Source organism: Pantoea sp. RIT413 (assembly GCF_003057675.2).
Classification (GTDB): Bacteria; Pseudomonadota; Gammaproteobacteria; order Enterobacterales; family Enterobacteriaceae; genus Pantoea; species Pantoea eucrina.
Map to the genome: position 1 here is coordinate 230,687 of NZ_QBJB02000004.1, position 55,849 is coordinate 286,535.

Sequence of the window (55,849 nt, forward strand, 5' to 3'; positions counted from 1 at the left end):
CGCCTTTCTTGCCGCAGGCGCGCACTGCCGTGCGATGCCACTGGATGAGCACGGTGCGGTCCCGCTCTCCGGTCGCGCCCGGCTGGTTTACCTGACGCCCGGGCATCACTATCCAACCGGTATAGCGATGAGTCTGGCACGGCGGCTGCAGTGGCTGGCGTGGGCGCAGCAGCATAACAGCTGGCTGATTGAAGATGATTACGACAGCGAATTTCATTACGGTGATCGGCCTGCTCCGGCGCTGCAGGGCATGACGCGCGACAGCAGGGTTATCTCACTGGGGACCTTTTCCAAAACCCTGTTTCCCTCCCTGCGCCTGGCGTGGATGGTGGTACCGCCGCAGCTGACTGAGCCGCTGGGCCGGGCGCGCAGCGTGCTGGATGGGCATAGCGCGCTGCTGCCGCAGGCTATCACCGCTGAATTTCTGCAGCAGGGCCATTTTGCCAGCCATCTGCGGCTGATGCGGCAGCTCTATCACTACCGGCGCAACCGGCTTCTGGAAGAGATTCATAGCCGTATGCAGCCGTGGCTGCGCCCGCTTCCGGCAAACGGTGGTCTGCAACTGGCCGTCTCGCTGCTGCAGGGCAATGAGGCAGCGCTGACACAGCGGGCAGCGGCAGCGGGTCTGCTGCTGCCGCCTCTCTCACCGCTCTGCCATACAGCTGCACCGCAGCCCGGCTGGCTGCTCGGCTTTGCAGCGCTGACGCCGGCTGAGATCGCCGGCGCCTGCGATAAGCTGGTTATGCTGCTGGCGCGCGAAGCACGCAGCACCAGGTGATAACGGAACCGGCCACGGCACAGAGCGCGCCCGCCAGATAGACGGCGCCATAGCCAGACGCCGTCGCCAGCAGTCCGGTTAGCGGGCCGCTGATCCCATAGGCGATATCCTGAAAGGCAGAGAAAGCGCCCAGGGCAGTACCGCGTATCTGCGGCGCGACGCGACGCACCACTTCAACCCCCAGCGCCGGAAAGATCAGCGAGCAGCCACAGCCGGTGAGGGCCGCCCCCGCCAGCGCCAGCCAGCCTGAGGTGGCAACGGCAAGCAGCAGCAGACCCAGCGCTTCCACCAGCAGTGACACCAGCGCGACCCGGCTCCCGCCATAGCGATCCGGCAGATGACCAAAGAGGATCCGCACCCCGGTAAAAGCGCAGCCAAAGGCGGTGAGCGCAAAGCCGGCGTGTCCCCACGCCTGAGCAGCAAAATAGAGCGAGGTAAAGGTGCCGATTACGGCGAAACCGGCGCCCTGCAGCGCCAGCACCAGCCCCGGTGAAAAAATGGCGCTGATAACGCTCCACAGCGACGGCCGCGTACCGCCGGCAACCGGCACCGCACGGATCCAGCCGTTAACCAGCAGAGCCAGCAGCGGCAGCAGCAGCGCCGCACCGCTGATAGCCAGCAGCCCGCCATGCTGATACATCAGCACTCCCAGCGGAGCGCCTGCCGCCAGCGCGCCATAAATCGCCATTCCGTTCCAGGACATGACCAGACCAGAGCGCCTGGCCCCCGCCAGCCCCAGCCCCCAGGTCAGGTTACCGGTCAGCAGCAGGCTTTCCCCTGCGCCCAGCAGCAGACGCGCCACTATCAGCAGCATAAAGCGCACGCCGGGTGCGACCGGCAGCAACACGGCAGCGGCATAGGCAGCCCCTGTCAGCGCAATCGTCAGCATACCGTAGCGGGTGGTAGCGCGTGCTCCCTGCTGATCCGCACGCCGGCCGGCAAAACCGCGCGTCAGCAGGGTGGCAATAAACTGACTGCCGGTTGCAATGCCCACCATCAGGTTACTCATGCCCAGTTCCTGATGCACATACAGCGGGATCACCGGCAGTGCCAGTCCGGCGGTCAGATAGCTGAGAAACACGGCAAACGAGGTACAGGCGAGCGGCAATACGGACGCGTTAGCGTGAGCGGTCATGTTTGCGCACTCCTTGTCAGCGACGATAGCGCAGGGAAATTACGGGAAGGTAAAACAGGAGTGTATGCAGGTCAAAGCGGGGTTGTCAAAACGGCTCAGGCTGAGCAGAGAAAGCCAGGCTGCCATCGCGGCAGCCTGTGATATCCCGTCAGGGGGCGACGGGACGCGGGCAGATTCAGCCCTGATATTTACGCATGGTCAGCGTGGCGTTGGTGCCGCCAAAGCCGAAGCTGTTGGACATGACCGTGGTCAGCTCTTTTTCCGTTGGCTGCGTCACGATGTTCATCCCTGCTGCGGCCTCGTCCAGATCGTCGATGTTGATGCTCGGCGCGATAAAGCTGTGCTCCAGCATCAGCAGGGTGTAGATCGCTTCCTGCACGCCCGCTGCACCCAGGGAGTGACCGGTCATGGCTTTGGTCGCTGAAATGTACGGGGTGTTGTCACCAAACACTTCACGGATTGCGCCCAGCTCTTTCACATCGCCAACCGGCGTGGAGGTGCCATGCGTGTTCAGATAGTCGATCGGTGCATCGAGGCCCTGCATCGCCATCTTCATGCAGCGCACCGCGCCTTCACCTGACGGTGCAACCATGTCAGCGCCATCAGACGTTGCGCCATAGCCAACAATCTCAGCATAGATATGCGCACCACGTGCCAGCGCATGCTCCAGCTCTTCAACCACAACCATGCCACCGCCGCCGGCGATAACAAAACCGTCACGGTTAGCATCATAGGTGCGCGAGGCTTTCTCAGGCGCATCGTTATATTTGGTCGAAAGTGCGCCCATCGCGTCAAACTCGCAGGACATTTCCCAGGTCAGCTCTTCACCGCCACCGGCAAAGACCACATCCTGTTTGCCCAGCTGAATCTGCTCAACGGCGTTGCCGATGCAGTGTGCTGAGGTGGCACAGGCGGAGCTGATGGAGTAGTTCACGCCATGAATTTTAAACGGGGTCGCGAGGCAGGCAGATACACCTGAGGCCATGGCTTTGGTCACTACATAAGGACCCACGCCTTTCAGGCCGCGCGGACCGCGCATAGCGTCAGCACCGAACACCTGATAGCGCGGTGAACCACCGCCGGAACCGGCGATCAGACCCACGCGCGGATTGTTCTGATACTGCTCGTCAGTCAGGCCTGAATCTTTGACCGCTTCCGCCATAGAAAGATAGGCGTAAACAGAGGCATCACTCATGAAACGCACGATTTTGCGATCGATGAGCCCGTTGGTATCCAGTTTGACGTTGCCCCACACGTGGCTGCGCATACCGGCTTCTTTCATCTCTTCAGAGAAAGTGATACCGGAACGGCCTTCACGCAGAGAAGCCAGCACTTCCTGCTGGTTATTACCAATGCTGGAAACGATACCCAGGCCAGTAATCACTGCACGTTTCATTCAATAGTCCTCATTCCACATCTTTTTGGATTGACGTGCACTCTAGCGTACAGTTGTACGCCGAACAAGTCCGATCAGCCATTTCCTTTTGTAAATTTGCGTCATGTGACGCCACTCGCTAAAATCGCGCCACTGCCTGAAAAATGAGCCTTTCCCGTGAAATTATCCCCGGTTGAACACGCGCAATTAACCTGGAACGATCAGGGTACACCTGTTTCCCGAGCGTTCGATGATGTCTACTTCTCTAACGATAATGGACTGGAAGAGACCCGCTATGTGTTTCTCGGTGGTAATCAGCTGCCGCAGCGTTTCAGCACGCATACGCGCGATCTGTTTATTGTGGCGGAGAGCGGCTTTGGCACCGGTCTGAACTTTCTCACATTATGGCAGGCGTTCGATCAGTTTCGCGCGCAGCAGCCTGCTGCGACGCTGCAGCGGCTGCACTTTATCAGCTGTGAAAAGTATCCGCTAACGCAGGCCGATCTCGCTGCCGCGCAGGCGCGCTGGCCGGAGCTGGCGCCGTGGGCAACGCAGCTGCAGCAGCAGTGGCCATCGGCGCTGCCCGGCTGTCAGCGGCTGCTGTTTGACGGTGGACGGGTTACGCTTGATCTCTGGTTTGGCGACATTAATACGCTGATATCAGAGTTTGATGAGAGCCTGCAGGGTCAGGTTGACGCCTGGTTCCTGGACGGCTTTGCGCCGTCTAAAAATCCGGATATGTGGACCCCGGCGCTGTTCAGCGCTCTGGCACGGCTGGCACGTGCCGGAGGAACGCTGGCGACCTTTACCGCTGCGGGTTTTGTCAGGCGTGGCCTGCAGGAAGCGGGATTTACCATCAGTAAACGTAAAGGCTTTGCGCATAAGCGCGAAATGCTGACCGGCACGCTGGCGCATGCGGTGCCGCTGCCAGCCGTGCAGCCGTGGTATGCGCGGCCTGCAGCAGCGGGCCAGGATGTCGCCATCATTGGCGGCGGCGTCGCCAGTGCGCTGCTGGCGCTGGCATTACTGCGCCGCGGCTGGCGCGTGACGCTCTACTGCGCCGATGAGGCCCCGGCACTGGGTGCATCCGGCAACCGTCAGGCAGCGCTCTACCCCTTACTGAACCAGCACGATCCCGCGCTGGCGCAGTTTTTCCCCGCCGCTTTCAGCTTCGCGCGTCGTCTTTACGATAGCCTGCCGGAGCGTGCTGAACAGAGCTGGTGCGGAGTGCTGCAGCTGGCGTGGGATGAAAAAAGCGCCGATAAGATTGCGCAGATGCTGGCCCTGGCGCTGCCGGCGGAGATCGCTTACGGCGTCTCACCGGCCGAGGCGGAGCAGCTGGCGGGCGTTGCGCTGGGTATGGGCGGCATCTGCTATCCGCGTGGCGGATGGATCTCCCCTTCCCAGCTTACCAGCAACCTGCTGGATCAGGCGCAGACGCAGGGTCTGCACCAGCACTGGCTGCACCGGGTTACGCAGCTGACGCCGCATGAAAACGGCTGGACGCTGCACTTTTCCGACCGGGCTGATGTGCAGCATCAGAATGTCGTACTGGCCAACGGGCATGCGCTGCGGACGCTGGAACAGAGCCAGGATCTGCCGGTCTACCCGGTCGCAGGCCAGGTAAGCCATGCGCCCTCATCAGCCGCGCTGGCAAACCTGCAGAGCGTGCTCTGTTACGATGGCTATCTGACACCCGTCAGCCCGACGTTTGGCACCCACTGCATCGGCGCCAGCTATCATCGCGGTGACACCGCGACCGCTTTTCGTGCCGATGATCAGCAGAGCAACCGTCAGCGTCTGATGGCGTGCCTGCCGCAGGCCGCCTGGCCGCAGCAGGTTGATCTCAGTGATAACGAGGCGCGGACTGGCGTGCGCTGCGCCACGCGCGATCATCTGCCCATGAGCGGCGGCCTGCCAGACTACGCTGCCACGCTGGCGCAGTATGCTGACCTGCCGGGACAGCGCGCCCGCGGGGAGAAGATTGCTGAAGCCCCGCACTATCACGGGCTGTTCGTGCTGGGGGCGCTGGGATCGCGCGGGCTCTGCAGCGCGCCGCTGGCAGCTGAAGTGCTGGCGGCACAAATGAGCGGTGAGCCGCAGCCGCTCGATGCCGCAACGCTGGCGGCGCTGAATCCGAACCGCTACTGGGTACGTAAATTGCTGAAGGGAAAAAAGGCGGGGCGCTGAGAGCCGGGGCGAAAAGTCGCCCCGCGCATCAGGCGGTCTGACGTGCCTGACTAAACAGGTTATCCCACATGCCGACCACCAGCGCCTGATCGCGTGGCGAGAGTTCACCGGCGGCGATAGCATTCTGCAGGCTCCGGGAGACGACAATCTGCAGCGCTTCCGGCGTGTGTTCGCCGCTCTGCTCAATTTCCGCAACCGCCAGCGTCAGATGGCCGCGCAGATAACCGCTGGCAAACAGCTCATCATCACTGGCGTGATCGACCATATCGTCAATCAGCGCCAGAATGCGGGACTCAAATTCTACGATCATCTCTCATTCCTTTCATTTTAAGCAGGCGAATTAAAGCGTTTCCGGCCACGGAAACTGCGCTGCAGTGAGCGCTGGCGTACCATAATAGCGGTTCAGCGCCGCAATAAACTGTGCCGGGCGAGCCGGGATCCCCTGCTCCAGATAGTGCATCACCTGGGCATGGACCCGGCGCTGAAACGCAATGCGATCGGGTTCACAATCGCCTTCGAGATTGTCACAGCTGACATTAAAGGGGAAGTCCGCCGCAACGCAGAATAGCCACTCCAGCGCCTGCGGTTTTACTTCAACCGCTTCAAACTGGCTCTGCGTCTGCGCATCACGCCCGTCGGGGCAGTACCAGTAGCCAAAATCAACCTGCTGCCGACGCGCGTCGCCCGCAATACACCAGTGCGAAATTTCATGCAGCGCGCTGGCGTAAAATCCATGGGCAAAAACTACGCGGTGCCAGGGTGATTCCGCATCTGCCGGAAGATAAATCGGTTCATCATCGCCTTTAATTAGACGTGTCTTAAAAGTCTCAGCAAAGCAGCCGTCGAAGATGTCGATCAGCTGCTGATAGTGGTGTTCTGTCGGCATAGTCATCTGTCAGTTAATCATCTGGCGCCATTGTCGCACCGGCGGCACGATTTGACGAGTCGGTTTATCCTGCGGCAAACCAGGCCAGTAGCTCAGCCCCGTGGCTGTCCCACAGCAGTTTGGCGCTCATGACCGCAGAAACGGTCACAACCATCGGGCGGATCAGCCGCTGGCCACGGCTCAGCACCAGCCGCGCACCCAGCCGCGCCCCGATAAATGCGCCGAGCAGCATCACTACGCCGGTTCCCCACACCAGTTTGCCGCCAAACATAAAGAACAGCAGGCTGGCGAAGTTGGAGGTGAAATTCAGCACCTTGGCATGCGCCGTCGCTTTGGCGAGATTGAAACCGCAAAGCGTGACAAAGGCGAGCGCATAGAAGGAGCCGGCTCCCGGACCGAAGAATCCATCATAGAAGCCCACACAGCCGCCGCCCACCAGCGCAAACGCCACGCCCTGCAGACGATGCTCGCGATCCACCTCTCCCAGACGCGGCATCAGCAGAAACCAGAGTCCGATGGCGATAAGCAGCAGCGGCAGGATCTGACGCAGAATATCCGCCTGAATATGCTGGATCAGCAGCGTGCCGCCGACCGCGCCGAGAAACGTCATCGCGATGTTCAGCCGCTGGTCACGCAGGTTTACGGCGCCACGGCGGACAAAATAGAGGCTGGCGGAGAAAGAGCCGCCAACCGACTGCAGCTTGTTGGTCGCCAGCGCCTGTGCCGGTGACAGCCCGGCCGCCAGCAGCGAAGGAACGGTCAGCAGTCCACCGCCGCCGGCAATGGAGTCGATAAAAGCGGCCAGTATGGCAACAAAAAACAGTACGCCAAGGATAAGCGGGCTGACGATAAAAAGGTCCATTTCACTTCTCGCAGCAGGTAGCAGACAAGCCCGGCGCGGGGCAATAGCCGTTGCGCGCCGGGAGAGGTACTCAGAGCCGGTGGTTATCCAGCAGCGCCTGGCAGGATGGCGGCAGCGGCGGCGGGGCTTTTTTTACCGGTGGCGTGCTGCCGGGCTTTTTCGGCAGGAACCAGCTCTCAAGCTCTGCACCGCAGCCGTCGCCCGGCGGCGGTGGCGCCTGATCTTCACACTCCAGGCTGCCGGCCGGACAGCGCAGGCGCACATGCATATGCGCCCGATGCGCAAACCACGGGCGAACTTTATGCAGCCACTCGCGATCGCTGCCGGCATCGGCGCAAAGCTGTTTTTTGATCGCCGGATTCACAAAAATTCGCGTGACGTCGCTGTCTTTCGCGGCCAGCTTGATCAGGCTATCAATCTGCGGCTGCCAGTGACGGGCGATCACCTGTTTATCATCCGGCGCCACCAGATCCAGCGGCTGCGGCTTCAGCAACTGCTGTGCGCTCCAGCGGGTTTTTGGCAGCTGCAGCCAGATATCCACATCCAGTCCGGTCTGATGACTGGCGTGGCCGCTGCTGAAACGTCCACCCGCCGCCATTCCCATATCGCCAATCAGCACCTGCCCCAGATGAAGCTGACGGGTGCGGGTGCTGAGGCGCTCAATAAAGGCGATCAGATCGGGATGACCATAGTAGCGGCGCTGATCCTGACGCATGACCTGATAGTCCGGTGCGTCCAGCGGCAGCGCCTGCGCGCCGACGATACAGCCATTGGCAAAGCCGCCAATCGACTGCGGCGCACCAGAGACAGGGTGCTGGATCTGCTGCCACGGCGTGGCGGCAACGGCGGCCGCGCTACCCAGCAGCGCGGCGAAAGTGAGCAGAGCGCGGCGCATCATAAGGCTCACCAGCGCGGTACGCTGCTGTTAACGTCAGCGTTTTGCCCGCGCTGGCGTAACAGGTGATCCATCAGCACAATCGCCATCATCGCTTCGGCAATGGGCACGGCGCGAATGCCGACGCAGGGATCGTGACGCCCTTTGGTGATCATCTCCACCTCCTCCCCCGTGCGGGTAATAGTGTTACCCGGTACGGTAATGCTGGAGGTCGGTTTCATCGCCAGGTTGGCGCTGATGGTCTGCCCGCTGCTGATGCCGCCGAGGATGCCGCCGGCGTGATTGCTCTGAAAGCCGCTGGCGCGGATTTCGTCGCGATGCTCGCTGCCGCGCTGGTTAACGACGGCAAAGCCATCGCCAATCTCTACGCCTTTAACGGCGTTGATGCTCATCAGCGCATGCGCCAGATCGGCATCGAGGCGATCGAACACCGGCTCACCGAGGCCCGGTGGCACGTTTTCCGCCATCACGGTCACTTTCGCGCCGATAGAGTCGCCCTCTTTCTTCAGGGCGCGCATCAGCGTATCCAGCGCCTCCAGCTTGCTGGCGTCCGGACAGAAAAACGGATTCTCTTCAACGATGCTCCAGTCTTTCAGCTCACAGGCGACGTCGCCAATCTGCGCCAGATAGCCACGCACCACGATACCGTGCTGCTGCTGCAGATATTTTTTGGCGATGGCACCGGCGGCCACGCGCATAGCGGTTTCGCGTGCTGAGGAGCGTCCGCCTCCGCGATAGTCGCGCAGACCATACTTCTGCTCATAGGTGTAATCCGCGTGGCCGGGCCGGAACAGATCTTTAATCGCGCCGTAATCCTGCGAACGCTGATCGGTGTTCTCGATTAACAGGCCGATAGAGGTGCCGGTAGTGACCCCTTCAAACACACCAGACAAAATTTTCACCTGATCCGGCTCGCGACGCTGGGTGGTATAGCGCGAGGTGCCGGGACGGCGGCGATCGAGATCGTGCTGGATATCGGTTTCAGTCAGCGGAATACCGGGTGGCACGCCGTCAACGATGCAGCCCAGCGCAAGACCGTGCGACTCGCCAAACGTAGTAACGCGAAAAAGTTGTCCAATGCTGTTTCCGGCCATGATGGCTCCTTGTTGCCATAGTGCGGGCGCTCAGGCGCGCCGCAAATTAATCTTTAAAAAAGGAGAAATGGTGCTGCGCCGCCACGATCTGATCGCGCGTCAGCATAAAGACGCCGTCGCCGCCGTTATCAAACTCCAGCCAGGTGAAAGGCACGTCAGGATATTGCTCAATCATATGCACCATGCTGTTGCCGACTTCGCAAATCAGCACGCCCTGCTCGCTGAGATAGTCAGGCGCACAGGCGAGAATGCGGCGTACCAGCTTCAGGCCATCGCTGCCAGCCGCCAGGCCAAGTTCCGGTTCATGATGATATTCGCCAGGCAGATCGCCCATATCTTCCGCATCCACGTACGGCGGGTTGGTGACGATCAGGTCATATTTTACCGGTGGCAGGTTGCGGAACAGATCGGCGCGAATCGGCGTGACGTGATGCAGCAGGCCATGCTCTTCAATGTTTTGTTCCGCCACCGCCAGCGCGTCGTGGGAGATATCGACCGCATCCACTTCCGCTTCAGGAAAGGCATAGGCGCAGGCGATAGCGATGCAGCCGCTGCCGGTACACATATCCAGAATATGCTGTGGCTGGCCGGGGATCAGACCCGCAAAGCGGTTTTCAATCAGCTCGCCAATGGGTGAGCGCGGAACCAGCACCCGTTCGTCCACGTAGAACTCATGTCCGCAGAACCAGGCTTTGTTGGTCAGGTAAGCGACCGGAATACGTTCATTCACGCGGCGGATCACCCGCTCAACGATACGGTGCCGTTCACTGGCGGTCAGGCGCGCATTGCGCATATCTTCAGGAATATCGAGCGGCAGCCACAGAGTGGGCAGAACCAGCTGGACCGCTTCGTCCCAGGGATTATCCGTGCCGTGACCGTACCAGATGCCAGCCGCTGAAAAACGGCTGACGGCCCAGCGCAACATATCCTGAATAGTGTGCAGTTCGTTTACTGCCTCATCGACGAAAATCTTGTCCACGTAGCCCTCCGCAGGCCATAAAATCAATCGGCCGATAGTTTGCCATGAAGCGGGCCAGAATTCAGCGCAGCGAGGCGAAAAAGCTGACATTTGTCAGCGCTTAGCGGTAAGGTAACAGCCCGGTAAACTGCAACGTTGAAAGAATTTTCCCGCCATGAGTAAAAAGACGCCGCTGAACGACGACGATCAGGCGCTGTTTCGTCAGTTAATGATCGGGACGCGTAAGCTGAAACAGGACACTATCGTACATAAACCTGCGGTTAAAACCCGGGAAGTCCCGCTGAAACGTCTGCTTTCCGAACAGGCTGACAACAGCCACTATTTTTCCGATGAGTTTCAGCCGCTGCTCTCCAGCGACGGGCCGGTGCGCTATGTCCGTGCTGACGTCAGCCACTATGAACTGAAGAAGCTGCGTCGCGGTGACTACACGCCGGAAATTTTTCTCGACCTGCACGGGCTGACGCAGATGCAGGCGAAGCAGGAGCTGGGCGCGCTCATCGCCGCCTGCCGCCGCGAACATATTTTTTGCGCCAGCGTCATGACCGGCCACGGAAAACATATTCTTAAACAGCAGACGCCGCTATGGCTGGCGCAGCACCCGCATGTGATGGCGTTTCACCAGGCACCTAAAATGTTCGGCGGCGACGCCGCACTGCTGGTGCTGATTGAGGTAGAAGAGTGGCAACCGCCCGAACTGCCTTAGCAGATGAGGTGGCAGGTGGCAGCAAGGCGGCAAGCAAATGAATCCCCGGGAGCTTACATCAGTAAGTGACCGGGGTGAAGGCGCGCAGCCAGTGCAGCTGCAGCCTGTACGCGCGTATTCCCCGAAATAATTCAGGTTGCAGCAAGGCGGCAAGCAAATGAATCCCCGGGAGCTTACATCAGTAAGTGACCGGGGTGAAGGCGCGCAGCCAACGCAGCTGCAGCCTGAATTATGAAGGGGAATCAGATAGCTTTAGCAAGCCTGGCCGGACTCACCTGCCACAAAAGCTTACCTTCGCACTCGTCGGCATTAAAATCGATACAGGCGATAGCCGACGTGGCGAACATGGGCGGCGCTTCCTGCGGGCACAGCTCAGAAACCAGGTATCCTACCAGCGGCAGATGCGAAATCACCAGCACGGCTTTCACGCCCTGCACCGCCAGCGCCTGCAAATGCAATGCGACCTGTCCCGGATCGCCGCCCGGCGTCAGTTCAGAAAGAACGTCCTGGTTTTGCGGCAAATCCAGTGCCTCGCGCACGGTGGCGAGCGTCTGCCCGGCGCGCAGATAGGGGCTGACCAGCACCCTTCCGATATCCGGCGTCTGGCTGTTGAGCCAGCTCGCCATCTGACGTGATTCGTTACAGCCGCACAGCGTAAGGGGGCGAGCAGAATCGCTCGCGGCTTCCAGAGCTGCATCGCCATGACGCATGATAAAAACTTGCATAAAGCACCGCTGTTGTTGGTCGATATCGTCCGGTACCACGGCACCAGACGCTTCATTCTGCGAATGAAGGCTGTGTTTTACCCCAATGGCTTCAGTATAGTCAACCGGTTGCTTATTAAATAAGCGCCCGCTAAATCGGTACCGGCTGACCTGTACTGCATCTTCTCTGCTAAGCGGCTGAATATGCACCGCTCTTGCTGAATGTGATTAAATGTAAAAATGCGCGCCGCTTTCTGCCCGCTTTAGCAGCGCCTCGCACGGGGCAAAGCGATCGCCATGCTGCTGGGCGAGGGCCGTAAGTCTCTCCACAAGCGCAGCGCTGCCGTATCGATCCATATAACGGAACGGTCCGCCAAGAAAAGGTGGAAAGCCGATGCCGAATACCGCAGCAACGTCGCCATCGCGTGCCGAACGGATCACCGACTCATCCAGACAGCGCGCGGCCTCATTTAACAGCATCAGCATGCAGCGTTCAGCAATCTGCTGCTCACTCTGACGCGCCTCAGGTTTCAGAGCGAGCAGCGTATAGAGGCTGCGATCCGCTTTATGCGCGCCGGGCCAGCGTCTCTTCTCATAGTGATAAAACCCTTTCCGGTTTTTTCGTCCTTTGCGATCGTCAGCGAGAATAGCATCAACCGCGGCCTGCGGTGCGGCAAAGCGCGCGCCATAAGCCTGCTCAAGCAGCGGGCTGATTTTACTGCCAGTGTCGATACCGACTTCATCAAGCAGCTGCAACGGCCCTACCGGAAAACCCGCTTTTACCAGAGCCTGGTCAATATGTTCGACCGGTTCCCCCTCCAGCAGACAGCGCAGCGCTTCGTTGATATAGGGGGCGAGGATACGGTTAACGTAGAAGCCAGGGCGATCCGCTACCACTACTGCAGTTTTACCCTGCTTTTGCGCCAGCCGCAGCGTGGTAGCCAGCGTTTCCGCTGACGTTGCCGCATGCGGGATCACCTCCACCAGCGGCATTTTATCTACCGGACTGAAGTAGTGCAGCCCGATGATATTTTGCGGCCGCTGCGCCTGCGCGGCGATAGCGCTGATAGCGAGCGAGGATGTATTCGAGGCGAAAATGGTGTCGGGCTGACAGTGCTGCTCCATTTCCGCCACCATCTGCTGCTTCAGTGCCAGATCTTCAAATACCGCTTCAATGACCACATCGCGCCGGCTGAAGCCCTGATAGTCGGTACCGCCGCTGATGCGCGCCATCTGCTGCTGACGCTCTGCGGGTTTCAGCTGACGCCGCCTGACTTTTTTTGTCAGCAGATCCCAGCTGTAGCGCAGCGCGTGATTGATTCCGCTGAGCTGGATATCTTTGATACGCACCGGCAGTTCCGCTTTCAGCGCCGTCACGCTGGCAATCCCTCCGCCCATCAGCCCACCACCCAGTACGCCCACCTGCTGCAGCGTGCGCACTTCGCCCTCTGCGGCGGCGGCTTTTTTCAGCGCGGTGGACGCGAAAAACAGGCTGCGCAGCGCTGCCGATTCCGGCGTGAGCGCCAGCTCGCCAAACGCCTGCGCTTCAGCCTCATGTCCCGCCTGGCTACCCTGCTCCAGCCCGATGCGCACCACCTGCAGAATGCGCCCGGTCGCCGGATAGTTACCCTGAGTTTTTTTATCCGTCTGACGCTTTGCCAGCGCAAACAGCAACGGGCGCCCCGCAAAGCTCTGCATCAGGCGCGCCCGCTGTGGCAACGTCCGCGCCGCGCCCTTTCCTTTATGAACGCGCGCCACCGACGTTGCCAGTAAAATGGCCGGCGGCACCGCATCATCGACCAGGCCCAGCTTAAGCGCCTGCCGGGCGCGCAGGGCTTTACCGCTGAGTATCAGCGACAGCGCCTGCTCTGCGCCAATCAATTGCGGCAACCGCTGTGTGCCGCCGGAACCAGGCAGCAGGCCCAGCTGAACTTCAGGCAGACCAAGCCGGGTCTTCTCATCCAGCGAACAGATGCGGGCGTCGCACGCCAGCGCCAGCTCCAGACCGCCCCCCAGACAGGCGCCGTGTATCGCCGCCACAACCGGAAACGGCAGCGCTGCAATCTCCGCCATCACCTCCTGCCCCTGCTTCGCCAGCGCCTGCGCTTCAGCTGATGAGTGGCAGCGGTCGATCATGCTGATATCAGCACCCGCAATAAAATTGTCCGTTTTGCCGGAAATCAGTACCAGACCCGCCAGCTGCGGATGCTGACGGGCTGCGGCGATCACCGCGCGGATCTGCGCGGCAAACTCAGCGCGCAGCGTATTCATTTTTTCACCCGGCACATCAATGGTGATCACACCAACATGATCCGGGCGCAGGGTTAACTCAAACGCGGTATGCTGCATTATTCAGCCTCCAGAACCATTGCAGTGCCCAAACCGCCCGCCGCGCAGGCGGTTACCAGTCCCAGTCCGCCACCGCGCCGCCGCAGTTCATGCAGCGTCTGGGCGATCATGCGGGCACCGGTGGCGGCAAACGGATGCCCGTAGGCGATGGAGCCGCCCAGCACATTAAAGCGGTCATCATCAACCTCGCCCAGCGCCTGCGGCCGGTTGAGCACCTCACGCGCAAAGCGCGCATCGCTGAACAGCTTCAGGTTGGCTAACGTCTGGGCGGCAAAGGCTTCATGCATGTCAATCAGCGTTAAATCACCCAGCGTGACGCCAGCGCGATCCAGCGCCAGCGGCGAGGCGTAAGCCGGGCCCAGCAGCATGTCGGTCTGCACATCGATGGCGGTAAACGCGTAGCTGCGCAGGTAGCCCAGCGGCGCTATTCCCAGTTCGCGGGCGCGCCCTTCACGCATCAGGATGAGGGCTGCCGCGCCGTCCGTCAGCGGCGTACTGTTTGCTGCGGTTACCGAGCCGTGACGCCGGTCAAACGCAGGCCGCAGTCGGGCATAATCGGCCGCGCTGGCGTTAAAGCGGATGGTGTTGTCCTGCTCAACCGGCGCTTTCCACGGCGGCACAAAGGCGGGCATGACCTCCTGCTGCAGTACGCCGCTCTGCCAGGCCTGTGCGGCACGCTGATGTGAGCGCAGGGCAAGCGCATCCTGCTGCTCACGCGTAATACCCCAGGTTTTAGCCATCTGCTCAGCCGTATCTCCCATGCGCAGTCCGGTTGAATACTCCGCCACGGCAGGCGGCACCGGCAGCAGATCGCGCGGGCGCAGACGCCGCAGGAGCTGCAGCTTTTTGCCCACTGTCCGCGCACGGTTAAGATCGACCAGCGCACGCGCCAGCGTTTTGCTGACACCAATCGGTAACACGGAGGAGGAGTCTGCGCCGCCGGCAATTCCGGCATCGATGGTGCCCGCCATCAGGCTCTCCGCTACGTTAGCGACGGCCTGAAAGCTGGTTGCACAGGCGCGACTGACGCTGTAGGCGTCCGTGTGCACGCTCAGCCCGCTGCTCAGCACAATTTCGCGCGCAATATTTGGCGCTTCCGGCATCTGTATCACCTGACCAAACACCAGCTGATCGATTACCTCAACCGGCAGTTCGCTGCGCACCAGCAGTTCGCTGACCACCATACGCCCCAGCTCCAGCGCCGGAATGCCGTGGAAATCGCTCGCCTGCCGGACAAAAGGCGTACGCAGCCCGTGAGTAATAGCGATACGTTCGCCCTGACGCGTCAGCAACGGCTGCGCTCTGCTCATGCTTTTCCCCCTGTAACCGACGATCTGACACCATTGCCAGAGAGGTCTGACCTGATCGTCAGTGTTAACCATCCGGCGACGGCTCGCCAATAGCAAAGAGAAAAAAGTGCGAGGAAAAACACGAAAATAGCGATTCGCCGTCGCGGATTGACGGCGATGCAGAATTAACGCAGGGCGAGCTGAAAAATCAGCGCTTCAGCCTGACAGGCAAAGGTAAATTCAGCGTTCAGGCGTATACCTTCCGGCTCTGAGGTAAATTGCGACGTAATCTCACAGGGTTCAGAGGCAGTTTGCTGCGCTTTCTCCGTCAGTGTTAACAGCATCGCTTCGGCAGCTGCGCGATCGGGAAACAGCGCTGACCAGCGGGCACTGCAGTCGCTGTTATCAATCACAATGCCCGTATCCACACAGCAGCAGGCAGCGGTCTCGCGGGCACTGCATTTATTAATGGTCTGACTCATGAGGTTTCTCCGGCTGAAAAAGCGGGCGATCTAAGGGGATGTTCTGTCATAAAGTGTACGCCTGCGGGCCATTTTCCTCTATCATTGCGCCGCTAAGTGACGAATATCACAATAAAATTTGATCCAAAACAAACCTGAGCCGGTATGCTGACGGCGCAGTATAAAGAAATTGTTAAGCAGATCTGATTTTATCGATCAAGTCTGTAATATTTGAAAAACATTATTGCAACTTACACACAGGTCAGACCTATACTCGTCGCACTGGTCTGATATGTCTGTTTAGTCTCAGTCCCTACAATCCGCCGTCCTTTGTTACGCGACGTGACAACGTTTAATAATAATTTTGATGAGGTTGTGGTCATGAACCATAAGAACCTGTTTGCAAAGTCAGCTGTGGCAGCTGCAGTGGCGCTCGTCTCCTCCCAGGTTTACGCCGCAGGCTTTCAACTTAACGAATTCTCAGCAATTGGATTAGGTCGCGCTTATTCAGGCGAAGGCGCGATGGGTGACACAGCAGCATCGGCCAGTCGTAACCCCGCCACCATGGCACTGATGGATAGCCCGATGTTCTCGATCGGCGCAGTCTATATCGATCCTGAAGTGGATATCAGCGGACGCAGTCCGCTCACCGGCAATAGCCTGAACGCGAATAACATTGCGCCTAATCAGTGGGTACCAAATATTCACTATGTTCAGCCGCTTACCGATCGGTGGTGGGTGGGCGCATCCGCAACCTCAAACTATGGCCTGGCCACTGAATTCAATAATGGTTATGCCGCAGGGGGCTATGGCGGTAAAACCGATCTGATGACCGCTAACCTTAATCTCAGCACCGCCTATCGTCTGAACGAGCACCTGAGCGTTGGCGTTGGCTTTGATGCGGTTTATGCCCGCGCCAAAATTGAGCGTTATGCCGGTGAAGCTGGCCCGGCAGTGGGCTTCCCGTCCGATCTGCAGGTCGCACACCTTAAAGGCAATGAGTGGGGCTATGGCTGGAACGCCGGCGTGCTGTATGAAGTGGATAAAAATAACCGTTTCGGCTTTACCTACCGCTCTGAAGTAAAAGTCGACTTTGACGGCAATTATAAAAACGATATCCCGGCGGCGTTTGGCGGTACCGGCGGCTCAACGGTGCCCGGCTACCTGACCCTGAACCTGCCGGAAATGTGGGAAGTGTCCGGCTGGCATAAAGTTGCGCCGCAGTGGGCAGTGCACTACAGCCTTGCCTATACCAGCTGGAGCCAGTTCCAGGAGCTGAAAGCGACCGGCAGCCGCGGCCAGACGCTGTTCCAGAAAGATGAGAGCTTTAAAGATGCCTATCGCATTGCGCTGGGTACCACCTACTTCTATGACGATCGCTGGACCTTCCGTACCGGTATCGCCTTCGATGACAGCCCGGTTCCGGCCGATAAACGCTCTATCTCTATTCCGGATCAGGATCGTCTGTGGCTGAGCGCCGGTGCGTCTTACGCCTTTACGCCTGAAGCGTCAGTGGATGTCGGCGTATCTTATATGCATGGTCAGCACGTTACCGTTAATGAAGCCCCTTATACCTTCAACTCAGAAGGCAAAGCCTGGCTTTACGGCGCAAGCTTTAACTATAAGTTCTGATCGCGCCTGCCGCACAAGTAATAAGGGCAACCCGGTGGGTTGCCCTTTTTTTACGGCGCGTCGATATCCTGCAAATCGTTTTGTATCGCGCTGGCGTTTGGATTCTCTTCCGGCTTCAGCTTGCCGCCGTTAGCCAGAAAATCGTTACGCTGGAAATAGGCATTGCGGATAAAAGAGTAAGGATCCTGCTGCTGTTTCAGCAGCCCGTCAGAGTCCAGCAGCTGAGCACGCGTCTCTACTCCCTCCAGCGCCCACTTACCGATCGACATCGGCCAGGTCAGCCAGCTGAGTACCGGATAGAGCGTATCCACATAGTCACCGCCATCCTGCCGCACGGTGAAACTGCCGTAGCCGGGCAGCACCACATACGGACCGTAGCCGACACCATAACGCCCCAGCGTACTGCCAAAGCGATGCGGCACCTCGCGCGCCAGCGCCGGGTTCGCTTTGCCTGCGACGTCGATAAAGCCGCCCAGACCCAGTACGGTATTCAGGAAGAAACGCGTGAAGTGGATCCCGGCCTGACGCGGCTCGCCTACCAGAATGGAGTTAACCATGCTGGCGGGTTCATTCAGGTTGCCGAGAAAATTACTCATGCCGGTACGCGCCGGTACCGGCACATAGTCGCGCCAGGCTACCGCCACCGGGCGCACCACATAAGGATCAAGTACGTTGTAATTAAAATTGAACATCGTACGGTTAAAACCTTCCAGCGGATCGCTGCGCTGCGCCGGGGCGGCGTCATCCGCCGGTTTTGAGCTGGCGCATCCCACCAGAAGTAAACTGGCCAGTGCCAGACTGGTCAGGCGGTTATTCATGTTCTTCTCCCTGTGCGGATGATAAATGTAGCGCTTCAGGGCTGCTGCTGATTGATCTCAACAGTCAGCGGCTGGTGACCCTCCCACGAGGTAATAGCACTGAGCCCGAACCAGTCCCCGGCCTGAGGATTTGCGCTGCCGTCGCGGGCAATACGCACTCTGACCTGAACCTGATGCTGCGCCGAAAGCAGGCGATCGGGCATCATAGCGTTGCTGTCATCCAGCGTAAGCGATAGCGGAAAGTGGCTAAGCGGCAGGCGCTTAACGGCCACGGGCACCGGTGAAACACCGTCAGATACAGAAATATACAACACTCCGTCCGGCGGCAACATTTTTTCTGCCGGCGGCGACAGCTTGACCGTCAGGCTCAGCGCAACCGCCTGCTGCCCGGCAGCGGTTTTCGCCTGCTCAATGCTGCGCTGAATCAGCGTTATGCGCGGATCGCCGGCAGGCAGCAACGCCAGCATGGCGCGCCACGCGTCGAGCGCTTCAGTATAGTTCTGCTGTCCGGATGCGTTGAACGCCAGCAGGCTAAGCGTACGCAGATTCGCGCTGTCGCGCTTGAGCAGCGCATGCAGCAGCACGCTCGCCTGCCGGTTATCCTGCGGATCGCCGGAACGCGTCAGGACTTCGGCGTAATCCTGCTGCAGCTCCAGGCTGTCAGGCGCACGCTGCAGCGCGCGCTCAAACGCCTGTCCGGCAGCGGTAGCATTGTTCAGCACCATACCAAGCCGCCCCAGCATCGCCCACTCATCGGCGCTGCCGGGTGTCTGCTGCAGCGCCGTGCGCAGTCCCAGCTGCAGGCGCGCCAGCTCCTCCATCGTCAGCGGCTGCGCATCCGGATCCATTACGCGGGCGCGCAGCGCCGGATAGTCACGCTGAACGGCGAGCCAGCCCGCGAGCTGTGCGTAGCCGCCGGTTTGCAGATAGACCCCGGTTGTCACCAGCAGCAGCAGGATCACGCCCGGCAGCAGGATCCAGCGGCTGCTCTGCCGCGCCGGAAGAGTCTGCCCGTCGGGTACGTCCGTCAGCAGCATCTGCTGCAGATCGCGCTCCATCTCCGCCCGGTTGGCTACCACGCCTTCCGTTTCATCACGCTGCAGCTCGCGCAGGCGCTGCTGGTAAAAGGCGGTGTTAAGCCGGTCGCGTTCGCCAGCATGGTGTTCACGCTGACGCCATCCCGCAGCCAGAAACAGCGCTACCGCAGCCGCCAGTAAGACGATCAGAGTCATGCAAAATACAATCATTACGGCTTCCCGTTACGTTCCAGAATCGCCGCCAGGCGCTGTTGTTCATCGTCATTCAGTTCAGTCGTTTCACGCGCGCGGCGGTTACGCAGCAGGATCACCCCGCCGCCCAGCAGCACAAACAGCGCCGGACCGGCCCATAAAATCAGCGTCGCGGGCGTCAGCGGCGGATCGTAAGTGACAAAGTGACCGTAGCGCGCCACCATGTAATCCACTATCTGCTGCCGGCTCTTGCCCTGCTGCATCAGCTCATAGACTTTCAGGCGCATGTCAGCGGCAATCATGGCGTTTGAATCTGCAATGCTGTTGTTCTGGCATTTCGGGCAGCGCAGTGAGGCGGTGATCGCCCGGTACTGATCCTCCTGCTGCAGCGAGGTAAACTGCAGGCTATCTGTGGTGGTGGCCCGGACGCTGAGCGTAAGCAGCAGCGCCGTCAGCGCAATAAGCAGCCTGCTCATGCCCCCGCCTCCCGGCTATATTTTTCCCACAGCGGTTTAACTTCTTCATTCCAGACGCGCTCGTTCATATCACCGGCGTGGCGATAACGAATGATGCCGTGGCCATCAATGAGAAAGGTTTCCGGCGCACCGTAGACACCGAGGTCAAGCCCCAGCATGCCGCTGCCGTCGTAGAGGCTCAGCGCGTAAGGGTTGCCCAGCGTATTAAGCCAGTTTATCGCTTTCGTACGGTCATCTTTATAGTTGAGGCCAACCACGCGCACGCCCTGCTCCGCCAGCCGGTTCAGATAGTGATGCTCAGCGCGGCAGGTCGGACACCAGGTTGCCCAGACGTTGAGCAGCAGCGGCTGACCATCGGTAAGGATCTGCTGGCTGTAGATTTTGCCTGGCTGATCCAGCGCTTCCAGTCTGAACTGTGGCACCGGTTTGCCCGTCAGGGCTGACTCAAGCCGGGAGGGATCGTCACCCTGTGCATTACGCGACAGCTGCCACAGCAGCGCTGCCGCCAGCAGCAGAAACAGCGCCAGGGGAATAAAGAGAATTTTTTTGCTCATGCCCGCTCCTCACGCGCAACTTTTTTCCGCGCGCGATAACGCGGATCCAGCAGGCAGAGCAGGCCGCCTGCCGCCATAAACAGGCCGCCAAACCAGATCCAGCGGACAAAGGGTTTGTAGTAGAGGCGTACGGCCCAGGCGCCGTTATCCAGCTCCTCGCCGAGTGCGGCATAGAGATCGCGGGTAAATCCGCCGCTGATCGCCGCTTCGGTCATCATGGTGCGGGCAGCGGTATAAAAGCGTTTTTCCGCCCGCAGTACCGCTTCCGGTTTGCCATCGCGGGTGACATCGATGATCGCCACGCCGCCGCTGTAGTTAGGCCCCTGCAGGTTATGCACGTCGCGGAACACAAAGTGATAGCGATGAATATCGATGCTGTCGCCCGCCTTCATGCGCACATCGCGCTCAACGCTGTACTGGGTGCTGAACGCGATGCCTACTACCGTTACCGCTACGCCCAGATGCCCCAGCACCATGCCCCAGTGGCTGCGCGACAGATGCCACAGCCCTTTCAGCAGGCTATGCCGGTGAGTCGCGCGCTCATGCAGCTCCATCAGCGTCAGCAGCGTGACCCAGATCGCCATCAGCAGCCCGGTTACCGTCATCGCTTCAATGCGATCTTCCAGCAGCCACGGCAGCAGAACAGAGAGCAGCAGGGTAACCACCAGCCCGGCACTCAGCCGCTTCCACAGCTTTTGCGGCTCATCACGCCGCCAGCGCACCAGCGGACCAATACCGAGCAGCAGCGCAAACGGCGCCATCAGCCAGCTGAACAGCGTATTAAAGAAAGGTTCTCCCACTGAGATACTGCCCAGCCCCAGCTGCTTGTGCACCAGCGGCAGCAGCGTACCGAGCAGGACCACCAGCATTGCCGCAATCAGCAGCACGTTATTGCTCAGCAGAAACGATTCCCGCGACCAGATTTCACTCTGCACGCGGCTGCGTACCTGACCGCCGCGCAGCGCATAGAGCAGCAGCGAGCTGCCAATCACGATGATCAGAAAAGCGAGAATAAACATCCCGCGCGCCGGATCGGAGGCAAAGGCATGCACCGAGACCAGCACGCCGGAGCGCACCAGAAAGGTGCCGAGCAGGCTGAGCGAAAACGTCGCGATCGCCAGCAGCACGGTCCAGGCTTTGAAGCTGCCGCGCTTTTCCGTTACCGCCAGCGAGTGCATCAGCGCGGTTCCGGCCAGCCACGGCATAAACGAGGCGTTTTCCACCGGGTCCCAGAACCACCAGCCGCCCCAGCCCAGCTCATAATAGGCCCACGCCGATCCCAGCACGATACCGATGGTCAGAAACACCCATGCGGCGGTGGTCCAGGGGCGCGACCAGCGCGCCCAGGCGGTATCCAGCCGTCCGGTCATCAGCGAGGCGATGGCAAAGGCAAAGGCGACCGAAAAACCGACATAGCCCATATAGAGCAGCGGCGGATGGAAGATCAGGCCGATATCCTGCAGCATCGGGTTAAGATCGCCGCCGTCGATGGGGAAATCAGGCAGCGTGCGGGCAAACGGGTTGGAGGTCAGCAGGATAAACAGCAGAAAGCCGGCGTTGATCATCCCCATTACCGCCAGCACGCGCGCCAGCGCATCGCGCGGCATCTCGCGGCTGAAAATTGCCACCGCCAGCGACCAGCTGCTGAGCAGCAGTACCCACAGCAGCAGCGATCCTTCATGCGCACCCCAGGTCGCGGCGACGCGGTAATAGACCGGCAGCAGCGTATTTGAATTTGTCGCGACGTATGCAACGGTGAAATCGTTCACCACAAATGCGTGCACCAGCACCATAAAGGCGGCGGCAATGGCTAAAAACATGCCCCAGGTCAGCGGTCGCGCGAGCGTCATCAGCCGCGCATCCTGACGCGCGGCGCCCCACAGCGGGTAAATACTCAGCAGCAGCGCCAGGCCCAGCGCCAGACAGAGCAGAAAAGTTCCGATTTCCGGCATCATGGCTGATTACCCGCCGGCTGATAGCGCACTGCGGCGCGGGTATGATTGGTATTCATTGCGTCCTGAATTTCCGGCGGCGTATATTTTTCGTCGTGCTTGGCCAGCACTTCCCGGGCGCTGATAACATTACCCGCCTGCAGTACGCCCTGCGCCACTACCCCCTGCCCTTCGCGGAAGAGATCGGGCAGGATGCCGTTATAGCTGACGCTGACCACGCCTCTGGCGTCATACAGGCTGAAGGTTACCGCCAGCGACTGCGGATCGCGCCTCACGCTGCCTGGCATCACCATGCCGCCCACGCGCAGACGCTGCCCCGCTTCCGGCTTCAGCTGCGCGTCGCCTTTGCCGTTGATAATCTCGCCCGGCGTATAGAACAGATCGATGTTTGAGCGCAGGGCATACATCACCAGCGCGGTCGCGAGGCCAAGGCCGGTAAGAATAGCCAGCACCACCAAAAGGCGGTTGCGACGACGGAGATTCATCCTGCCTCCCCGGCAGCGCGCGCGCGCTGTTTAGTCTGTGCCGCACGCACACGCTGCTCCCGCGCCTGACGCTGACGGATCTCCGCCAGCAGACGCCGCCGCTGCAGTAGCGTATGCAGCACCAGGCCCAGTAGCGGGATCAGGGTGCAGGCAACCGACAGCCAGACAAAAAAGGCGTAGCCGCCCATAGCAAAGAATTCACTCCATGAGGTGAAGGCCGGACTCATGCTTTTGCTCCCTGCTGTGCCAGCGCGATAGCCCACGGACGATGCCGTTCGGTCAGTAAAATCAGGTTACGCAGCCGCATCAGCGTCAGCGTGATAAACAGCAGCAGATAGCCGAGAATCGACCAGCGCAGCGGCGTGCGCATAGAGGGATCGATTGCCTGCTGCAGCAGACCGGATGAGCCCTGATGCAGCGTGTTCCACCACTGCACAGAAAAATGAATAATCGGCAGGTTCACCACGCCGACGAGGATCAGGATACCGGCGGCGCGGCCCGCCGTGCGGCGATCGTCAAAGGCGAGCCAGAGCGCCATCGCGCCCATATAAAGGAACAGCAGCACCAGCTCTGAGGTGAGGCGCGCATCCCAGATCCACCAGGTTCCCCACATCGGTTTGCCCCATGCGGAGCCGGTAATCAGCGCAATAAAGGTAAAGGCGGCTCCCACCGGCGCCATCGCGGCGGCGGCCAGGTCAGCCATTTTCAGCTGCCACACCAGACCGGTAAAGGCGGCAATCGCCATGGCGGCGTAGATCCCCATTGACCACATGGCAGCGGGCACGTGCAGGTACATAATCCGGAAGCTATTGCCCTGCTGGTAATCAGCCGGGGCGAAGCCAAATCCCCATCCCCAGCCAAGCAGCAGCGCGCCGGCTGCGGCAATCGCCATGCCGGGAATAAGTCGCCCGCATAGCTGGTAAAGGCGTTCCGGCCTTGCCCACTGATGTATCCATTTCCACATTTGCATTGCTCACACTAATAATAAAGAGGGAACGGCTTCTCTGAGGAAGCGCGCTACTGCAGGCTGATCCGCAGCGCCGCAGCGGTGGCAAACGGCGACAGCGTCGCACTTACCGCCAGCATCGCGCCCAGAACCGCCAGATAGCCGCCAACTGGCAGCCCCTGCCCGGCGGCGTCGATAGCCGCACTGGCAAAAATCAGAACCGGAATGGTCAGCGGCAGCACCAGCAGGCTGAGCAGCACGCCGCCACGCCGCAATCCCGTTGTCAGGCCGGTGCCGATAGCACCAAGAAAGCTCAGCGTCGGCGTACCCAGCGTCAGCGTCAGCGCCAGCGCGCGCCAGCCTGCCATATCCAGCGACAGCAGCAGCGCCGCCAGCGGTGACAGCAGGATCAGCGGCAGGCCGGTGACCAGCCAGTGAGCGATCACTTTACCCAGCACCGTGACCGGCAGCGGTGCCGGCAACAGCAGCAGCTGCTCCAGCGATCCATCAAGGAAATCGTCGCGGAACAGGCGCTCCAGCGCCAGCAGCGAAGCCAGCAGAGCGGCGACCCAGACCACGCCGGGCGCAATGCGCGCCAGCTGCTGCGGCTCCGGACCGATGCCGAGCGGAAACAGCGTAATGACGATGAGAAAGAACCACAGCGGGTTGATCACTTCAGCCCCGCTGCGAAACGCAATTTTCAGTTCACGCCGGAGAATACGCAGCAGCATTATTGCCACTCCCCGCTCAGGCGTATTTTACGTAGCGCGGCGGCGGGCAGCTCCTGATGCGTGGTGAGGATCACCGCCCCGCCCTGGCTGGCGTGCTGGTTAAAACGCGCCATGAGTGCTTCGACACCGGCTTTATCGATGGCGGTCAGCGGTTCATCCAGGATCCACAGTCGGGCTGAGCTGAGCCAGAGGCGCGCCAGCGCGACGCGCCGCTGCTGACCCGCAGAGAGCTGCGCCACCGGCACCTCTTCATAGCCGGTCAGGCTGACCTGCTCCAGCGCCGCATACAGCGCCGTCTGGCTGCTGTCGCCGTGCCAGAAACGCAGATTTTCCAGCGGAGAGAGTACCGCTTTTACGCCAGGCTGATGGCCAAGATAGAGCAGGTTTTGTTGCCATATTTCACGCTGGCGCTGCAGCGTTTCGCCCTGCCAGCGCACTTCGCCCTCTTCTGCCCGGCTAAGCCCGGCCAGCAGACGCAGCAGTGAGGTTTTACCGGCGCCGTTCGGCCCTTCTATCTGCACGAGGTCACCCGGCCGGACATGGAAGCTCAGCCCATGGAACAGCATTCGCTCATCGCGAACGCATGAGAGATTAATGACTTCGAACATAGAGGGGCGCATCACCGCAAAAAATGAGGCGGCGATAATACCACACTGTTGCAGTGCGCCGAAGAGTGTGACCGTGCTCTCATTTCGCTGCGCACCGCTGTTTCACGCCTTCAGATCCGAAAACTGTATAAAAAAGCCGCGCGGTTAAAATTTTGTTACGCTTAAAGAAATTCTTCGTAACATTTCAGGCTTGCTAAAACCGTCTACGCTTATTACGCATTGGCACTATCACCAGGAGCAAACATGAAGCCATCGCCATCAAATGCTGAACACGACAATGACGTAGACAGCGAAGAAAAAGAGCAAGGCACTGAGATTGAAGTTGATGAAGAGGCCCTGCCCTCGCGGGCAGCGGCGATTCATGAAGAGATACGGCAGGACGGGGAGAAAGAGCTAGAGCGTGACGGCATGGCGCTGCTGTGGTCAGCCATCGCCGCAGGCCTCTCAATGGGCGCTTCGCTGATGGCGAAAGGGATTTTTCAGGTTCACCTTGAAGGGGTCCCCGGCGCCTTTCTGCTGGAGAACCTCGGCTACACCTTTGGCTTTGTGATTGTGATCCTCGCGCGGCAGCAGCTGTTTACCGAGAATACCGTGACGGCGGTCCTGCCGGTCATGCATAAGCCCACCGGCAGCAATTTTATGCTGCTGCTGCGCCTGTGGGGGCTGGTGCTGCTGGGCAATCTGATTGGTACCGGGCTGGCGGCGCTGGCCTTTAACTACATGCCCATTTTTGATGAGGCAACGCGCCAGGCGTTTACGGCCATCAGTGAAAAGGTGATGGAAAATTCGCCGGGCGAGATGTTCGCTAATGCCGTGATCTCCGGCTGGATCATCGCCACTATGGTCTGGATGATCCCGCATGCGGAGAATGCCAAACTGCTGATCATCATTATGATGACGTGGCTGGTGGCGCTGGGCGATCTGGCGCATATCGTGGTCGGCTCGGTCGAAGTACTCTATCTGGTCTTTGCGGGGACAGTCCCGTGGCAGGAGTTTTTCTGGCCGTTTGCGCTGCCCACGCTGCTCGGTAACATCACCGGCGGCACGCTGATTTTTGCCCTGATCAGCCATGCGCAGATCCGCAACGACATGAGCGAAGAGGCCAAAGCGAAGGCGCGGGCGGATCAAAAACGCCGCGAGAAAGCAGAAGCGAAGAACGCTGCCGGAGAGCAGACGGAGTAACCGCTCTTCCGGGCGCGGCGCTGCTGACAGAATGAGCAATCACGCCGCGCCCGGTTAACATCCGGGAGACATACGGGTATACTGCGTTTCCGGATGTCTCCTTAGTTAAATGGATATAACGAGCCCCTCCTAAGGGCTAGTTGCAGGTTCGATTCCTGCAGGGGACGCCACAGACATCTCTCCCTCATCCTGCAGATCCATACCGGCAAATTTCGACAGCTGCTGACTGATGCTATTTTCTTTGTAGCAGGTGACCAGTAACGCCTGGGTTGCGCGCGTAAACGCCACATACAGCGCCGGGATAGCTTCAGACTCATCTTCAGCCCCTTTATGAACAAATGATGCATTGATCACGGCAACGTAAGGGAATTCAAGCCCTTTGCTGCTCTGAAAGGTCAGCAGATGAACCACATCCTCCCGATGCGAATAGCGTTTTTTATCTTCCGTGGTGAAGCTGACGGCGGCGGGGATCGCATGCTGCTGCAGCAGGTCGATGAGTTTGTCTGCTGAAAAATGCGTAGGACAAAGCACCGCCATATCGCCCCAGCGGCCTGCCGCCGCATACTTCTCTCGCAGCCACGCCACAACGCGACGCGCTTCATCTGTTGCAGACTGACACTGTTCGATATCGGGAATGTCGCTGTTCTCTTCGCCGCAGGCTTCCGGCAGCACCAGCGGAAGCTCCTGATTATGGTGCCGGTCAAAGTAGTCGCGTGAAAAAGCGTAGGCAAAATTGAGAATGCGCCGCGGATTGCGATAATTCACCCGAAGAATAGAGGTGCGCCCCTGAGCCTGAATACCCACGCTCGCCAGCGAAAAGTTCAGTGCTTTCTCGCGCCGGTACAGAGACTGGGCGTCGTCGTACATCAGCAGCAGCGAGCGGCGGGTGTTATCAAACAGCCGGGCTATCAGTGAAAGCCAGCGCCGGTCGAAGTCATGTCCTTCATCCACCAGCACCGCATCATACCCCGCATCCCCGACAGTGCCGCTATCAACCGCATTTTCCAGCGCCGCAAAGCAGTTATCATAATAGCGCCCTTCCCCGCTCATCTTCAGCTTAAAGGTCCGGGCTGCCGTCGCGCACCAGTCATGAAAATGATAGACGTGTACTTTATGCGATAGTCCTCTGGCCGCGATGCATTCACGGATATAGTTAGCCAGAATGATATTAAAACAGAGCACCAGCACAGGGCGTGTGGTGGTCTCGGAAAGGTATAAACAGCGGTAGAGTAAAATCAGCGTTTTACCGGAACCGGCTACGCCATGAATAACACGATGCCCTTCGCCGAGATTGCGTGCCAGCACCTCCTGCTGCAGATCCATTACCCGGTAAATATTACTGCGCTTATTTTTTACCGTAATGGCGATCTCCGGAAAAAGATGCCGGCGCAGAATATCCCGCACAGCCGGCGTTATTGCAGGCCTGAAACGGGTGGTAAAGAGTCCGGAAACTTTAGCGCGAAACGCAGAAACAGAGACAGACTCGGCCATTTCATCCTGACAAATCGTCAGCGCCTGTGGAAATATAGATTCAACCACGCCATCGGCTGAGAGTGATGTCAGCTGCTGACGGGTAATATTAGTAAACACCACACCATAAGCCCAGGCGATATTCAGCTTTCCTTTATACAGGCCTGTTTTTTGCTGCAGTTTCGGATCCTGAGATAACAGGTCAACGGTCGCACAGGCATACTCCCTGACCTGCAGCAGCGGATTTTGCGCCTGCGTTTCGCCCTGAGCATGTCTCAGCGTTACCGTCTGCGGGTCCGCATGCTGAAATGTACTTAGCTTCCAGTCTTTGACCTCAAGGAAAATAAGCCCGTTGGCAGGATCGATAATAACAAAATCGGGATGCCTGTACTGGCGCCCGACCGGAATGTCATACCAGATAAGACAATCATCGCCGAGATGCGATTCAAGCCGCTGGGCGACGCGTCGTTCCCCGTGCGTCATTCGCCCTGAACAGAGCGTCAGGGAGGTCATTAATTTCGCCATAAAACAGTATCCACGTATATAAAGTACATCAGCGCAACACCACGATAACATCGCTATTAAAACTTTAGAATACGATGTTATGCCACTTAGCCCTGTGTCTGTTTATTATGTTGCCGGCATGCTGATAATACCGGCCCGGTACCAGGTTTATGATGACAATAATAGCGCGATGTCTCTGCCTTTTCCGGCAGGCGGGAAAAAGCTGGCAGGAGTGGTATGATTTACGTTAAATGATGCCGCTGGCATCTGACCCCTTCCCGTTTCCGGAGCGCACTATGAAACATGAGATTGATCTGAAGTATTACGATATCGCTGACGCCTACGCTGAAGAGTGTGAAAAACCGGTGAGCGAAGCCGAGCGCGACCCGCTGGCGCACTACTTCCAGCTGCTGATCACCCGCCTGAATAACCATCAGGAGATCAGTGAAGAAGCGCAGCATGAGATGGCGCGCGAGGCGGGAATTGCTGACGCGCGCATTGATGATGTGGCGAACTTTCTGAATGAGTGGGGCAACGAGTAAACGGCTTTGGCAGGCTGTCTGCTGGCAGACAGCCTGCCCGCCGTCGCGTTGATTACTTACGCGCGTCCAGCAGCTGCTGCGCATTATCCGCAGTAACCGTGGTCCACGGAATGTAATAGTGTTTTTTCGTGCCGCCATCCCAGGCGAGATCTTTGGCATACTGCTGCCAGATGTCAGACTGCGGCTGATAGCCTGCGCCTTTTACCGCACGCAGCGCGACATCAATAGCGCCCTGCATCTGGCCTTTCGCATCCTGCAGAATAGAGACCATTTCACCCGCCTGAACGGCATGAATCGCATCAGACACCCCATCCACACCCGCAATGGCGAAGTCGTTCACGTTCAGCCCGGCGCCCTTAATCGCTTCAATGGCTCCCAGCGCCATCTCATCGTTTTGCCCAATCACCCCGTTGATTTTGCCGCGATGCTTCTGCAGCCAGTTCTCCATCAGCGGCTGTGCTTCAGCGCGTGACCAGTTGGCCGTTTTTCTCTCCAGTACGGTAACCTGGCCCGGACCACACTCCGCTATCGCTTTATCATTGCCTTTGCCGCGCTGGATCTCACCGCTGCCGCCCTTCGGCCCTTCAATAATGACGACATTGACCTTTTTGGTTTTGCACTGCAGCTTATCCAGTACCGCTTTGGCTTCCAGATAGCCGCCCAGCTCATCATTAGAGACCACTTCGGACGTCATCTCTTCCGTATTCAGGCGGGCGTTGGTGACCACCACCGGAATTTTAGCCTCGTTAGCATTGGTCACAATATCGATGTTGGCTTCATAATCCATCGGGTTCACGATAATCGCGTCGGCACGCGTCTGGATAGCGGTCGCCGCCTGGTCATTCTGCACCGACGCGTCATAACGACCATCATAAAAGGTGAGCACGGCTTCGCCACTTTTTACTGCCGGATGCGCTTTACCGTAGCGCTCCATCAGCTGAACGAACTCCGCCTTATTGCCATACATCAGCACAGCGATTTTTACGGGGGCAGCCTGCGCTATGCTAATCGCGCCCAGCGTCAGGGCTGAGGTTAACAGAGCGATAGATCTTATTTTCATTGTTCTCTCCTGGCAGGGTTTATCTATTCAGAGGTTAATCGCGCTGTTGTTTACGCGACGGGTCGAGCAGTACAGCCACTACAATCAGAGCGCCTTTGATGATCTGCTGGTAGTAAGACTGCACCCCCAGTAAATCCAGGCCGTTATTCATTACGCCGATGATCAGCACGCCAAAAAAGGTGCCGACAAGCGTACCGACACCGCCAGCCATACTGGTGCCGCCAATCACTACCGCAGCAATCGCATCAAGTTCATAGCCTGCGCCCGCGTTGGTCTGTGCCGATCCGGTGCGTGCGGTGAGGATCAGCCCGGCGATTCCGGCCAGCGCGGCGCACAGGGTGTAGACCATGACTTTTATTCCGACGACGCTGATCCCTGACGTGCGGGCACTTTTCGGGTTGCCGCCAACGGCATAGACGTAGCGCCCGAGCAAAGTTTTATTGAGCAGCAGCCACGCGAGACCAAACAGTACGACAAAGATAATGACCGGTACGGGTATGCCGGCTATGTAGCCGTTGCCGAGCCAGCGAAAATCGCTGTTAAGCTGCGAAACCGGGTTGCCGCCGGTGGTCAGCATCGTGAGTCCGCGCGCAGCGGAGAGCATGCCCATGGTGACGATAAACGGCTGCAGCCGGTAACGCGCCAGCACGGTACCGTTGATCAGGCCGCAGACAATGCCAATTCCCAGCGCGATAATCATTGGCACCATCACCGCATGTGCCGTATCCCCAATTGCCATACCGCTGTTGTTCGTGGCGAAACGTGCAGCAACAATGCCGCTCAGCGCCAGCACCGATCCTACCGAGAGATCGACGCCGGCGGTGATGATTACAAAGGTCATCCCAATCGCTAAAATGCCGTTGATAGAGACCTGGCGCAGCACAATCAGCATATTTTCATTACTGAGAAAATAGTTACTGCTCCAGGCGCCATTAGCGACCTGCAGCTCGCCGACGGCAGCCACAATCAGGCAAAGCACAAAGAACGCGATGATGATGCCGTATTTGTGCATACGTCTTTTGTTGCGCGTAAAAAATGAGATGCCGGAAGGCATGGAATGTGTGGTGTTCATAACGTGATCTCTCTGTTAAACCGCCAGCTTCATCAGTTCACTCTGCGTTGCCTGAGCCGCACTCAGCTCTCCCGCCAGCTGTCCGTCGCGAAAAACCAGAATGCGATCGCTCATGCCGATGATCTCCGACAGCTCTGAGGAGACCATCACGATCCCCTTGTTTTTCAACGCAAACTCGGACATAAAGCGGTAAATCTCTTTTTTCGCGCCGACATCAATACCGCGGGTAGGCTCATCCAGCAGCAGTACTTCCGGGTCCAGTAACGCCCAGCGTCCCAGCACGACTTTCTGCTGATTACCGCCGCTGAGGTTGCCCACCAGCTGTTCGGCATCCGGCGTTCTGACGTTAAAGCGTTTGATCATCTCCAGGCTGCGCTGCTGCTCCTGCTTCTCACTGATAAAACCGGCGCGGGAGATAGCGCCAAATGAGGCGATGTTGATGTTTTCGCGAATCGAACGGCAGAGCACCAGCCCGGTTGCTTTGCGATCTTCTGTGACATAAGCGATGCCGTGCCGGATCGACTCTTTCGGTGAGTGGCGGCCCAGCACCACCTCGCCGAGGCGAATGGTTCCGCTGTCTGCGTGTTCAATCCCAAACAGTAAATCGAGAAACTCGCTGCGCCCGGAGCCAACCAGCCCGTAAATGCCGAGGATTTCGCCCCGCTTCAGGTGCAGGCTGATATCGTTGATTTTATTGCGCCAGCGCAGGTTTTTTACCTCCATCATCACCTCATTACCCGGCTGATTAAACTTGGCAAATTCACTCTCATATTCTCCGCCAATAATCTGCTCAATCAGCTGCTCGCGCGTGATATCGGCCAGCATGCCCTCCTGCACCCAGGCGCCATCGCGAAAGATGGTATAGCTGTCGGCAATCTGGAAAATCTCGGAGAGGCGATGGGAGACATAAATAATGCCTTTGCCCTTTTGCGCCAGCCGGGTCAGGGTCTGAAAGATTTTTTGCGCATCCTCCTCGCCAATCGCTGAGGTTGGCTCATCCATGATGATGATGTCAGCATTCGCGTGCGAGAGCGCTTTGGCGATCTCCACCAGCTGCTGCCCGGCAACGCTGAGGTTACGCATCTTTTCAGTAGCAGAGATGTCAAAATCGAGCTCTGCCAGCAGCGCGCGAGTACGCTGATTGAGCGTGGCAAAGTCAACAAAACCAAAGCGGCGCGGTTCGCGTCCCAGCCAGATATTTTCAGCCACCGTCAGGTCCGGAATTGCGCTCAGCTCCTGCTGAACAATCGCGATACCGGCGGCCAGCGCGTCCCGCGGATGGGCAAAGCTGCAGCGCCTGCCGCGAATAAATATCTCTCCGGCGTCGGGCTGGATAAACCCCATTAAGATGCTGAGAAAGGTCGACTTTCCGGCACCGTTGCCGCCGCACAGCGCGTGAATGGAGCCGGGGCGCAGCGCAAATTCGGCGTTTTTCAGCGCCACAACCGGACCAAACGCTTTGCGGATCCCCGTGACTTCCAGCAGCATCTCCTGGTTATTTCTGGTCACAATGCCACCTCCGGATAAGTCGTGCTGAGACGCTTCAGATAGCGCTGATAGTGCGTTTCATAGGTCTGATGGCGCGCGGCATCGGGCACGGCGCGGGTACTTTCATCCGGCGTGACAAAGCGCTGGCACAGCGACTGCAGTAACGCATCCGGCTGCTGTGCCGGGTTATCCAGCAGCGCGCTGGCCCACATCGCCTGAATTGCCGCACCCAGCGCGGCGGTTTCCGGAATACGCAAAGAGACCACCGGGCAGTTCATGACGTCAGCCACAATTTGTCGCCAGCCAGCGCTGCGCGCGCCGCCGCCGGTAAGGCGGATCTCCTGCGCGCTGATGCCCTGCTGCCGGAACAGATCAAGTCCGTAACGTAATCCGTATGTGGCACTCTCCACGGCGGCGCGGCAGAGGTTAGCGCGCGTAAAATTCACGGCGTTCAGGTTGTGCAGACTCGCCTGCGCGTGGGGCAGCGCCGGCGTGCGCTCGCCATTAAAAAACGGCAGCATCTCAACGCCCTCAGCCCCCGGCTCTGCCTGGTTCAGCAGCTGATTAAAGCCGGTAAGATCCTCTGCCAGCAGCGTCTGGATCAGCGTGGTCGCCGAGGTGACATTCATGGTGCAGATCAGCGGCAGCCAGCAATTAGTGCTGGAGCAGAAGCTGGCAATCAGGCCGTTTTCGTCAGTCACCGGCGTCTCGCTGCAGGCGAACAGCGTGCCGGATGTTCCCAGGCTGAGCGTCACCGTGCCAGGCGCAATATTGCCGGACCCGATGGCGGCCATCATATTATCGCCGCCGCCTGTCGCGACCCGCACCGTGCGGCGTAGTCCCAGCCGCTGCGCCGCTTCCGGCTGCAGGGTGCCGATACACTTTTGCGCGGCAGCCAGCGGCGGCAGCGCCTGCCACAGCCGGCCGTCAGGATCGATAAGCTCCACCGTATGCCGATCCCAGCTGCGGCTGCGGATATCCAGCAGTCCGGTGCCGGAGGCGTCGCCATACTCCATAACCCGTTCGCCGGTCAGCCAGAAGTTAAGATAATCGTGCGGCAACAACACGGTATGTAAACGCGCCCACAGCGCCGGATGCTGCTGCTTCAGCCAGAGAATTTTTGAGGCGGTGTAGCCGGTAGCCGGAACAATCCCGGGCTGTGCCAGCGCACCGCTAACCCCTCCCAGCTGCTGCAGCAGCCAGCTGTTCTGTGCATCGGTGGCGGTATCGCACCACAGCTTTACCGGATGCAGCACCGCTCCGGCTTCATCCAGCGCCACAAAGCCGTGCTGCTGGCCGGAGACGCTGAGCGCAGTAATCTGCTGTGTATCAATAGCGGCGTCTGAGGCTGCCTGATGGAATGCCGTGACCAGCGCGTCGATCCAGTCGCTGGCATGCTGTTCACGGGCGCCATCCGCCCCGCTCTGCAGCCGGTGCGGCGCGCTGCCTTCGCCGACGATCGTCCCCCGCTCGCTCTCCACGATAACCACGCGCGTTCCCTGCGTGCCGCAATCTATGCCTGCATAGAGCGCCATGCGTCACTCCATCTCCAGCATGATTTTGATATCCGCCGCATGGCCCGCGGCTGCGCGGTCAAACGCTTCAACGCTGTCGGCGAATTTATAGGTGTGGCTGATCAGCGGCTCTACCCGCAGCTTGCCGCTGCTTAACAGGCGCAGCGTGCGGGGATACATATTGGCGTAGCGAAAAATCGTTTTGAAGGTCAGCTCTTTGGCCTGTGCCGCAACAATATCCATTGGCGCGGCGTCCACCGGCATGCCCACCAGAATGACGGTAGCACCCGGCGCCGCGTGTTCCGCCAGCGTGGCAATAGCAGGTTTGGCTCCGCTGCACTCAAACACCACATCCGCGCCGTTACCGCTGGTCAGTTCTGAGACTTTACCGGCCAGATCGCCGGTTTTGATGTTAACGGCGTGCAGCCCTTCATACGCTGCCGCCACGGCAAGCTTTTCATCAAACATGTCGCAGATGATGACATCGGAACAGCCGCCTGCCAGCGCCGCCAGCGCCGTGACCACGCCGATCGGACCGGCCCCCAGCACCAGGCCAATATCGCCGGGTTTGATGCCGGCTTTGGTCGCGGCCTGCATCGCCACCGCCAGCGGCTCCACCATGGCCCCTTCGCGGAAGCTGACATTTTCCGGCAGCTTAAACGTGAACGCCGCAGGATGAATGACCGTTTCACGCAGGCAGCCATGTACCGGCGGCGTTGCCCAGAAGCGCACGGCGGGATCGAGATTGTAGAGACCGGCGCGCGACTGATCGGAGTGCATATCCGGGATCCCTGGCTCCATACAGACGCGATCGCCCGCCTTCAGGTGCGTCACGTTTTTACCGCTCTCCAGCACAATGCCAGCGGCTTCATGACCCAGCACCATCGGTGCCTCCACCACAAACGGACCAATCCGGCCATGTTTGTAGTAGTGAACATCGCTGCCGCAAATCCCTACCGAGTGAATTTTAATTTTGACATCGTTATCACCCAGCACTTCATCAAATTCCCGATCTTCAATCGCAATGTGGCCTGCCTGAGTCAGAACTAACGCTTTCATTTACGCCCCCGGATTCATTTTAATGGTATCGATATCATTTCAATGCGGCGATACTGACCTAAAAAAAACGTGAAAACTGTGATGCAAGCTGAATAATATCGATCTGCAGTAGCGCAATTTAGCCCTGTCGCAGCGAATTGCGGATCGGGATCACAGAAGATCACAAGCGGAACACGCTTTAATGGTATCGATATCATTACAGGAGAAACCGTATGACCGATTATCCGCAGGCGATTCAGCACACCCTGACCTTTTTAGAGCAGGCGAATATTGTTCTCACCCCTGCAGAGCAGAAGAAGATTGAGATTGCTACTTTCGGCCTGGACGATTACCCCGCCTCAGGTTTGCAGCTGTTAACCTATATCAACGAACCGCGCTATTGCGCTAAAGAACTGGTGCTGTTTCCCCGCCAGACCTGTCCTGAACATCGGCATCCGCCGTTTAACGGCACGCCAGGCAAGCAGGAAACCTTTCGCTGCCGCTGGGGCGAGGTCTATCTGTTTGTCGATGATGAACAGCTTACGCCAAACGATGCGACCGGCACTCCGCGCTGTCAGGTGCCTGCCGGCAGTGAAACCGCCTATACCTGCAGCCGCTATATCCTGCTGCGTCCGGGCGAACAGTACACCATTAAACCCGATACGCGGCACTGGTTTCAGGCGGGCGAACACGGGGCCGTTATCTCTGAATTTTCGTCAGAAAGTCGCGACGATCTGGATATTTTCACCGACCCGCGCGTCAGGCGACTCGCCTAGCGCAGCGAGATCGCTTAACGCGGTACGATCTGCCATGATTGACTCATGATACAAAATGACAGGGTTGATTAAGGAGCCAGACTTGGCAGCAGGACGGGGACGCAAGGCAACGCTGGCAAGCGTTGCTGCCCAGGCAAACGTAAGCAAAATTACCGCCTCGCGCGCTTTTTCACAGCCGGAGAAAGTGCATCCGGAGACGCTGCAGCGCATTCACGCTACCGCAGAGCAGTTGGGCTATGTGATGAATACGGCTGCGCGCAGCCTGCGGGCGAAAAGCAGTAAAACCATCGGGATCGTCAACCCCGATATGGCAAACCCCTTCTTTGGCGGCCTGACGCGTCTGATGACGCTGGAGGCGAACAAGCTGGGCTACGATACGCTGGTTTTTGACTCCTGTGAGTCGCAGGAGAATGAGAACCGTATTATCGATAAGCTGATTGGGTATAACGTTGATGCCATTATTCTGTCGGTGATCTCCAACGATCTCCACTATCACCCGGCCTATATGAGACGGCTGGAGACGCTGAATATACCGGTGGTGCTGGTCGACCGCGAGCTGCAGGTTTCCCACTGCAGCGGCGTCTATATTGATAACCTCGACTGCGGCCTGCAGACCGGTCGCTGGCTGGCGGAACAGGGGGCGCAGCGTATTGTCGTGGTCTCCGGCCCGGAAAAGTCGAACGTTGCGCGTGAGCGCGTGCTCGGCCTGCAGGCCGCGCTGCAGGGAAAAGCTGCCTCGCTTGAGGTGCTCTATGCCGACTTTTTTATGGATGCGGCCTGGCAGGAGACCCGGCGCTGGCTGAAACAGCACCCCGCCCCTGATTACTTCGTGGGGTGTAACAATCAGATCTCACTCGGCATTATCAAAGCCTGTATCGAACACAAACTCAGTCTGCAGCAGCAGGTAAAGCTGTTCAGCATTGATGAGGTCACGCAGGCGGATATTTATGGCTTTCACTTTCCCTGCATCGCGCACGATCTGCAGAGCATCGCCTGGCAGGCGCTGAATCTGGCGCTCCGGCGTATTAACGAAAGCGACAGCAAGCCGGGCAAAGTTATCGTGCGGGGTGAAGTGCTTCCCTGACGACGCGCTTTTTACCGGCTAAAGTCCTGCCGCCACGCGGAGGGCGCCACGCCGTGCAGCTGGCGGAACCGGTTACTGAAATGGCTGGCGGAGTGAAAACCGCAGCGCAGTGCAATCTCCGTTAGCGGCAGGGTGCTGTGCATCAGCAGCTCTTTCGCCACCGCCATGCGGCGCTGCATCACATATTGGTGCGGCGCGCTGCCGGTGCTGCTGCGAAACATACGCGCAAAATGATATTCGCTGAGCGCAGCTTCTGCGGCCAGCCGCGCCAGCGTCAGCGGCTGATCGAGCTGCGCATCAATCAGGGCAATGATCCGGCGCAGCACGGCGGGTGCCAGGCCGCCCCGCACGGCGGGCAGCTGCCACTGCACATCGCTGTAGCGATGCAGCAGATGCGTCAGCAGCAGCGTCGATGCGCTGCTCAGCATCAGCTGATTGGCGGGCTGCTGCCAGCTGACGCTGAGCAAAAAATGGCGATAGAGCTGCGTAATGCGATCGTCATCAGCAAAAATCTTCTCCTGCAGATTCAGACTGGCTGGCGTGCGATCCCAGATCTGTTCGCCAAGCTGGCGTAAATGGGTATCGGTGCAGTAGAGGTGCACGAATGCGAGGTCGGCCCGCAGATCCCAGGTGGACTCCATACCGGACGGCATCAGGCAGAAACGATCCGGGGCGCCACCGTTGCGCCATCCGTGCGCGGTTTTATGCCAGGTATCATACCCCTCTTCGATATAGAGGCTCAGGGTATGGTGATCGCTGTGGTTGGTTACGCGGTCGCCGCTATTAAACCAGGCTGCCAGCCGGATCCCGCCTGAAAGCGGTACGCTATCACGCAGCTGAGCCTTTCGGTTTTTTAGCATAGTAAAGGTCTGGTAATCGGACATTGCGCATATCACATCGGCAGCGGTTAACCAGCAGTTTACCCGTCCGGACGATGGAAAACAGCGCGGCAGTCGGTGTGAGAATGAAAAAAGCGCAAGTTTTTGCAAGTGCTGCGCAATCGGGTGCAAGCGCCCGCCCGCGCCTGCGCGGATACTGTCGTCCTGTCTCTGCCGGAGTATTAACGATGAATGTAGTGCTGTATCTGAGCGTGGTGCTGATCTGGGGCACCACCTGGCTGGCGATCTTTCTGCAGCAGGACGCAGCCACCACGCCGGTCTATGTGGCTGTTTTCTGGCGCTTTCTCTTCGCCTCGCTGCTGATGCTGGCGCTGCTGACGCTGTGCCGCCGTCTGCGATCGCTGGACAGGCGCGATCATCTGTTTTGTCTGCTGCAGGGAGGCTGTGTTTTTGGCTTCAACTTTGTCTGCTTTTATCATGCAGCAGCCTGGATCAGCACCGGTCTGGAGTCGGTGATTTTTTCCATGGCGGTGATCTTTAACGCGCTCAACGGCTGGCTCTTTTTTGGCCAGCGTCCGCCGCTGCGCCTGGTGCCTGCCGCGCTGCTCGGTATGGGCGGTATCGTCGCGCTCTTCTGGAGCGATATTTGCGCGGCGCACCCCTCGCCGCAGCTGTTATGGGGCGCGGGCCTGAGTGCGCTGGGCACCTTTGGCTTTTCGCTGGGTAATATGATTTCAGCCCGGCATCAGCGCCGCCAGCGCGATATTCTCACCACTAACAGTTACGCCATGCTCTACGGCGCGCTGATCATGGCGGTAATGGCATGGCTTAATGGCGATGCGCTGCAGCTGCCGCGCAATCTGCAGTGGCTGGGCGCGATGAGTTATCTGGCGCTGTTTGGTTCTGTGATTGGATTTGGCGCTTACTTCACGCTGGTGGGTCGCATCGGTGCCAGTCAGGCGGCCTACAGTACGCTACTTTTTCCGCTGGTTGCGCTGACGCTCTCGACAATTTATGAAGGCTATCAGTGGCACGCTAATGCCGTGGCGGGACTGACGCTGATTTTGCTGGGCAACCTGGTGATGTTTATGCGCTGGCCGGTGCGCCGCGCACTGCGGCTGGCCTGACAGCAGAAGCGGGCGTGCAGCCCGCTCTGCTCATCCTCTAACGCCAGCCACCTGCGCCGGACTGAAGCTGCTGCGGCTGATTAAGGGCTTTTCTGGCGATCCAGTAAAGCATTACCCGCTCATCATCCCTGTCACGATCGGCCATAGCCAGCAGCTTTAACGACAGCGTGGCTTTGTTGACAGGCTGATGTTCATCGCTCAATTCGATCACCGCCTGACCGATAAGACAGCAGACTTCATCTCCACTGGATACGGATTCATATGCTCGGTCTTTCATATTTCCTCCCGTTGGTTGAAATATAAGCCTGGCAAACATCCCGGACTCTGCAGCAAAATCGTCTCGCTTAACATACCTGGTTACATATGCTCATCGCAGGACATACCGGGACGTGAATTGTCACGCTGCTGCCATTCATACCGGAAAAACGGCATTTCATTCTGTTTCTCTGACCGCTGAAGCGGGATCCGGCCGCGGCTACGCGCGTGCGCGCTAAGCTGCCAGCAGACTCCATATTCCCGGACGGGAGAATCACCATGACCACAGCCTCAACGGCGCACTACCAGCGCACCCGCATACTGACTCTGATCGGCACTGTCATTACCCAGCTTGCGCTGGGGTCAGTGTATACCTGGAGCCTCTTTAACGGCGCGCTGGCGCATAAACTGCACGAATCAGTCAGTCAGGTTGCTTTCTCCTTTGGGTTGCTCAGCCTGGGGCTGGCTATCGCCTCCTCGCTGGCAGGCAAGCTGCAGGAGCGTTTTGGCGTGCGTAATGTGACTATCGGAGCCGGCATCCTGATGGCAGCCGGATTCTGGCTGACCGCGCAGGCTGATAACCTGATGATGCTTTATCTGAGCGCCGGTATTCTGGTGGGCCTGGCAGATGGTGCGGGCTACCTGATGACGCTATCCAACTGTGTAAAGTGGTTTCCTGAGCGCAAAGGCCTTATCTCCGCCTGTTCAATCGGCGCCTACGGTCTGGGAAGTCTCGGCTTCAAATTTATCTGCGGCACCCTGCTGGATGCTGTTGGCCTGGAGAACACCTTCATGATCTGGGGCGTGCTGGCGATGAGCATGATGTTCTGCGGCGCGCTGCTGATGCGCGATGCGCCGGTGCGCGCTGCCAGCAACAATCCGCAGCATGCCGGACGCGACTTTACGCTGGCACAGGCGGTTCGCCTGCCGCAATACTGGATGCTGGCGCTGATGTTCCTCACCGCCTGTATGAGCGGCCTGTATGTGATCGGCGTAGCGAAAGATATCGGCGAAGGAATGGTGCACCTTACGCCGCAGATAGCCGCCAGTGCCGTAACGGTTATCGCCATTGCCAACCTTAGCGGCCGGTTAACGCTGGGGGTACTGTCAGACAAAATGGCCCGTATCCGGGTGATCTCACTGGCGCAATGTATTGCGCTCGCGGGCATGAGTATTTTGCTGTTTACCCGTATGAACGAAACCACTTTTTTTGTCTCGCTGGCCTGCGTAGCCTTCAGCTTCGGTGGCACAATCACCGTTTTCCCGGCGCTGATCAGCGACTTCTTTGGCCTGAACAACCTGACAAAAAATTACGGGCTGATCTACCTCGGGTTTGGTATTGGCAGCGTGCTCGGCTCGCTGGTCGCCTCCCTGTTCGGTGGCTTTACCGTTACCTTTAGTCTGATCATGACGCTGCTGGTTATTTCGCTGCTGCTTTCACTGAGCGTTCGTCAGCCGCGCCGTCAGGCAATTAACAGGCCTGCACTGCATAATTAACTTACAGGCGAGCGCTGTTATCCTGAGCGCTCGCATTTTTATTTTTCATCCGCAGGCGCGAATTATTGTCTTTCAGAATTATCGCGCTAATATAGCCTGCTATTCAGCTTATTCTGATTCAAATAGAAAAACCCGCTTTCCCGATCTTTTATTTAGACACATCTGGCAATATTTATCTAAATAACTCTACATTTGCTGCATCTTCACTCCACTATTCCGGCGTAATCTGACCTCACTGGAAAAGAGGAGGTCTTTCCATGAAAAAGCTTATTTCGTTAACGTCGATAGCGGTTATGGTCAGTTTGCTCAGCGGATGTATTATTGAGCACGACCGTGGCCGCGGCGCTGGCTGGGGTCATGACCGCGGCTGGCATCATGGCCACCACGGGCATCGTCACGGATAATCGGGCAAAGCGCACACAGCACTAATAAAAAAATAAATAAGCAGGGCGGGAATATACCCCGCCCTTTTTTTAGCTTTTAATCGCGTAATTACACTGATACCAGGCTTTCTTTAATCCTGGCAGATGACTGTCCTGAGCAGGCAGCGAATCCACTTTATCAAAACCCCGCTCGCTGCAGTAATTTGCCAGGTCAACATTCATGGCATCCCGATTAAGGCTATGCGGGTCGTAACGATATTGAACGGTGTTGGACGTATTATCTTCATCTACACGTTCAAATCCGCCAGGCTGATTAATGCTGCAGCCCGCCAGCATAATGAGCGCTAACGCGCCGGTAACGATATTTTTCATTCAGGTGTCCTCTTCAGGCGTCGAAGTGTAAACAACGATGCCACCGCGCGCCTATAGGAAAACGCGCGAAACAGTGCTAAGACCAGTGTTTTTGCCAATTGAATCAATAAAACCAAACGGCTTTTCTTATCATATGACAACTGCGATAGTGCAGTCAGACCACACGATGTCTGCTCCACACCAGGTAATATCAATAATAAGAAGATGTAACAAAGTGACCTTTGTGCCCGCGCTTAGCGGGCTTTTTTTCACCGGTTAGCCGTTGCTGTGCACCATATTACGTAAAAGGCCGGCGGCGCGCTTAGCAGGCAATGCGAGAATGGCGCTGTAGAGATCGATAGACATAGCACACAGCGCGCTGCGATCGACGGCGGTATCAGCCGGCTGATTAAGCTGCTGAAGTTTATTGCCCCATTTCCCATAAAGCCTGTCAACTATCTCACGCAGATCGCGGCGGGCCAGCGTCTGGTCGGTCTGCTGCTCTGCCCCCTGGCTGCTCAGCAGCAGGGCTTCAAGCGCATGACCGTCGCGCTGATAGAGTGCCGGAGTGAGCACCTCCTGCAGATTGATGCCGCCGCTGACCTGCGGATAGAGGAACTGAAAACAGCGCTGCGGACTCTGCTGCTGCAGCGCCTGCATCTCTTCCACCGACACCTGAACATAGGCGATCACTGCATCATCGCTGGCGCGGGTCATACGTTTATTGACGATATCAGTCAGCCAGCCCCGCAGGTCGCCCAGCGCCTGTTCGGCGGAAACGCCCTGCTGCAGCTTATGCCGCAGTTCACGATTCAGTAATTGCCACAGCTCCGGCTCCTGAACCCTAAGCAGGCGATAGCCTGGCGCCGCGCTGAGCTGCTGCGCAACCGCCTCCACCTGTATCTTCTCTGCCTGACGCGGATGCAGCCAGCTAAACCAGATCAGATTAGCTGCCACAAGCGGCAGGATAAACAGCAGCACCCCCTGCCAGGCTCGTAGCGCCGTGGTGCGTACCAGCATCACAATCACCAGCGCCAGCAGTGCAAAAGCGGCCAGCACCGAAATAAAAAGCAGCGTCATAATACGGCGTTAATCCTTACGCACGTCCAGCAGAACCGGACAGGTCGCGCGTTCGATCACTGCCGCGCTGACCGAGCCTTTCAGCAGCCGGTTAAGCGGCGAGAGGTGCCGGCGTCCCATGATAATCATACTGGCGCGCAGTGCCGCAGCCTGCGCCACAATGGTTTCAGCGGCTTCACCCGCCAGGATGACGCCTCTGGCATTCACACCCGCCCGCAGCAGCGGAGCCAGCGCATGACGCACCACCATCTCGGCGGTGTTCTGCTCATCTTTTGCCGCGACAAAATCATCCGGATCTTCACCGGCGTCAATTTCGATAGGCTGGCTGCAGGCTGAATAGGCGGGATCGATACAGCACAGCACCGTGACCGGGGCGTTGAGCGCCAGCGCCTGTTCAAGGGTCAGTGCAATAACTTTCTCCGCGACCGGTGAGTTATCGATAGCCATTAACAACATTTTCATGAGTCGTTACCTCTTCTCCACAGCGGTTATTTTGCCAATTTCGCGCAGCAGCGCCTCTTTACAGGTGATGATCTCTTTGCGATAGCGCGCTTCATGTTGCGCAAAGCGCGCGCCGGGAACCAGCAGCGAGATAGAGAAACGTCCGAACAGTGTGTCAATGGCGACCGCCAGGGTGGTGATCCCTTCAAGCGTTTCACCGCGATCGATCGCCAGGCCACTGCTGCGTACTTCAGCAATCAGCGCCATCAGCTGCGGCAGCGTTTTTACCGTTTTATCCGTGAGTTCCTGCCAGGCATCGCCCACCAGCAGCTGTACATCTTCATCGCTCTCCAGCGCCAGCAGCGCCCGGCCGCCGGAAGTACTGTAGAGCGGCAGATTAAGCCCCATCCGCGGTACGACCCGCAGCTCGCGCGGCGCCACGACATAATGAACGATCGCCAGTTGCGTCCCGCTGGCGCGCGCCAGTGAGACGGTTTCATTAACCGTTGCTGAGAGCTGTTCCAGCAGCGGACGCGCCAGCTCCACCACATCTGTATGGACGCTGGAGATCAGTTTCAGCAGAGCTGGCCCCAGCCTGAGGCCCCCTGCCCCGCTACTGCGCACCAGCTGAGCGCTGTCGAGCGCCGCCACGATGCGCTGTACCGTGGAGCGTGGCAGGTTCACCACCTGCGCAATTTCGCCCAGACTCATGCCGCCGGGATGTTCACCCAGCGCATGTAAAATTTTTGCCGCACGCGCAATGACCTGAATGCCACCCGCTTTTTCATCCTCACGGCCTGAGGCAGATCCCACCATAATGCGTTCCTTATGAGCCTGCTTTACTGTAGCGCGAATGATCGCACTTTTGTACCTGCGTATCACATTGCAATACATCATACCGGCATGTAAGATGCGCGGCCTGTATCACATCGTAATACACTGCATCATAATTTCATGAGAGTTCTGCTATGACCGCTTCGCCCGCTGCTCCGCCAGCTCCGCACCCGTTTACATTGCGCCTGGCTCTCGGGCTGGCGGGCGTGCTGATCGCGGCGCTGACGTCAGGACTCAACGATCGGGTCACGGATATTGCGCTGGCAGATATCCGCGCCGCTATCGGTATCAGTCACGATCGCGGCAGCTGGATTGTCTCCGGCTATCAGGCGGCTGAAGTCGCCGCAATGATGATCGCGCCCTGGTTCGCCGTCACCTTTTCTCTGCGCCGCTTTGCCCTGGTGGTTTCTGCCGGCTTTATGCTGTGCGGCCTGGTGCTGCCGCTGACGCAGGATGCGACGCTGTTTATTGCGCTGCGCGTGCTGCAGGGTATCTTTGGCGGCGCGCTGCCGCCCTTGCTGATGACAGTGGCGCTGCGCTTTCTGCCGCCGCCGATCAAACTCTATGGCCTGGGCGCCTATGCGCTTACCGCCACCTTTGGCCCCAATATGGCGGCCTCGCTGGCGGCGTTCTGGACCGATGAGGTGGGCTGGGCGTTTGTGTTCTGGCAGGTAGTCCCGGCCATGCTGCTGGCAATGACGCTGATTGCCTGGGGACTGCCGCAGGATCCGCTGCGCCTGGAGCGCTTTCGGCAGATCGACCTGTTTGGCATGCTTACCGGCAGCGCCGGCATGGCGCTGCTGATTCTGGCCCTGACTCAGGGGGAACGGCTGGACTGGCTCAGCTCACCGCTGTTTACCGCCATGCTGCTGAGTGCGCTGGCGCTGCTGACGGTGTTTCTGATTAACGAGTGGTTTCATCCGCTGCCGCTGTTCAGGCTGCAGATGCTGCGCCGTTCCAACCTGGCGCACGGCCTGCTGGCGCTGATGGCGGTGCTGATTCTGGCACTCTCCGGTTCAGCGCTGCCTTCGCTCTATTTTGGTCAGGTAGAGGGATTTCGCACGCTGCAGTTTGCGCCGCTGGCGCTGACCGTGGGCCTGCCGCAGCTGCTGATTGCCCCGCTGATCGCCGCTTTGCTGAACATTCGCCGGGTCGATTGCCGCTGGGTGTTGTGCTGCGGCGTGCTGCTGCTGGTCACCGCCTGCCTGCTGGGAACGCAGATTACCACTGACTGGGCGCGGCAGAATTTCTGGCTGATGCAGATCCTGCAGGCGTTCGGACAGCCGATGGTGATCCTGCCGGTGCTGATGAGTGCCACCAGCGTTGTGGCGCCGCCGGAGGGCCCTTTTGCCTCTGCCATGTTCAACACCGTACGCGGTTTTTCCAGCATTGCGGCCAGCACGCTGGTGGAGTGGTTTATCAGCCATCGCGAACAGTTCCATTCGCATGTACTGGTAGATCAGGCGGCCAGCCGTAGCTGGCTGATGACCGCGGCCAGCAGCGCGCAGGCAGGCAGCAGCACTCCCCTGCTGCCGGACGGCAGCGCCAGTAGCGTGCAGAACCTGAGCGGATTTGCCGCCCTGCTGAAACATCAGGCGCTGATACTCAGCCTGAGCGACGCCTGGCTGATGCTGACCACCTTTGGCGCCCTGCTGCTGCTGCTGACGCTCTGTCTGGCGCACCGCGTCTGGCCGCCTCAAACATTGATTCAATCTGTTACGCCACGTCGGGAAAACTGATATGCAACTCTCTGCTGTAAAAAGAACGGCGCTGCTAAGCGCCCTGTTAGTGCTGCTGCTCGCGCTCGCCTTTCTCCTCTGGCGTGCCATGACCACCAACGATCATCGCACCGATGATGCCTGGGTTAATGCGGATTACACGCTGGTCGCCCCCAAAGTTTCAGGCTATATCGCCCGGGTCAGCGTGCAGGATAACCAGCACGTCCGGGCGGGCGATCTGCTGGCAACGCTTGACGATCGCGATTTTCGCGTGGCGCTGGAAACCGCGCGCGCTTCGCTGCAGGTCAGCGAGGCTAAGCGGCTAAGCACCCAGGCGCAGCTGGCGCAGCAGCAGGCGACGATTAATCAGGCAAAAGCGACGCTGGCGGCCAGTGAGGCAGCGGCCCGCTACGCCGGCCAGAACGCCGCACGTTATAATCAGCTTTATAAAAGTGGCACCATTGCGGCTGACGATCAGCAAAAAGCGGATACTAACCAGCGTTCCGCTTCGGCGACGGTACGACAGAGTGAGGCGGCGCTGGACGCGGCGCTTAAGCAGGTTAATGTCCTGCAGGCGGCCGTGCGTCAGGCGGAGGCGGATGTCGCAGTCGCGCAGGCGAATGTCGACCAGGCGCAGCTTAATCTCTCTTATACCCGTATTGTTGCGCCGGTAGAGGGCACGGTCGGCCAGCGTACCGTACGTCCGGGCGCCTATGTCAGTGCCGGCAGCCGCCTGCTGGCAGTGGTGCCGCTGCAGCAGCTCTACATTACGGCTAACTATCTGGAAACCCAGCTGACCGACGTGCGGCCAGGGCAAAAGGTCAGCGTTACTGTTGATGCGCTACCGGGTAAAACCTTTACCGGGCGTATCGACAGCATTGCGCCGGCAACAGGGGCAACCTTCTCGGCAATTTCACCTGATAATGCAACGGGTAACTACACTAAAGTGGTTCAGCGTCTGCCGGTAAAGATTGTGCTTGATGCGGGTCAGCCCGATCTGGCGCAGCTGCGCGTCGGCATGTCGGCGATCCCGCACATTCAGACCCAATAAATTGTGAGCAATATCTCAGAACCGGCCTATTTATTTCTGGATCGATTCCGCGTAAATTAGCGCCCGATCCTGTTCCGGTCTGGCCGGGACCACCTGAGTAGAAAGCGTGTAGCGTTAATGAACTCCACCTTTCTCTTATTCTGTTCGGGTTACGCTGGTCTGGGATCGCCATCACGGTAACCGCACAGAGGAGTTATGTTGTGAAATACGCTTTGATGGGCATCTCTTTTTTCGTGTTGCTTTGGGTCGGCACCTTTGTGCTGATGCTCTGAGTACCGGACGGGGCGACCATACCAGTCGCCCCGACGCACGCTTAACGCGTCTCTTCTGCTTCTTTTACCGCTCCCGGTAAGATACCGTCGGCGCGGAACATCGCCTTAATTCCCCGCACCGCCTGACGAATGCGATCGCTGTTTTCAATCAGCGCAAAGCGCACGTGTGTATCACCATATTCACCAAAACCGATGCCCGGCGACACGCAGACTTTGGCCTCCTGCAGCAGCAGTTTGGCAAACTCCAGCGAGCCAAGATGCGCGTAGCGTTCCGGGATTTTTGCCCAGACGTACATCGATGCCTTAGGCAGATCCACCATCCAGCCCGCTTCATGCAGCCCTTTTACCAGCACATCACGCCGGCGCTTATACTGCTCAGCGATATCGCGCACGCACTGCTGATCGCCCTCCAGCGCGGCAATGGCTGCCACCTGTAGCGGCGTGAATGTCCCGTAATCGTGATAGCTTTTGATGCGCGCCAGCGCCGCTACCAGCTCTTTGTTTCCTGTCATGAAACCGATACGCCATCCCGCCATATTGTAGCTTTTGGAGAGCGTAAAGAACTCTACCGCCACGTCGCGCGCACCCGGCACCTGCATGATTGAGGGCGCTTTCCAGCCGTCGTAGGTGATGTCAGCGTAGGCGAGATCGTGGATCACCAGCACGTTATACTGTTTTGCCAGCGCAATAACCCGTTCAAAAAAGTCGAGTTCGACGCACTGAGCGGTGGGATTAGAAGGGAAGCCGAGGATCATCATTTTCGGCTTTGGATAGCTTTCGCGAATTGCACGCTCCAGCTCAGTAAAGAAATCCACGCCCGCGACCAGCGGCACGGAGCGAACCTGCGCCCCGGCGATCACCGCGCCATAAATATGGATAGGATAGCTGGGGTTGGGCACCAGCACGGTGTCACCATGATCGAGCGTGGCGAGCATCAGGTGCGCCAGTCCCTCTTTGGAGCCGATAGTCACAATCGCTTCTGACTCCGGATCGATATCCACCTGATAGCGCTCAGCGTACCAGCGCGAAATCGCCCGGCGCAGGCGCGGAATACCTTTTGAGGTGGAGTAGCCGTGCGTATCTTCACGCTGCGCCACCTGACAGAGCTTTTCCACAATATGCGGCGGCGTAGCGCCATCCGGATTCCCCATTGAAAAGTCGATAATATCTTCGCCGCGCCGACGCGCAGCCATCTTCAGTTCAGCGGTGATGTTGAATACGTATGGGGGAAGGCGTTCTATACGCGAGAAACGACGCGGTATGCTGTTATCAGCCATGATGTCCTCAGGATTACGTGAGCGCCCGGACCGTCCGAGCGACGCGGATCACTTGCTGTGACCTCACCCCGAACATAACGCGCTGTGACCTGCGCTGTCGAGAGCAGCAGAAAATTTTTTTATTTTTCGGGATTCAGGCAGCCAAACACCCAATCGTTTACCCACTCTCCGTTTAGCAGATAATTATCCCGCAGAGTCCCCTCCAGCATAAAATTATTCTTTTCCAGAATACGTCGGGATGGCCAGTTACCCTCAATCACCAGCGCTTTCAGCTTATGAAATTCTGCGCTGAACAGAAAGTGAACCAGCGCCGCCAGCGCTTCGCTACCGTAGCCCTGCCCGATGTGGCTATGGCGCAGCATATAGCCAACTTCCGCCTGGCGATAAGGGTGCCACTCGGCGCTGCAGCCAAACAGGCCTATCGGTTCCTGATTTGTTTGCAGGCGCGCCACCAGGCACAGCATATGAAAGCTGGCGGGCTGCCACGGCGCCAGGCGTTCATTGAAACGCTGACGAATGTCGTTTTCATCGGGAATTTCGCTTACCCAGGTCATGGTGGCAGCGTCTTCATGTACCGCTTTGAAGATCTGCCAGTCCTCCGGCTGCAACCGGCTCAGGGTTAATCGCGGGGTCTGAAGTTGCATGGCGGCGCTCCGCTACGGGGAATAGTGCAACATAGCAAACTGCCGCAGCGACAGCCAGGGCGCCATTAATGGCGCCCCTGTGCGCCTCCGCACGGGCCGCATTTATGCGGCCCGTTAAACCAGGGCGCCATTAATGGCGCCCCTACACAAATCCTGTAGGGGCCGCATTTATGCGGCCCGTTAACCCAGGGCGCCATTAATGGCGCCCCTACACAAACCCTGTAGGGGCCGCATTTATGCGGCCCGTTAAACCCAGAGCGCCAGGCTGGCGCATTGCGCGCGCATTTTTTATTATGACGCCACCGATATTCTGTCCCGGAAACGCCTGTGCCCTTCCATTTTGACATGCTGCTGGCGGTGTTCGATCGTGCAGCGCTGATGCTTATCTGCCTCTTTTTTCTTACCCGCACCCGGGTGTTGCGCCAGCTGCTGCAGAAAGATGAACACACGCTGAGCGAGAAAGCGATCGTCACCCTGATTTTCTCGCTGTTTGCGCTGTTCAGCACCTGGTCCGGCGTGGCGGTGGATGGCTCGCTGCTGAATGTCCGCGTCATTGCGGTGATGGCGGGCGGCATTCTGTTTGGCCCCTGGGTGGGCGTGACGACCGGCGTCATTGCCGGGCTGCACCGCTTCCTGATCGACATAGATGGCGTCACGTCAGTACCCTGCCTGATCACCAGCATTGTGGCCGGTATCGCCTCTGGCGTAATCAATCGCCGGGTCAGCAAAGAGCAGCGCTGGGGGGCCGGCATAGTGGGCGGCATGCTGTGCGAGGCGCTGACTATGCTGCTGATCCTGTTATGGGCAAAGCCTGCAGCGCTCGGCCTGACAATTGTCTCGGAGATCGCCCTGCCGATGATTCTGGGCGCCTCCAGTATCGGATTGATTGTGCTGCTGGTGCAGAGCGTGGAGGGAGAAAAAGAGGCGATTGCCGCCCGGCAGGCCAAACTTGCGCTGGAGATAGCGAACAAAACGCTGCCGCTGTTTCGTCAGGTAAACAGCGATGCGCTGCGCGAAGTGTGCGATATTATCCGGCGCGACATCCACGCCGACGCGGTTGCCATTACCAATACGCAGCAGATTCAGGCGTATGTCGGCTATGGTGAACAGAACTACCATAATGGCGATGATGGCATCAGCCCCACCACCGCACAGGCGATTGCCAGCGGGAAGATCATCATCAAAAACAACGACGAAGCGCATCGCACGCGTGATATTCACTCGATGCTGGTGATCCCGCTCTGGGAGCAGGGTCAGGTGACCGGGACGCTGAAAATTTACTATCGCCGGGCGCACCGCATTACCGGCTCGCTGAAAGAGATGGCTATCGGGCTGTCGCAGATTATCTCGACCCAGCTGGAGGTATCGCGCGCAGAGCAGCTGCGTGAAATGGCCAATAAAGCGGAACTTCGGGCCCTGCAGAGCAAAATTAACCCCCACTTTTTGTTTAATGCCCTGAACGCTATCTCTGCCTCCATCCGGATGAACCCCGATACTGCCCGTCAGCTGGTTATCAACCTGTCGCGCTATCTGCGCTATAACCTTGAACTCAATGAGGATGAGCTGATCGATATCAAGAAAGAGCTGTGGCAGGTAAAAGATTATATTGCCATTGAGCAGGCGCGCTTCGGCGATAAGCTGTCAATGATCTACGATATCGACGACGATCTGCACTTTACTCTGCCAAGCCTGCTGATTCAGCCGCTGGTGGAAAATGCTATTGTGCACGGCATTCAGCCATGCCGGGGCAAAGGCGTAGTGACGCTCAGCGTGAAAGATCTGGGCGATCGGGTGCGTATCGCCGTACGCGACACCGGACCGGGGATCAGCGACGAGGTGATCCGTCGCGTTGCGCGCAATGAGATGCCGGGCAATAAAATTGGCCTGCTGAATGTTCACCACCGTGTCAGACTGCTGACCGGCCAGGGGCTGATTATCATGCGTCACCAGCCGGGAACGGAAATCGCCTTTAGCCTGCCGAAAAACAGCCAGACTCTCCCTGCCGCGCTCAGCGTTCAACCGGAAATAACAGTATGAAAGCCATAATAGTGGAAGATGAATTTCTGGCGCGCCAGGAGCTCAGCTGGATGATTCAGCAGCATAGTCAGATCACGGTTGAAGCAAGCTTTGATGACGGGCTGGATGTGCTGAAATATCTGCAGACGCACCGGGTCGACGTGATTTTCCTCGATATTAATATTCCGTCGCTCGATGGCATGCTGCTGGCGCAGAATATTCATCAGTTTACCCACAAGCCCCTGATTGTTTTTATCACTGCCTGGAAAGATTATGCGGTGGAGGCGTTTGAACTCGACGCGTTTGACTACATCCTCAAGCCTTATCATGAGGCGCGCATCATCACCATGCTGAATAAGCTGGAGGCCACCACGCAGCCGCCGCCGCCGCAGAACAGCCCGGCTGTTACGCCGCAGACGGTGAATCTGCAGAAAGATGAGCGCATCATCGTTACCGATATCAACGATATTTACTATGTGGAAGCTCATGAGAAGCTGACGTTTGTGTATACGCGGCGGGAAGCCTACGTGATGTCAGTGGCCATCAGTGAGTTCTGCAGCCGGCTGCCGGAGGCGCTGTTTTTTCGCTGTCATCGCTCTTACTGTGTGAACCTGAGTAAAATTCGCGAGATAGAGCCGTGGTTTAATAATACCTATCTGGTGAAGCTGCGCGATCTGGAAGCGCAGGTGCCGGTAAGCCGCAGCAAAGCCAGACCGTTCCGGCAGCTGATGCGGCTGTAAGGCGGACGACCCGCGCCGTCCGCCGCTGTGTCAGAGCACGCGGCCCAGCGCCTGACGCAGATGCGCGCCGGCACCCAGCAGGCCGGGCTGATCGTGCGTGATCATATACACCGGAATATCGACCAGATAGTCGCGGAAACGTCCCTTATCTTCAAACGCCGCGCGAAAACCGGAGGCTTTGAAAAAGTCGAGGAAGCGCGGCACGATGCCGCCCGCAATATAAACGCCACCAAAGGTGCCGAGGTTCAGCGCCAGGTTGCCGCCAAAGCGTCCCATGATCACGCAGAACAGCGTCAGCGCGCGACGGCAGTCGATACAGGTGTCCTGCAGTGCCCGCTCGGTCACATCTTTGGGCTTGAGGTTTTGCGGCTCGCGCGCGTCAGATTTCACAATCGCGCGGTAAAGGTTGACCAGTCCGGCTCCTGACAGCACGCGCTCGGCAGAAACGTGGCCCATCTCTGCACGCAGCACTTCGAGGATCTGATCTTCCTCTTCGCTGTTCGGCGCGAAATCGACGTGGCCGCCCTCACCCGGCAGACTGACCCAGCGCTGATTGACGTGTACCAGATGACTGACGCCCAGTCCGGTGCCCGCACCGTAGATAGCGATCGGCTTATCTTTAACCGGCGCTTTGCCGCCAAACTGGATCACTTCGTTTTCCGTCAGCATCGGGATCGCCATAGAGACGGCGGTGAAGTCGTTGATAATTTCCAGCGTGCTGAAGCCCAGATTCTGTTTCATCTGGCGCGTTGAGAATGCCCAGTCGTGGTTGGTCATCTCGACCCAGTCTTCGGTGATCGGACAGGCGATAGCGATACAGCCATCAGTCACTGCCTGCTGCTGTTCCGCCAGATAGAAACGGATAACGGCTTCAAGATTGTCGTAGTCTGATGTGGAGAATGTTTTGGCGTGTGAGATGGCGCCGGTCTCTACCTCACACAGCGCGAGACGAGCGTTAGTACCGCCCACATCGCCGACCAGGGCGTATTTTGTCATTCTTCTGCTGCTCCGCTTGGGTCATAAATAGTGGCAAACACTATAGAAGCCTGCCAATAAAACAACAACGCCCGCCGGTGAGGCGGACGCTGTTAATCCAGTGTGATGCACAGCCTGGCGATTGTCAGGCCATCTGTATAGAGGCAACTTTCTTAAACTGCACCACTATTACGCTGATGCAGGGCGGCGGTAACTTTGCGCAGCAGCGGCGGCAGATCCTGTTTTTCCATTACCACTTCAATCAGCGACAAACGCGCGGTTTTGCTGACCACCGCCATCGCCGCCTCCAGCTGCGCGGTTTCGCTGACCCGCCAGCTCTGCGCCGCCCCTTCCAGGCTCATCGCCTGCGGCAGTGCGGTCCAGTTCCAGCGCGCAATGTCATTATAACGCTGTTCCGGACCGTGAATGGCGCGCTCTACGGTATAGCCGTCGTTATTGAGCAGGAAAATCACCGGACGCTGGCCGTCACGCTGCATGGAGCCCAGCTCCTGAATAGTCAGCTGTGCTGAGCCATCGCCAATGATCAGGATCACCCGGCTGTCGGGCCGCGCCGTCTGCGCACCAAACGCCGCCGGCAGCGTATAGCCAATCGATCCCCACAGCGGCTGTACCAGCAGCTGCGCCCCCTCCGGCAGCTGCAGGTCCGCTGCGCCAAATGCCGCCGTACCCTGATCGGCAAGGATAATATCACCCGGCAGCAGGAAGTGCTGCATTGCCTGCCAGAATGCCTGCTGAGTGATTATCCCTGCAGCAATCTGATGATTTTCCTCGCACTGCATGCTCTCTCCGGTCGGCCAGCGCGGGCAGTGACGCTGATAAACCGGCTGCAGCGCCGCCAGCGCCGCCTTCATTGGCAGCGCAAAGCGCTCGCCCGCCACACAGCTGTGAAACGGCTGGATATCGATAACGCGTTCAGGGGAGAGCTGCTGGGTGAAGCCAGCGGTCAGCGTGTCGGTAAAGCGCACGCCTGCGCACAGCGTCACATCCGTCTCCTCAATCGCCCTGCGGATAGCCATGCTGCTGCCCGCCGCCGCGTAAGTGCCGACAAAACCAGGCTGCTGTTCATTGAGCACGCCTTTGCCCATCAGCAGCGTCGCTGACGGGATCGCGCGCAGCTCACGCAGTCCGGCCAGCTGTGCGGCAGCCCCCCAGCGTGCGGCGAGAAAATCAGCCAGCAGCGCCACGCGCTGTGCCGGTGCCAGCAGACGCTCAGCCGCCGCCGCAAAGGCTGCAGCGGCATCTGCGTTTTCGCTGTGCGGCTCAGCGCGGGCTGACGGCGGAGTTATCGCTGCCGCGGCCACATCCACCGCCAGCAGCAGGTAGCCCGGCCGATGCTCATGCAGGGCAGTGCTTACCACGCGATCGATCTCCGCCGCAGCGTTCTCTGCGGTAAGCACCGCTGTCGCGGCGTTGACCTCCTGCGCCATGCGCAGAAAATGGTGAAAATCACCGTCGCCCAGCGAATGGTGCACGCACTCCCCCTGCTGCTGCACCGTCAGCGCCGGCGCACCGACAATCTGGATCACCGGCACATACTCGGCATAGCTGCCGGCGATGCCGTTAATCGCGCTCAGCTCACCCACGCCAAAGGTGGTCAGCAGCGCTGCCGCGCCCTGACAGCGGCCATAGCCGTCAGCGGCATAGGCGGCGTTAAGCTCGTTGGCACAGCCGACCCAGGCGATCGCCGGATGCGCGATCACGCTATCGAGAAACTGCAGATTGTAGTCGCCCGGCACGCCAAACAGGTGACGGATGCCCGCCTCATCCAGCCTCTGTAACAGATAGTCGCTTACGGTGAACCTCTTCATCAGATGCTCCTTCCAGGGGGAATGTTCTGGAGTATCAGCGATGGCTTTGAAAGGAAGCGACTTTTTAACCGCGATTGCGCCGGGCTGAATGGCAAGCATTCGTTACGGCGTGATATCTCTCTGCAGAATGGGATCTTTCACGCTTTTTAGCGCAGTGTAAACGCATACACTAACTGGCCAGAATGCTCATTTCTATTGCAGGATAACTCTAAGCCATGCCTCTTTTTCCTCATCCCGATCGTTATCAGCAGATGCACTATCGCCGCAGTGGCCAGAGCGGGCTGAAACTGCCCGCTATTTCACTGGGGCTCTGGCACAACTTTGGCGACGCGACGCGCGTCGATACCAGTCGCGAACTGCTGCGCCACGCCTTTAACTGCGGCATTACTCATTTCGATCTGGCCAATAACTATGGTCCTCCGCCCGGTTCTGCAGAGAGCAACTTCGGTCGTATTTTGCGGGAAGATTTCTCCGGCCTGCGCGATGAGCTGGTGATCTCTACCAAAGCGGGATACACCATGTGGGACGGCCCTTATGGTGACTGGGGGTCGCGTAAATACCTGATCGCCAGCCTCGATCAGAGCCTGAAACGCATGGGGCTGGAGTATGTGGATATTTTTTATCACCATCGTCCCGACCCGCATACGCCGCTGGAAGAGACGATGCGCGCGCTCGATCACTGCGTCCGTCAGGGCAAAGCGCTCTATGTTGCGCTCTCTAACTATCCGGCTGAGCAGGCCGCACGCGCTATAGCGCTGCTGCGTGAGCTCGGTACGCCCTGTCTGATTCATCAGCCGCGCTATTCGCTGTTTGAACGCGGCCCGGAACAGGGCCTGCTGGATGTGCTGGGCGAACAGGGAACCGGCTGCATCGCCTTTTCACCGCTGGCGGGCGGCATACTGACCGATCGCTATTTAGCGGGCATCCCGCAGGATTCGCGTGCTGCCAGCGGCAGTAAATTCCTGAATGAGGACCAGCTTACCGCAGAGAAAATGGAAAAAGTCCGGCAGCTGCAGGCGCTGGCGCAGCAGCGCGGGCAGAAGCTGGCGCAGATGGCGCTGAGCTGGGTGTTACGCGATCCGCGCATCACTTCAGTGCTGATTGGCGCCAGCAAAATTGCGCAGATCGACTACGCAGTAGCGATGCTGAGCCAGCCGGCGCTGACTCCTGAAGAGCTGCAGGCGATCGATCGGATCCTGATGTAACCGCTCTCTTTTACGGCAGCAGGGGCGGTTAACTAACCGCATATTCTGCTGCCGTCGTACTTTTTCAGACTAACTCTCAAGGCTAAGCTGGTCCGATGTGGCACACTGGTCTGACGATAGCAGTGATAAGCTGTCGCAAGGAGATAACATGAAATCTGCACTTTTCGTTGCCGTTTTGCTGGCAACATTATCGCCGCTGGTGCCACACACAGCCCATGCTACCAGCGCTACCATCGATCTTGCCCCCGGCGTCAGTTTACAGCTGGGAGAACGTGACCGTCGCGGCTATTACTGGGATGGCGGGAACTGGCGCGAACCGCGCTGGTGGAACGACCGCTACCAGTATAATGAACATCGCTGGTGGCGCCATGAAGAGTGGAAGCGTCATAAAGCGTGGGAGCGCGACCGCGAACATGAACGACGCCGGCACGAGCGGGAGCGCTGGCGTGAACAG

At 58.6% G+C, this 55,849-nt stretch carries 56 protein-coding genes and 1 tRNA gene (2 of these 57 cut by a window edge); 19 read left to right on the plus strand and 38 right to left on the minus strand.

What is annotated here, in order from left to right:
• Positions 1-778, plus strand: the 3' portion of a protein-coding gene (locus DBY66_RS08235; RefSeq protein WP_108569492.1) for a PLP-dependent aminotransferase family protein. The gene continues 659 nt to the left of window position 1, outside the view; the window shows 778 of its 1,437 coding nt (coding positions 660-1,437); the start codon falls outside the window, past its left edge; it ends in the stop codon at positions 776-778.
• On the opposite strand, the gene DBY66_RS08240 is transcribed toward DBY66_RS08235, so the two are convergent.
• Together DBY66_RS08240 and fabB are read right to left on the minus strand one after the other, a co-directional pair.
• Complete coding sequence (locus DBY66_RS08240; protein WP_108569491.1) at positions 741-1,913, minus strand: arabinose transporter; 1,173 nt, start codon at positions 1,911-1,913, stop codon at positions 741-743. The genes DBY66_RS08235 and DBY66_RS08240 overlap by 38 nt on opposite strands.
• A 175-nt stretch (positions 1,914-2,088) precedes the next feature.
• Positions 2,089-3,309 (minus strand): beta-ketoacyl-ACP synthase I, encoded by a 1,221-nt coding sequence (gene fabB, locus DBY66_RS08245; protein ID WP_108569490.1) that lies wholly within the window; start codon positions 3,307-3,309, stop codon positions 2,089-2,091.
• A gap of 156 nt (positions 3,310-3,465) precedes the next feature.
• On the opposite strand from fabB, the gene mnmC reads away from it, so the two are divergent.
• Positions 3,466-5,478 (plus strand): bifunctional tRNA (5-methylaminomethyl-2-thiouridine)(34)-methyltransferase MnmD/FAD-dependent 5-carboxymethylaminomethyl-2-thiouridine(34) oxidoreductase MnmC, encoded by a 2,013-nt coding sequence (gene mnmC, locus DBY66_RS08250; RefSeq protein WP_108569489.1) that lies wholly within the window; start codon positions 3,466-3,468, stop codon positions 5,476-5,478.
• Positions 5,479-5,506: 28 nt separating this feature from the next.
• On the opposite strand, the gene DBY66_RS08255 is transcribed toward mnmC, so the two are convergent.
• From DBY66_RS08255 to prmB, 6 genes are all read right to left on the minus strand, one after another.
• A complete protein-coding gene (locus tag DBY66_RS08255) occupies positions 5,507-5,788 on the minus strand; it encodes a YfcL family protein (RefSeq protein WP_039379145.1) in 282 nt (93 codons plus the stop codon).
• A 30-nt stretch (positions 5,789-5,818) separates the two neighbouring features.
• Positions 5,819-6,364 carry an elongation factor P hydroxylase gene (locus DBY66_RS08260; RefSeq protein ID WP_039379147.1) on the minus strand — a complete coding sequence of 182 codons (546 nt, stop codon included), beginning with the start codon at positions 6,362-6,364 and terminating at the stop codon, positions 5,819-5,821.
• A 64-nt stretch (positions 6,365-6,428) separates the two neighbouring features.
• Entirely contained in the window at positions 6,429-7,226 is a 798-nt protein-coding gene (locus tag DBY66_RS08265; protein WP_039379149.1) for a sulfite exporter TauE/SafE family protein, read from the minus strand.
• 70 nt (positions 7,227-7,296) lie between these two features.
• Complete coding sequence (mepA, locus tag DBY66_RS08270; RefSeq protein ID WP_094111139.1) at positions 7,297-8,121, minus strand: penicillin-insensitive murein endopeptidase; 825 nt, start codon at positions 8,119-8,121, stop codon at positions 7,297-7,299.
• An 8-nt stretch (positions 8,122-8,129) separates the two neighbouring features.
• Entirely contained in the window at positions 8,130-9,215 is a 1,086-nt protein-coding gene (gene aroC / locus DBY66_RS08275; protein WP_108569488.1) for a chorismate synthase, read from the minus strand.
• 46 nt (positions 9,216-9,261) lie between these two features.
• Positions 9,262-10,194 (minus strand): 50S ribosomal protein L3 N(5)-glutamine methyltransferase, encoded by a 933-nt coding sequence (gene prmB, locus DBY66_RS08280; RefSeq protein WP_039379152.1) that lies wholly within the window; start codon positions 10,192-10,194, stop codon positions 9,262-9,264.
• A 154-nt stretch (positions 10,195-10,348) separates the two neighbouring features.
• On the opposite strand from prmB, the gene smrB reads away from it, so the two are divergent.
• Positions 10,349-10,897, plus strand: a complete 549-nt coding sequence (gene smrB / locus DBY66_RS08285; protein ID WP_039379153.1) for an endonuclease SmrB — start codon at positions 10,349-10,351, stop codon at positions 10,895-10,897.
• 242 nt (positions 10,898-11,139) lie between these two features.
• Here the strand turns inward: smrB and sixA are convergent, their stop codons facing one another.
• The 4 genes from sixA to DBY66_RS08305 form a co-directional block, all read right to left on the minus strand.
• Positions 11,140-11,622 (minus strand): phosphohistidine phosphatase SixA, encoded by a 483-nt coding sequence (gene sixA, locus DBY66_RS08290; protein WP_039385580.1) that lies wholly within the window; start codon positions 11,620-11,622, stop codon positions 11,140-11,142.
• Positions 11,623-11,829: 207 nt separating this feature from the next.
• Positions 11,830-13,950 (minus strand): fatty acid oxidation complex subunit alpha FadJ, encoded by a 2,121-nt coding sequence (gene fadJ, locus DBY66_RS08295; RefSeq protein ID WP_108569487.1) that lies wholly within the window; start codon positions 13,948-13,950, stop codon positions 11,830-11,832.
• Complete coding sequence (gene fadI / locus DBY66_RS08300) at positions 13,950-15,260, minus strand: acetyl-CoA C-acyltransferase FadI (RefSeq protein ID WP_108569486.1); 1,311 nt, start codon at positions 15,258-15,260, stop codon at positions 13,950-13,952. The genes fadJ and fadI overlap by 1 nt, the downstream gene beginning before the upstream one ends.
• A gap of 164 nt (positions 15,261-15,424) precedes the next feature.
• Positions 15,425-15,721, minus strand: a complete 297-nt coding sequence (locus DBY66_RS08305; protein WP_082032635.1) for a YfcZ/YiiS family protein — start codon at positions 15,719-15,721, stop codon at positions 15,425-15,427.
• A 360-nt stretch (positions 15,722-16,081) separates the two neighbouring features.
• Here DBY66_RS08305 and fadL point away from each other — a divergent pair, with 360 nt between their 5' ends.
• Positions 16,082-17,332, plus strand: a complete 1,251-nt coding sequence (gene fadL / locus DBY66_RS08310) for a long-chain fatty acid transporter FadL (protein ID WP_039385584.1) — start codon at positions 16,082-16,084, stop codon at positions 17,330-17,332.
• Between the two features lie 50 nt (positions 17,333-17,382).
• On the opposite strand, the gene mlaA is transcribed toward fadL, so the two are convergent.
• From mlaA to ccmA, 10 genes are read right to left on the minus strand one after another with little or no spacing between them, the layout of a single operon-like run.
• Complete coding sequence (mlaA, locus tag DBY66_RS08315; RefSeq protein WP_039379156.1) at positions 17,383-18,150, minus strand: phospholipid-binding lipoprotein MlaA; 768 nt, start codon at positions 18,148-18,150, stop codon at positions 17,383-17,385.
• Positions 18,151-18,185: 35 nt separating this feature from the next.
• Positions 18,186-19,397: a c-type cytochrome biogenesis protein CcmI gene (ccmI, locus tag DBY66_RS08320; RefSeq protein WP_108569485.1), complete on the minus strand. Its 1,212-nt coding sequence runs from the start codon at positions 19,395-19,397 to the stop codon at positions 18,186-18,188.
• Positions 19,397-19,855 carry a cytochrome c-type biogenesis protein gene (locus DBY66_RS08325; protein ID WP_039379160.1) on the minus strand — a complete coding sequence of 153 codons (459 nt, stop codon included), beginning with the start codon at positions 19,853-19,855 and terminating at the stop codon, positions 19,397-19,399. Before DBY66_RS08325 ends, ccmI begins: the two co-directional genes overlap by 1 nt.
• A complete protein-coding gene (locus DBY66_RS08330) occupies positions 19,852-20,409 on the minus strand; it encodes a DsbE family thiol:disulfide interchange protein (RefSeq protein ID WP_039379161.1) in 558 nt (185 codons plus the stop codon). The genes DBY66_RS08325 and DBY66_RS08330 overlap by 4 nt, the downstream gene beginning before the upstream one ends.
• Positions 20,406-22,364 carry a heme lyase CcmF/NrfE family subunit gene (locus tag DBY66_RS08335; protein ID WP_108569484.1) on the minus strand — a complete coding sequence of 653 codons (1,959 nt, stop codon included), beginning with the start codon at positions 22,362-22,364 and terminating at the stop codon, positions 20,406-20,408. Before DBY66_RS08335 ends, DBY66_RS08330 begins: the two co-directional genes overlap by 4 nt.
• Positions 22,361-22,846: a cytochrome c maturation protein CcmE gene (gene ccmE, locus DBY66_RS08340; RefSeq protein ID WP_039379164.1), complete on the minus strand. Its 486-nt coding sequence runs from the start codon at positions 22,844-22,846 to the stop codon at positions 22,361-22,363. The genes DBY66_RS08335 and ccmE overlap by 4 nt, the downstream gene beginning before the upstream one ends.
• Positions 22,843-23,073: a heme exporter protein CcmD gene (ccmD, locus tag DBY66_RS08345; protein ID WP_039379165.1), complete on the minus strand. Its 231-nt coding sequence runs from the start codon at positions 23,071-23,073 to the stop codon at positions 22,843-22,845. Before ccmD ends, ccmE begins: the two co-directional genes overlap by 4 nt.
• Positions 23,070-23,810: a heme ABC transporter permease gene (locus tag DBY66_RS08350; protein WP_039379166.1), complete on the minus strand. Its 741-nt coding sequence runs from the start codon at positions 23,808-23,810 to the stop codon at positions 23,070-23,072. Before DBY66_RS08350 ends, ccmD begins: the two co-directional genes overlap by 4 nt.
• Positions 23,811-23,863: 53 nt before the next feature.
• Positions 23,864-24,523, minus strand: a complete 660-nt coding sequence (gene ccmB / locus DBY66_RS08355; RefSeq protein WP_108569483.1) for a heme exporter protein CcmB — start codon at positions 24,521-24,523, stop codon at positions 23,864-23,866.
• Positions 24,523-25,131 (minus strand): cytochrome c biogenesis heme-transporting ATPase CcmA, encoded by a 609-nt coding sequence (ccmA, locus tag DBY66_RS08360; RefSeq protein WP_039379169.1) that lies wholly within the window; start codon positions 25,129-25,131, stop codon positions 24,523-24,525. Before ccmA ends, ccmB begins: the two co-directional genes overlap by 1 nt.
• Positions 25,132-25,374: 243 nt before the next feature.
• Here ccmA and DBY66_RS08365 point away from each other — a divergent pair, with 243 nt between their 5' ends.
• Together DBY66_RS08365 and DBY66_RS08370 are read left to right on the plus strand one after the other, a co-directional pair.
• The gene (locus DBY66_RS08365; protein WP_108569482.1) at positions 25,375-26,313 is read left to right on the plus strand and encodes a formate/nitrite transporter family protein; all 939 of its coding nucleotides are present in this window, start codon (positions 25,375-25,377) and stop codon (positions 26,311-26,313) included.
• 95 nt (positions 26,314-26,408) lie between these two features.
• A tRNA-Arg gene (locus DBY66_RS08370) sits at positions 26,409-26,483 on the plus strand.
• Here DBY66_RS08370 and DBY66_RS08375 read toward each other — a convergent pair.
• Positions 26,443-28,266, minus strand: a complete 1,824-nt coding sequence (locus DBY66_RS08375; RefSeq protein ID WP_108569604.1) for a nuclease-related domain-containing DEAD/DEAH box helicase — start codon at positions 28,264-28,266, stop codon at positions 26,443-26,445. The genes DBY66_RS08370 and DBY66_RS08375 overlap by 41 nt on opposite strands.
• Positions 28,267-28,583: 317 nt before the next feature.
• Between DBY66_RS08375 and DBY66_RS08380 the strand changes: the two genes are divergently transcribed.
• Entirely contained in the window at positions 28,584-28,829 is a 246-nt protein-coding gene (locus DBY66_RS08380; protein WP_039385596.1) for a DUF2543 family protein, read from the plus strand.
• 52 nt (positions 28,830-28,881) lie between these two features.
• On the opposite strand, the gene DBY66_RS08385 is transcribed toward DBY66_RS08380, so the two are convergent.
• From DBY66_RS08385 to DBY66_RS08405, 5 genes are read right to left on the minus strand one after another with little or no spacing between them, the layout of a single operon-like run.
• Complete coding sequence (locus DBY66_RS08385) at positions 28,882-29,889, minus strand: substrate-binding domain-containing protein (RefSeq protein WP_065648783.1); 1,008 nt, start codon at positions 29,887-29,889, stop codon at positions 28,882-28,884.
• Positions 29,890-29,923: 34 nt separating this feature from the next.
• Positions 29,924-30,961: an ABC transporter permease gene (locus DBY66_RS08390; RefSeq protein ID WP_039379364.1), complete on the minus strand. Its 1,038-nt coding sequence runs from the start codon at positions 30,959-30,961 to the stop codon at positions 29,924-29,926.
• A gap of 15 nt (positions 30,962-30,976) precedes the next feature.
• Positions 30,977-32,449 (minus strand): sugar ABC transporter ATP-binding protein, encoded by a 1,473-nt coding sequence (locus DBY66_RS08395; protein ID WP_071668099.1) that lies wholly within the window; start codon positions 32,447-32,449, stop codon positions 30,977-30,979.
• Positions 32,450-32,466: 17 nt separating this feature from the next.
• The gene (gene xylB / locus DBY66_RS08400; protein ID WP_108569481.1) at positions 32,467-33,984 is read right to left on the minus strand and encodes a xylulokinase; all 1,518 of its coding nucleotides are present in this window, start codon (positions 33,982-33,984) and stop codon (positions 32,467-32,469) included.
• A 3-nt stretch (positions 33,985-33,987) separates the two neighbouring features.
• Complete coding sequence (locus tag DBY66_RS08405; RefSeq protein WP_094112060.1) at positions 33,988-35,022, minus strand: NAD(P)-dependent alcohol dehydrogenase; 1,035 nt, start codon at positions 35,020-35,022, stop codon at positions 33,988-33,990.
• A gap of 212 nt (positions 35,023-35,234) precedes the next feature.
• Here DBY66_RS08405 and DBY66_RS08410 point away from each other — a divergent pair, with 212 nt between their 5' ends.
• Positions 35,235-35,777 carry a D-lyxose/D-mannose family sugar isomerase gene (locus tag DBY66_RS08410; RefSeq protein ID WP_108569480.1) on the plus strand — a complete coding sequence of 181 codons (543 nt, stop codon included), beginning with the start codon at positions 35,235-35,237 and terminating at the stop codon, positions 35,775-35,777.
• An 82-nt stretch (positions 35,778-35,859) separates the two neighbouring features.
• Positions 35,860-36,861: a LacI family DNA-binding transcriptional regulator gene (locus tag DBY66_RS08415; RefSeq protein WP_039379376.1), complete on the plus strand. Its 1,002-nt coding sequence runs from the start codon at positions 35,860-35,862 to the stop codon at positions 36,859-36,861.
• An 11-nt stretch (positions 36,862-36,872) separates the two neighbouring features.
• On the opposite strand, the gene DBY66_RS08420 is transcribed toward DBY66_RS08415, so the two are convergent.
• Positions 36,873-37,745, minus strand: coding sequence for an AraC family transcriptional regulator (locus tag DBY66_RS08420; protein ID WP_039385598.1), 873 nt, complete (start codon positions 37,743-37,745; stop codon positions 36,873-36,875).
• Between the two features lie 182 nt (positions 37,746-37,927).
• On the opposite strand from DBY66_RS08420, the gene DBY66_RS08425 reads away from it, so the two are divergent.
• On the plus strand, positions 37,928-38,827 hold the full coding sequence (locus DBY66_RS08425; protein ID WP_108569479.1) for an EamA family transporter: 900 nt from the start codon (positions 37,928-37,930) through the stop codon (positions 38,825-38,827).
• A 37-nt stretch (positions 38,828-38,864) separates the two neighbouring features.
• Here the strand turns inward: DBY66_RS08425 and DBY66_RS08430 are convergent, their stop codons facing one another.
• The gene (locus DBY66_RS08430) at positions 38,865-39,104 is read right to left on the minus strand and encodes a hypothetical protein (RefSeq protein ID WP_039379380.1); all 240 of its coding nucleotides are present in this window, start codon (positions 39,102-39,104) and stop codon (positions 38,865-38,867) included.
• 257 nt (positions 39,105-39,361) lie between these two features.
• Here DBY66_RS08430 and DBY66_RS08435 point away from each other — a divergent pair, with 257 nt between their 5' ends.
• Together DBY66_RS08435 and DBY66_RS17935 are read left to right on the plus strand one after the other, a co-directional pair.
• Positions 39,362-40,579: an MFS transporter gene (locus DBY66_RS08435; RefSeq protein ID WP_039379382.1), complete on the plus strand. Its 1,218-nt coding sequence runs from the start codon at positions 39,362-39,364 to the stop codon at positions 40,577-40,579.
• Between the two features lie 257 nt (positions 40,580-40,836).
• On the plus strand, positions 40,837-40,983 hold the full coding sequence (locus tag DBY66_RS17935; protein WP_166714036.1) for a hypothetical protein: 147 nt from the start codon (positions 40,837-40,839) through the stop codon (positions 40,981-40,983).
• A gap of 69 nt (positions 40,984-41,052) precedes the next feature.
• Here DBY66_RS17935 and DBY66_RS08440 read toward each other — a convergent pair whose 3' ends face one another.
• From DBY66_RS08440 to DBY66_RS08455, 4 genes are all read right to left on the minus strand, one after another.
• Positions 41,053-41,334 (minus strand): hypothetical protein, encoded by a 282-nt coding sequence (locus tag DBY66_RS08440; protein WP_108569478.1) that lies wholly within the window; start codon positions 41,332-41,334, stop codon positions 41,053-41,055.
• Positions 41,335-41,589: 255 nt separating this feature from the next.
• The gene (locus tag DBY66_RS08445; RefSeq protein ID WP_108569477.1) at positions 41,590-42,393 is read right to left on the minus strand and encodes a hypothetical protein; all 804 of its coding nucleotides are present in this window, start codon (positions 42,391-42,393) and stop codon (positions 41,590-41,592) included.
• 9 nt (positions 42,394-42,402) lie between these two features.
• Entirely contained in the window at positions 42,403-42,855 is a 453-nt protein-coding gene (locus tag DBY66_RS08450) for a universal stress protein (RefSeq protein ID WP_039379390.1), read from the minus strand.
• Between the two features lie 6 nt (positions 42,856-42,861).
• On the minus strand, positions 42,862-43,650 hold the full coding sequence (locus DBY66_RS08455) for an IclR family transcriptional regulator (protein ID WP_039379392.1): 789 nt from the start codon (positions 43,648-43,650) through the stop codon (positions 42,862-42,864).
• 152 nt (positions 43,651-43,802) lie between these two features.
• On the opposite strand from DBY66_RS08455, the gene DBY66_RS08460 reads away from it, so the two are divergent.
• From DBY66_RS08460 to ypdK, 3 genes are all read left to right on the plus strand, one after another.
• The gene (locus DBY66_RS08460) at positions 43,803-45,407 is read left to right on the plus strand and encodes an MFS transporter (RefSeq protein ID WP_108569476.1); all 1,605 of its coding nucleotides are present in this window, start codon (positions 43,803-43,805) and stop codon (positions 45,405-45,407) included.
• Between the two features lies 1 nt (position 45,408).
• Complete coding sequence (locus DBY66_RS08465; RefSeq protein ID WP_094111915.1) at positions 45,409-46,437, plus strand: HlyD family secretion protein; 1,029 nt, start codon at positions 45,409-45,411, stop codon at positions 46,435-46,437.
• A gap of 200 nt (positions 46,438-46,637) precedes the next feature.
• Positions 46,638-46,709, plus strand: coding sequence for a membrane protein YpdK (ypdK, locus tag DBY66_RS08470; protein WP_006120362.1), 72 nt, complete (start codon positions 46,638-46,640; stop codon positions 46,707-46,709).
• Positions 46,710-46,750: 41 nt separating this feature from the next.
• On the opposite strand, the gene alaC is transcribed toward ypdK, so the two are convergent.
• The gene (alaC, locus tag DBY66_RS08475; RefSeq protein ID WP_039379399.1) at positions 46,751-47,986 is read right to left on the minus strand and encodes an alanine transaminase; all 1,236 of its coding nucleotides are present in this window, start codon (positions 47,984-47,986) and stop codon (positions 46,751-46,753) included.
• A gap of 119 nt (positions 47,987-48,105) precedes the next feature.
• Positions 48,106-48,630, minus strand: a complete 525-nt coding sequence (locus DBY66_RS08480; protein WP_039379402.1) for a GNAT family N-acetyltransferase — start codon at positions 48,628-48,630, stop codon at positions 48,106-48,108.
• A gap of 345 nt (positions 48,631-48,975) precedes the next feature.
• Between DBY66_RS08480 and DBY66_RS08485 the strand changes: the two genes are divergently transcribed.
• A complete protein-coding gene (locus tag DBY66_RS08485) occupies positions 48,976-50,667 on the plus strand; it encodes a sensor histidine kinase (RefSeq protein WP_108569475.1) in 1,692 nt (563 codons plus the stop codon).
• Entirely contained in the window at positions 50,664-51,386 is a 723-nt protein-coding gene (locus DBY66_RS08490; RefSeq protein ID WP_104085255.1) for a LytTR family DNA-binding domain-containing protein, read from the plus strand. The genes DBY66_RS08485 and DBY66_RS08490 overlap by 4 nt, the downstream gene beginning before the upstream one ends.
• 30 nt (positions 51,387-51,416) lie before the next feature.
• Here DBY66_RS08490 and glk read toward each other — a convergent pair whose 3' ends face one another.
• Positions 51,417-52,382, minus strand: coding sequence for a glucokinase (glk, locus tag DBY66_RS08495; RefSeq protein ID WP_039379409.1), 966 nt, complete (start codon positions 52,380-52,382; stop codon positions 51,417-51,419).
• A 152-nt stretch (positions 52,383-52,534) separates the two neighbouring features.
• The gene (locus DBY66_RS08500; protein ID WP_108569474.1) at positions 52,535-54,190 is read right to left on the minus strand and encodes a thiamine pyrophosphate-binding protein; all 1,656 of its coding nucleotides are present in this window, start codon (positions 54,188-54,190) and stop codon (positions 52,535-52,537) included.
• A gap of 215 nt (positions 54,191-54,405) precedes the next feature.
• Between DBY66_RS08500 and mgrA the strand changes: the two genes are divergently transcribed.
• Positions 54,406-55,395 (plus strand): L-glyceraldehyde 3-phosphate reductase, encoded by a 990-nt coding sequence (gene mgrA, locus DBY66_RS08505; RefSeq protein ID WP_108569473.1) that lies wholly within the window; start codon positions 54,406-54,408, stop codon positions 55,393-55,395.
• A 148-nt stretch (positions 55,396-55,543) separates the two neighbouring features.
• Positions 55,544-55,849 carry the 5' portion of a DUF2502 domain-containing protein gene (locus DBY66_RS08510; protein WP_052246436.1) on the plus strand. The gene runs 78 nt beyond the window's last position, so 306 of the gene's 384 nt are visible here — the first part of the coding sequence; its start codon is at positions 55,544-55,546; the stop codon falls past the right edge of the window.

Coding starts and splice junctions, on each gene's coding strand:
- DBY66_RS08240 (WP_108569491.1), bottom strand. CDS start 1,913: ATGACCGCTCACGCTAACGCGTCCGTATTGCCGCTCGCCTGTACCTCG.
- fabB (WP_108569490.1), bottom strand. CDS start 3,309: ATGAAACGTGCAGTGATTACTGGCCTGGGTATCGTTTCCAGCATTGGT.
- DBY66_RS08255 (WP_039379145.1), bottom strand. CDS start 5,788: ATGATCGTAGAATTTGAGTCCCGCATTCTGGCGCTGATTGACGATATG.
- DBY66_RS08260 (WP_039379147.1), bottom strand. CDS start 6,364: ATGCCGACAGAACACCACTATCAGCAGCTGATCGACATCTTCGACGGC.
- DBY66_RS08265 (WP_039379149.1), bottom strand. CDS start 7,226: ATGGACCTTTTTATCGTCAGCCCGCTTATCCTTGGCGTACTGTTTTTT.
- mepA (WP_094111139.1), bottom strand. CDS start 8,121: ATGCGCCGCGCTCTGCTCACTTTCGCCGCGCTGCTGGGTAGCGCGGCC.
- aroC (WP_108569488.1), bottom strand. CDS start 9,215: ATGGCCGGAAACAGCATTGGACAACTTTTTCGCGTTACTACGTTTGGC.
- smrB (WP_039379153.1), top strand. CDS start 10,349: ATGAGTAAAAAGACGCCGCTGAACGACGACGATCAGGCGCTGTTTCGT.
- sixA (WP_039385580.1), bottom strand. CDS start 11,622: ATGCAAGTTTTTATCATGCGTCATGGCGATGCAGCTCTGGAAGCCGCG.
- fadJ (WP_108569487.1), bottom strand. CDS start 13,950: ATGCAGCATACCGCGTTTGAGTTAACCCTGCGCCCGGATCATGTTGGT.
- fadI (WP_108569486.1), bottom strand. CDS start 15,260: ATGAGCAGAGCGCAGCCGTTGCTGACGCGTCAGGGCGAACGTATCGCT.
- DBY66_RS08305 (WP_082032635.1), bottom strand. CDS start 15,721: ATGAGTCAGACCATTAATAAATGCAGTGCCCGCGAGACCGCTGCCTGC.
- fadL (WP_039385584.1), top strand. CDS start 16,082: ATGAACCATAAGAACCTGTTTGCAAAGTCAGCTGTGGCAGCTGCAGTG.
- mlaA (WP_039379156.1), bottom strand. CDS start 18,150: ATGAATAACCGCCTGACCAGTCTGGCACTGGCCAGTTTACTTCTGGTG.
- ccmI (WP_108569485.1), bottom strand. CDS start 19,397: ATGATTGTATTTTGCATGACTCTGATCGTCTTACTGGCGGCTGCGGTA.
- DBY66_RS08325 (WP_039379160.1), bottom strand. CDS start 19,855: ATGAGCAGGCTGCTTATTGCGCTGACGGCGCTGCTGCTTACGCTCAGC.
- DBY66_RS08330 (WP_039379161.1), bottom strand. CDS start 20,409: ATGAGCAAAAAAATTCTCTTTATTCCCCTGGCGCTGTTTCTGCTGCTG.
- DBY66_RS08335 (WP_108569484.1), bottom strand. CDS start 22,364: ATGATGCCGGAAATCGGAACTTTTCTGCTCTGTCTGGCGCTGGGCCTG.
- ccmE (WP_039379164.1), bottom strand. CDS start 22,846: ATGAATCTCCGTCGTCGCAACCGCCTTTTGGTGGTGCTGGCTATTCTT.
- ccmD (WP_039379165.1), bottom strand. CDS start 23,073: ATGAGTCCGGCCTTCACCTCATGGAGTGAATTCTTTGCTATGGGCGGC.
- DBY66_RS08350 (WP_039379166.1), bottom strand. CDS start 23,810: ATGTGGAAATGGATACATCAGTGGGCAAGGCCGGAACGCCTTTACCAG.
- ccmB (WP_108569483.1), bottom strand. CDS start 24,523: ATGCTGCTGCGTATTCTCCGGCGTGAACTGAAAATTGCGTTTCGCAGC.
- ccmA (WP_039379169.1), bottom strand. CDS start 25,131: ATGTTCGAAGTCATTAATCTCTCATGCGTTCGCGATGAGCGAATGCTG.
- DBY66_RS08365 (WP_108569482.1), top strand. CDS start 25,375: ATGAAGCCATCGCCATCAAATGCTGAACACGACAATGACGTAGACAGC.
- DBY66_RS08375 (WP_108569604.1), bottom strand. CDS start 28,266: ATGACGCACGGGGAACGACGCGTCGCCCAGCGGCTTGAATCGCATCTC.
- DBY66_RS08380 (WP_039385596.1), top strand. CDS start 28,584: ATGAAACATGAGATTGATCTGAAGTATTACGATATCGCTGACGCCTAC.
- DBY66_RS08385 (WP_065648783.1), bottom strand. CDS start 29,889: ATGAAAATAAGATCTATCGCTCTGTTAACCTCAGCCCTGACGCTGGGC.
- DBY66_RS08390 (WP_039379364.1), bottom strand. CDS start 30,961: ATGAACACCACACATTCCATGCCTTCCGGCATCTCATTTTTTACGCGC.
- DBY66_RS08395 (WP_071668099.1), bottom strand. CDS start 32,449: ATGCTGCTGGAAGTCACGGGGATCCGCAAAGCGTTTGGTCCGGTTGTG.
- xylB (WP_108569481.1), bottom strand. CDS start 33,984: ATGGCGCTCTATGCAGGCATAGATTGCGGCACGCAGGGAACGCGCGTG.
- DBY66_RS08405 (WP_094112060.1), bottom strand. CDS start 35,022: ATGAAAGCGTTAGTTCTGACTCAGGCAGGCCACATTGCGATTGAAGAT.
- DBY66_RS08410 (WP_108569480.1), top strand. CDS start 35,235: ATGACCGATTATCCGCAGGCGATTCAGCACACCCTGACCTTTTTAGAG.
- DBY66_RS08420 (WP_039385598.1), bottom strand. CDS start 37,745: ATGTCCGATTACCAGACCTTTACTATGCTAAAAAACCGAAAGGCTCAG.
- DBY66_RS08425 (WP_108569479.1), top strand. CDS start 37,928: ATGAATGTAGTGCTGTATCTGAGCGTGGTGCTGATCTGGGGCACCACC.
- DBY66_RS08430 (WP_039379380.1), bottom strand. CDS start 39,104: ATGAAAGACCGAGCATATGAATCCGTATCCAGTGGAGATGAAGTCTGC.
- DBY66_RS08435 (WP_039379382.1), top strand. CDS start 39,362: ATGACCACAGCCTCAACGGCGCACTACCAGCGCACCCGCATACTGACT.
- DBY66_RS17935 (WP_166714036.1), top strand. CDS start 40,837: ATGAAAAAGCTTATTTCGTTAACGTCGATAGCGGTTATGGTCAGTTTG.
- DBY66_RS08440 (WP_108569478.1), bottom strand. CDS start 41,334: ATGAAAAATATCGTTACCGGCGCGTTAGCGCTCATTATGCTGGCGGGC.
- DBY66_RS08445 (WP_108569477.1), bottom strand. CDS start 42,393: ATGACGCTGCTTTTTATTTCGGTGCTGGCCGCTTTTGCACTGCTGGCG.
- DBY66_RS08450 (WP_039379390.1), bottom strand. CDS start 42,855: ATGAAAATGTTGTTAATGGCTATCGATAACTCACCGGTCGCGGAGAAA.
- DBY66_RS08455 (WP_039379392.1), bottom strand. CDS start 43,650: ATGGTGGGATCTGCCTCAGGCCGTGAGGATGAAAAAGCGGGTGGCATT.
- DBY66_RS08460 (WP_108569476.1), top strand. CDS start 43,803: ATGACCGCTTCGCCCGCTGCTCCGCCAGCTCCGCACCCGTTTACATTG.
- DBY66_RS08465 (WP_094111915.1), top strand. CDS start 45,409: ATGCAACTCTCTGCTGTAAAAAGAACGGCGCTGCTAAGCGCCCTGTTA.
- alaC (WP_039379399.1), bottom strand. CDS start 47,986: ATGGCTGATAACAGCATACCGCGTCGTTTCTCGCGTATAGAACGCCTT.
- DBY66_RS08480 (WP_039379402.1), bottom strand. CDS start 48,630: ATGCAACTTCAGACCCCGCGATTAACCCTGAGCCGGTTGCAGCCGGAG.
- DBY66_RS08485 (WP_108569475.1), top strand. CDS start 48,976: ATGCTGCTGGCGGTGTTCGATCGTGCAGCGCTGATGCTTATCTGCCTC.
- DBY66_RS08490 (WP_104085255.1), top strand. CDS start 50,664: ATGAAAGCCATAATAGTGGAAGATGAATTTCTGGCGCGCCAGGAGCTC.
- glk (WP_039379409.1), bottom strand. CDS start 52,382: ATGACAAAATACGCCCTGGTCGGCGATGTGGGCGGTACTAACGCTCGT.
- DBY66_RS08500 (WP_108569474.1), bottom strand. CDS start 54,190: ATGAAGAGGTTCACCGTAAGCGACTATCTGTTACAGAGGCTGGATGAG.
- mgrA (WP_108569473.1), top strand. CDS start 54,406: ATGCCTCTTTTTCCTCATCCCGATCGTTATCAGCAGATGCACTATCGC.